Below are 53,974 nucleotides of genomic sequence, written 5' to 3'. Positions count from 1 at the left end.
GCCCGCTGCCTCGGCGAGCGCATCGACGCCGACGCCGGCGATGCCGCGCTCGCGGATCAACCGCGCCGCGGCGTCGAGGATCTTCTCGCGATTCTCCGCCGCCTGCTGCCTGGAAACCCTCATCGCCGGTGCCTCGGCCTCCTGTCCTTCGAAAACCTGCTTGACATTATTAGTTGCGAGCGCAATCTAAGTCAATCATGACGATCGTAATTAAACGATCGTCCCGCCCATGAGGCCGACATGCCCGCCACCTCCCTCCCCGTCGCCCTGATCACCGGCGCCTCCTCCGGGATCGGCGCCATCTATGCCGACCGGCTTGCGCGCCGGGGCCATGACCTGCTGCTGGTGGCGCGCGACGCCGTCCGGCTGGAAGCGCTGGCTACGCGGCTGCGCGCCGAGACCGGCCGCAGGGTCGAGGTCCTGCCGGCCGATCTCGCACGGCCAGAGGATCTCTCCCGCATCGAGGCCCGCCTGCGCGAGGACGCCGCCATCGGCATGCTGGTGAACAACGCCGGCATGGCGGCGGGCGGGACGGTCGTCGCCGCCGATGCGGCGCGGCTCGCCGATCTCGTGCAGCTCAATGTCGTCGCCGCCTCGCGCCTCGCGGTCGCCGCCGCGCAGGCCTTCGCCGCCCGCTCTGGCGGCACGCTGGTCAACATCGCCTCGGTGCTCGCCCTGGCGCCGGAGCGGTTCAACGGCGTCTACAACGCCTCCAAGGCCTTCGTGCTGAGCCTGACCCAGTCGCTGCAGGCCGAACTCGCCGGCAGCGGCATCCGCGTGCAGGCGGTACTGCCCGGCGCGACGCGAACCGAGATCTGGGGCCGTGCCGGGATCGACGACGCGTCGCTGCCGGCGGAGATGGTCATGGGCGTCGATGAGATGGTCGATGCCGCGCTGGCCGGTCTCGACAGCGGCGAGGCCGTGACGATCCCCTCGCTGCCCGACATCGCCGACTGGCAGCGCTTCGAGGCCGCGCGCCTGGCCCTGGGGCCGAACCTGTCGCGCAATCGCGCCGCGCTGCGTTATGGCCGGCAGGAGGAGGCGGCGTGAGCGCCGCGGTCGCCCAGCCGGGCGCGATCAATCCGCGCACCCGGCTACTGCTCGACGGACCCATCCTCGGGACCCTGCTGCGGCTGTCCTGGCCAAACACGCTGGTGATGCTGGCGCAGGCCTCGGTCGGGCTGATCGAGACCTGGTGGGTCTCGCATCTCGGCACCGACGCGCTGGCCGGCATCGCGCTCGTTTTCCCCGGCTACATGCTGATGACGATGCTCTCGGCCGGGGCGATCGGCGGCGGCATCGCCTCGGCGGTGGCGCGCGCGCTTGGCGCAAGGCGGCAGGATGACGCGGATGCGCTGGTGGTGCATGCGCTGGTCGTGAACGGCGTGCTCGGCCTGGTCTTCGCGGCACTGTTCATCGGCTTCGGCCGGTCGATCTACGCCGCGATGGGCGGCGAGGGCGCGTCGCTGGAGGCGGCACTCCGCTATTCCGACGTGGTCTTCGCCGGCGGCTTGCTGCTCTGGCTCGGCAATGCGCTGGCGAGCGTGCTGCGCGGCGGCGGCAACATGCTGCTGCCCTCGGTGGCGGTGATCGCCGGCGTCGTGCTGCTGATGCCGCTGTCGCCGCTGCTGATCTACGGCTGGGGGCCGGTGCCGGGTTTCGGCGTCGCGGGCGCGGGCTATGCCGTCGTGCTGAGCACCGCGATCGTCATGGCCGTGCTGGCCTGGGCGATGGCGGCGGGACGCAGCGTCGCGCGGCTGCGGCTGGTGCCGCTGCGCTGGCGAATCTTCGCCTCGATCCTCGGCGTCGGCGCCGTTGCCGCGGTCAACACGGTGCAGACGACATTGACCGTGGTGCTGACCACCACGCTGGTGGCCCGCGTCGGCGGGGCGGAGGGCGTGGCGGGCTATGGCGTCGGCAGCCGGCTCGAATACCTGCTTGTGCCGCTGGTCTTCGGGCTGGGCGCGCCACTCGTCGCGCTGGTCGGCACCAATATCGGGGCGGGGCAGCGCGACCGGGCACTGCGCGTCGCGATGCTGGGCGGCGCGATCGCCTTCGCGCTGACCGAGGCGGTCGGGCTGGCAGCGGCCATCTGGCCGCACGCCTGGCTTGGCCTGTTTAGCGATGACCCGACCACGCTCAGCGTCGGCGCCGACTACCTGCGGCGTGTTGGACCGGCCTATGGCTTCTTCGGCCTGGGGCTGGCCCTGTATTTCGCGTCCCAGGGTGCCGGCCGCCTGCTGTGGCCGCTGGTGGCGAGCGTGGTCCGCATGATCGTGGCGGTCGCCGGCGGTTGGCTGGCCTATGCCGTGACGGGCGAGCTCGGCTGGGTCTTCGCCGCGGTCGGCGCGGCGATGGCGATCTATGGTGTCGGGCTCGCCGCCATCATCGGTAACGGCGCCTGGTTCCGCGATTGACGCCGAGACCCGACAAGGTGACGCCGTCCCGGCGGAGCGAAATGCCAGCGGCCGCCCATGGCGGCCGCTGGGGCTTGCCGTGCCGCGCCGCGCGCATGGCCGTGGGCCCCGGGACGCATGCGCTTCGTCCTCGACGCAGTGCAGCAAGGCGGGCGACCATCCTTCCATGAAAGCGCAACTCCGCCCCAGCCTGCCCATCCTGCTCGGTGCGGCGGTGATGCTCTCCCTCGCCATGGGGCTGCGGCAGAGCCTCGGCCTGTTCATGGCCCCGGCAACGCGGGAACTCGGCATCGCCGTGGCGGAGTTCACCTTCGCCATCGCCATCCAGAACCTCGGCTGGGGGCTGTTGCAGCCCTTCGCGGGCGCCGCGGCCTCCCGCTGGGGATTCCGGCCGGTGCTGCTGGCCGGCGTGCTGTCCTACCTCGTAGGGCTGGCGGTGATGGCGCTGGCGCAGGGCGCCTTCGCGCTGCTGGTGGGCGCGGGGCTGCTGATCGGCGTCGCGCTCGCCTGCACCGGCAGCGGCATGGCGCTGGCGGTCGCGGCGCGGCCGGTGCCGGCGGCGCTGCGCTCCTCCGCACTCGGCCTGGTCTCGGCGGCCGGGTCGGTCGGCGCGCTGCTCGCCGCGCCGATCGGGCAGGTGCTGGCGGAAGGCTGGGGCTGGCGCGCCGGGGTGTGGGGGTTCCTGCTGCTCGGGCTCGCCATGGTGCCGGCGGCGTGGATCGCCGGGCGCGTGGACCGGGTCCCGATCCCGCCGCTCGCGCCGGGGGAGGCGCCGCGCATGGGTGCGGCCCTGGCGCGCGCCATGTCGCATACGCCGTTCCTGGTGATGGCCGGCGCCTATTTCGTCTGCGGGCTGCAGCTCGTGTTCCTGACCACGCACCTGCCCTCCTACCTCGCGCTGTGCGGGCAGGATCCGATGCTGTCGGCCAAGGCGCTCGGGATGATCGGGGGGTTCAACGTGCTGGGGTCGCTGTTCTTCGGCTGGGCCGGCGGGCGGTGGAACAAGGGGGCCTTGCTGGGCGGCATCTACCTGGTGCGGTCCCTCGTGCTGGGCCTCTACTTCGCCTGGGCGCCGTCGGAGGCCTCGACCTTGGTCTTCGCCGCCATCATGGGGTTCCTCTGGCTCGGCGTGGCACCGCTGGTCGCAGGCATGGTGGTCGAGATGTTCGGCCTGCGCTTCCAGGCGATGATCCAGGGCCTCGCCTTCATGTCGCACCAGTTCGGGTCGTTCCTCGGCGCCTTCGGCGGCGGGGTGCTGTTCGACCTGAACGGGGACTACGTGCTGGCGTGGAAGCTCGGCGTCGGGATGGGGCTGGTGGCGGGGGCGGTGCAGGTCGCCTATGCGCTGCGCGGCGCGGCCCCGCCCGCGCCGGAACGCGGGCCGGCCGCGGCGTGATGCTTTCCCCCGCGCCCGTGATCCCGTATGGGACGGGCACATTGCCACCCGACGGGAGGAATACGTCGCAATGAATCGTCGTGCCCTGATGGGAGCCGCGGCGGCCGCCGCGCCCGCCGCCCTCGCCGCCCCCGCCCTGGCCCAGACCCAGATGCCGGAGGTGCGCTGGCGCCTCACCTCCTCCTTCGGGCGCAACCTCGACGTGCTGTTCGGCACCGCCGAATCCGTCTGCCGCCGTGTCGGCCAGCTGACCGACGGCAAGTTCCGCATCCAGGCCTTCCCCGGTGGTGAGATCGCGCCGCCGCTCGCCGCGCTCGATGCCGTGCAGTCGGGCTCGGTCGAGTGCGCCCACACCGCACCGTATTATTACGTGGGCAAGGAACCGGGCTTCGCCTTCTTCACCGCGATGCCCTTCGGGCTCAACTCCCGCATGTACAATGCGTGGTTCCGCTACGGCGGCGGGCGCGACCTGAACGCCGAGCTCATGGGCGAGTACAACGCCGTCTCCTTCCCCGCCGGTGACACCGGCGCGCAGATGGGTGGCTGGTTCCGCAACGAGGTGCCGAACCTCGCCGCGCTGAACGGGCTGAAGTTCCGCATAGCCGGCTTCGCGGGCCAGGTGTTCCAGCGCCTGGGCGCGGCGCCGACGCAGGTGGCGCCGGCCGACATCTATCCCTCGCTCGAGCGCGGTGCGCTGGATGCGGTCGAATTCGTCGGCCCCCATGACGACGAGAAGCTCGGCTTCGTGCGCGTCGCCCGCTACTACTACGCGCCGGGCTTCTGGGAACCGGGCGCGCGGCTGCACTTCATGGCGAACCGGGCCGCCTACAACGCGCTGCCGGACCTCTACAAGCACGCGATCGAGGTCGCCTGCGCCGAGGCGGATACCGAGATGCTCGCGCGCTACGACCACCTGAACCCGCAGGCGTTGCGCCGCCTGGTCGCCGCCGGCGCCCAGCTGCGCTTCTTCAACCGCGAGATCCTGCAGGCGGCCTGGAACGCCACCAGCGACGTCTATGCCGAGACCGCGGGGCGCAACGCGCGCTTCAAGAAGATCCTGGACAGCTACATCCCTTATCGCAACGAGCTGTTCCAGTGGTTCCGCGTGGCGGAGAATGCCTTCGACAACTTCGCCTTCCCGGCGGCGGCAGCGCGCTGACGGGTCGCCTTATGACGGCGCGGAGCGGGGTCCTGGCGGGCCTCGCCTTCGTGCTGGCGGTTGCGGCTGCCCTGCGCCTCCCGGGAATCGGGACCTGGAGCCTCTGGGTCGATGAGGTCGCGACGGCCAGCCTCGTGACGCTCGATTGGCGGGAGCTGACGGGCCCCCTGGCCCGCCTCGAGACGACGCCGCCAACCTACTATCTCTTCATCAAAGCATGGACGTTGGTTGCCGGCGCATCGGATGGCGCGCTGCGCCTGCCGTCAGCGCTGGCGGGCATCGCGTCGGTGGCGGCGGTGTGGTTGCTCTGCCGGGACGCCTTCGGCCGGCGCGCCGCCTTCTGGTCGGCGATGATCCTGGCCGTCGCGGGCTGGCACCTGTTCCATTCACGCGATGCACGGGTTTATGCGCTTCTGGCATTGGTGCTGCTGCTGGCGCTGCTCGCAGGGCGCCGCTTCGCGGCGCGCGCGACGCGGCCGGGGGCCGGCTGGGTGCTTCCGGCCCTGGGCTTGGCCGGGCTTGGCGCTGCCGCAGCATGGCTGCACTTCACCGGGGTCATCGCCGCGGCGATGGCGTTCATCCACGCGGCCGCGCTGATGGTCGCGCGCGGCACCTTCGACCGGCGCGCCCTCGCGCGGCTGGCAGCGGCAGCCGCGGTCTGCGCCGCCGCGACACTGCCGGTCCTGGCGCTGGTCGCGTCCATCGCCGCGGCGCGCGACAATGACGGCGTCGACTGGATGCGCGCGCTCGGCCTCGGCTTCGCCGCCGTGAGCATGGCGCGCGTGCTGCTGCTGACGCCCTGGACGGTGGACCCCTGGCCGCTGCTGGGCCCGGCCTGCGCCGGCCTTGCCGCGCTGGTCTGGCTTTTCCTCGCTTGGCTGGCAGCCAGCCCGGGTCCGCGCGGGGCGGAACGCGCCGCCCTGGCGGCGACCCTGCTGAGCGGCGTCGTGCTGTTCCTCCTGGGTCAGACGCTCGCGCCCGTGGTGCTGCCGCGCACCCTCCTGGTGCTCGTGCCGGTGGTCGTCGCGCTGCTCGGCCTGGGCCTTGCGCGATTGCGGCCCGGCGTGCTGCGGCCGCTGGTCTTCGCCATCTTCGTCGTGAGCCAGGGGCCGAGTCTGCACGACATCTACGGCGCGCCCCCGGACGGGTCGGACTGGCGCGGCCTGACCGCGCGCCTGGCGGCGGAGGCCGGACCGGGCAGCGCGGTGATCGCGCTCGACGTGTTCGACGCCCTGGCGCTCGATCGATATCGCGCGCTGGGTGGGCCATTGGCCGATCTCGTGCTGCTGCCGCCGGCCGCTGGCGCGCTGCAACGCTTCGTCGCCGGGCGGCTCGCCGGCGTGCCGGCCGTCAGCCCAACGGGGCTGGCTGCGGCGCTGTGCGGCAATGCCGCGCCGAAGGACGGCCTTATTGTCGTCGAACGACTCAGTCCGGTGTTGGACGAACAGCGCCGCTTGCTGGAGGCTGCCCTTCGGCCGCACGGGGCGCAGCCGGGGGAGGCGGCCGGGGACCGGAGCCTCCGGCTCCGCTCCATCACGCCACCATCCTGCCTGGCGGGGCCGCCCGCCGCCCGCCCGTGAATCCCTGGAGCACCTGATGGATTTCTCCTCCCTGTTCTCCGCCCTGTTCATGGGCATCGTCGAGGGACTGACCGAGTTCCTGCCGATCTCCTCGACCGGCCACCTGATCCTGCTCGGCGAGTTGATCGGCTTCCAGGGGCCGCCGGGCAAGGCCTTCGAGATCTCGATCCAGCTCGGCGCCATCCTGGCCGTCGTGGTGATCTATCGCGGGCTGATCCTCGACCTGCTGCGCGGGATGTGGCGGCCGGGGGCGGAACGGTTCTACGTGACCAACCTGGTGCTCGCGTTCCTGCCGGCGGCGATCATCGGCGCCACGCTGCACAAGACGATCACCGAGGTGCTGTTCAATCCCTGGGTCGTCTGCGTCGCGCTGATCCTCGGCGGCATCGCCATCATCGTCATCGAACGCATGCGGCCCGAGCCGTCGATCCATTCGGTGCCCGAGATCGGGCCGCTCGCGGCGGTACTGATCGGCTTCGGCCAGGCGCTGGCCATGATCCCGGGCACGTCGCGGTCCGGCGCGACGATCATCACCGCCCTGGTGATCGGCGTGGAACGGCGCACGGCGGCGGAATTCTCCTTCGTGCTGGCCATCCCGACAATGGTCGCCGCGACCTTCTACTCGCTGTTCAAGGCGCGGCACGAGATCGACTTCTCCGCCTTCGGGCAGATCGGCGTCGGCTTCGTCGCCGCCTTCCTGGTCGCTTTCGTCACCGTGCGCGCGGTGCTGGCGGTGATCGGGCGCATCGGCTTCACACCATTCGGTTGGTACCGAATCGGGCTGGGCCTCGTGATGATGGCTGTGCTGGCGTTGCGGTAGCGACGACGGCCAGGGATTTGTTCGCTGCCGGCCGCGGCACGCAGCCCATCGCATTCCGGTGACGCAGCGCCGCCCGGTCAGGCGGCGCGCAGCACTTCCGCGCCGCCATGCAACTCGATGACGCCCACCACCTGCCGAAGATTGCCGGCGACCAGATGAACCATCCCCGCTGGCATCGCATCGAGCGCGATCTCGACGCGCATCGTCTCCCCATCCCGCCGCGCCTGCACGCGGTCGGGCACCAGGTCGCGCTTGGCGAGCGGTTGCAGCAGGCGCGTCAGCAGGCCGGGCGAAGCCTCGGCAAGCAGATGGAATCGCGCGGGCACGAGAAGGTCGGGATCGGACATCGTGGAATGGCTTTCGGCAGGAACAAGGGCGGGTGGAGAAGCGTCGCGGCCGAAGGCGCACCCACCCGGGGCGCGGACCCAATCAGGCCGTGCCGGTAATTCGCCCCGCGATGCGCCGATGCGCTGCCATGGCGGCACGCTAGCAGCCGGCCCGGCATGGCGCCAAGGTCGCAGCCACCGCCCGATGCCCCAGCGACGCCAGAAAGCAAGATCCTGTCGGCGGACAGCCCCACGATGCGGCTTCAGCGCCGCGAAGGACCCACTCCAGGCAGTTTCCGTGCGCGATTCCGCCTGACGCGCGAACCTCCGCGCGGCTAGCGTGACGACTTCGCCACCGGGAACCGCCACCATGCTGCGCCGCCACCTCCTCCTCGCCGCCCCCGCGATGCTCGCCATGCCGGCGCTCGCGCAATCCTATCCGGGGCCGGTGCGCGTCATCGTCCCCTTCGCCACCGGTGGCACCACCGACATCATCGCCCGGCTGATCGCGGATGAAATGGGCCGGCGGCTCGGCACCGTGGTGGTGGTCGAGAACCGGCCCGGCGCCGGCGCCACGCTCGGCACCGGCCTCGTCGCGCGGGCCGCGCCGGACGGGACTACGCTTCTCGTCTCCACCATCTCGGGCATGGCGGTGGGCAACACGCTCTATCGCGACCGCATCCAATGGGATGCCGACCGCGACTTTGCGCATATCGCGACCATCCTCGGCACGCCGTACCTGCTGCTGGTCAATCCGCAGACGCCTATGCAGACGCTGGCGGATTTCATCGCCGCGGCGAAGCGGCCGAGCGGCGTCGCCTATGCCACCAGCGGCATCGGATCCGTGCCGCATCTGGTCGGGCTGCGCCTGGCTCAGGCGGCGGGGTTCGAGCTGCAGCACATCCCCTATCGCGGCGGGTCGCAGGCGGCAACGGACGCGATCGCGGGTACGGTGCCCTCGGTGATGGACAGCCTGACGGCAGCCTCGGCTTACATCCGGGCGGGGCAGCTGCGCGCCCTCGCCTTCACGACGCGGGAGCGGATCGCCGATTTCCCCGCGATCCCGACCTTCGTCGAGAGCGGCTTCCCCGATATCGTCGCCGATGGCTGGGCGGGCATCGCCGCGCCTGCCGGCACGCCGCGTGCGTTGCAGGAACGCCTCGCGGCCGCGATCCGCGAGGCCATGGCCGCGCCGCAGGTCGCGCGCCGCTATGCCGAGACGGCGACGCTGCCGGGCACGCTGTTCCTCGACGACGCGCAGGCGTTCGTGCGGGCGGAGATCGCGGCGTGGGCGCCGGTGGTGCGGGCATCGGGGGCCACGCCAGGCTGAGTGACCATTTGACAGATCCGGCACCCACCCATCCGACCTGCCGGTTGGTGTCCCGCGACCGCGGGTCGGTGCCGATTTCGCACAGCGGACATTGCTTCACCGCGGCGCGGCGGTTTCTGCCGCGCCGCACGCATTCCCCCTGGCGTTGCGCGGCCCGACAGGATTTGATCGCCATCAAGGATTGCGCCATCGCGACCAAGCATTGATACGGCAACCGCGCATCCGACCAGGGAGGAGATCAGGCATGGCACGCGTCGCACTCGTCACCGGAGGTCAACGCGGCATCGGAGCCGCGATCAGTGAGGCGCTGCAGGCGGCCGGCCGCAAGGTCGTCGCCTCCTACGCCGGCAACGACGCGGCGGCCGAGGCCTTCACCAAGCGCACCGGCATCCCCTGCTACAAGTTCGATGTCGCGGATTACGACGCCTGCGCCGCGGCGCTGAAGAAGGTCGAGACCGAGGTCGGCCCGGTTGAGGTCCTGGTGAACAACGCCGGCATCACCCGCGACGGCACGATGAAGCGGATGAACCGCGAGATGTGGGACGCGGTGATCGATACCAACCTCGGCTCCTGCTACAATATGTGCAAGCTGGTCTGGGACGGCATGACGGCGAAGAAGTTCGGCCGCATCGTCAATATCGGCTCGATCAACGGCCAGGCGGGCCAGTACGGCCAGGTCAACTACGCCGCGGCGAAGTCCGGCATCCATGGCTTCACCAAGGCGCTCGCCCAGGAAGGCGCGCGCAGCCAGATCACCGTGAACGCCATCGCGCCCGGCTATGTGGACACCGAGATGGTGCGCGCCGTGCCGCCCGACGTGCTCGAGAAGATCGTCGCACGCATTCCGATGGGCCGGCTTGGCCGCGCCTACGACATCGCACGCGGCGTGGTGTTCCTAACCGGCGACGATGCGGATTTCATCACCGGCTCCACGCTGTCCATCAATGGCGGGCAGCACATGTACTGAGGCACGCGCGGGGCGGCGCTGCGCCGCCCCGCGGCCGCTTCCATGGCCTTCGCGGTCATCGCCTTCGACGGGCCGGATCCGTCCCGCCGTGCCGCGGCGCGCGACCGGCACATCGCCTCGATCGAGGCGATGGCGCGCGATGGCAGCCTGTTGCTCGGCCTGCCGCTGCATTCCGCCGAGGGCCGGTCGCGCGGATCGCTGATGGTCATCGCCGCGCAGGACCAGGCGGGCGTCGATGCCTATCTGGCGCGCGAACCCTTCGCGACCGAGGGTGTATGGCAGGACATCGCCTGCCGGCCGCTACTGATCCCCGCGCTGCCGTGGCGCCCCTGGCCCGCGATGGACGCGCCACTGCCGCCGGGGCGCGGCCACACCATCATCATCGCGGCCGGCGAAGCGGAACCGGCGCGGCTCAGCGCCTCGGCGGAGGTCGGCACGCTGATCTTCGCTGCCGGGACGCTCGATGCGCCGGGCGCGATCCTGGTGGCAACGCATGGCGATGACGCCGCGGCGCGGGGCTGGGCCGCCGCCGATCCGTTGCTGCGGCATTGCGCGATGACGCTGCATGCCACTCTGTTCCGGCCCCTGCCCTATCGGCCATTGCCCCGTGCGGGCTGACGCGCGGCGGCGGCCGTGCCAGTCTGGTGCAACAGCGAAGGGCAGGACGCACCATGGGCTACGCCATCATCGCCTGGGACGGGCCTGACCCGTCCCGCCGGGCCGCATCGCGCGACCGGCATCTCTCGATCCTGACGCGCTGGGCGCAGGAGGGGCGGCTGGCCCTGGGCGTGCCACTGTTCACGCCCGAATGGCAGCCAGCCGGATCGCTGATGGTGCTGAACGTGCCGGACAAGGCGGGGCTCGATGCCTATCTGGCCGAGGAACCCTTCGCGGTGGATGGCGTCTGGGCGACGTGGGAGGCGCATCCTTTCCGCATCGCGCCGCTCCCCTACCGCCCGCTGCCGCAGCCAGGGGAGCCGATCTCGGCCACGCGGACGCATACGGTGTCGGTGGCGCTGGACGGCACCGATGCCGGTGCGGCGGCACGGCGCGCGGCGGCACGGCCGGCGCATATCGAGCGCGTCACCGCGATGGCGGCGGATGGCACGCTGGCAATGGGCGGGGCGATCCTGGACGAGGCCGGGGCGATGCGCGGGTCGATCGTCGTGTCGCGCCATGCGACGGATGCGGCGGCGCGGGCGTGGATGGCCGAGGATCCGTATGTGACGGGCGGGGTGTGGCAGGATATCGCGTTGCATGGGACGCGGTTCGCGCCGCTGCCTTATAGGGGGTTGCCGGGGGCGGGGTAGTGCCGCCAGCGGCGGATTGGACCTCACGCAACCGGCGCAGGACGACGCAGTTCAGGTCATCTCATGGCCCACTCGCGCCTGCGGCCCAGTGCCGCAAGCCAGTTGTGAGCCGGCCAGCGTCATTTTGCCTCAAAATTTGGTTGATCCCATAGAATTGATCACGATATTGGTTGTCTATTGGGTGCGCGATACGCCGCACAGTGGCATGCATCGAAGCAAGGGGGCGGAACTGTGGATGGAACCGTGGTGCTGCCGCCTGAAGGAACCCGAGGTCGCCAGCGCCTGCTGATCCTCGTCGTCGCCTACGAGGCGGAAGGCTCGATCGCCGCCGTCCTGTCGCGCATCCCGGATGAGATCCCCGGCGTCGATCCTTCCATCCTCGTGCTCGATGACGGCAGTCTGGACGGCACCTTCGAGGCGGCGCTCGCCACCATTTCCCGCCATCCCGTCCATATCCTGCGCAACCCGCGCAACCAAGGTTACGGCGGCAACCAGAAGATCGGCTACCACTACGCGCTCGCGAACGGCTTCGACCACGTCGCATTGATCCATGGCGACGGGCAGTATGGGCCGGAGCATCTGCCGCGCCTGATGCAGCCGTTGCTGTCCGGTGAGGCCGATGCAGTGCTGGGCAGCCGCATGATCGACCGGCGCGGCGCGCTGAAGGGCGGCATGCCGCTCTACAAATTCGTTGGCAACCGCATCCTGACGGGCATCCAGAACGCGCTGACCGGCGCGCGGCTGCATGAATACCACACCGGGTACCGGATCTATTCCGCCGCGGCGCTGAAGCGCATCCCGTTCCAGCGCAACACCGGCGATTTCCACTTCGACACGGAGATCCTCCTGCAGCTGATGTCGGTCGGCGCGCGCATAGCGGAACTGCCGATCCCAACCTTCTACGGCGACGAGATCTGCCGCGTGAACGGCCTGTCCTATGCTGCGCATGTGGTTGCCACCACGCTGCGCTGGCGGATGCGCAGCACCGGGCTGTTGCAGGACCCGAAGTACCCCTTCGCGACCGGGACTGCGGTCTATGAGCCGAAGCTCGACTTCCCAAGCACGCATCGTTGGGTCGTGGACTACGTGCCGGCCGGCGCAACGGTGCTCGACATCGGCTGCTCGGGCGGTCACGTCGCTGCCGCCCTGGCGGCCAAGGGCTGTCGCGTCATCGGCGTGGACCACGCGCCACCGGCCGACCCTCGCCCCTTCGCCCGCTTCCTGCATCACGACGGCGACCAGGGCCTGCCGGACCCGGGAGAACGGATCGACTACGTGCTCGCCCTCGATGTCATTGAGCATCTGCGCACGACCGAACGGCTAATCGAGGAGATCCATCTGCTCTCCAGTCGCAACCGGGAGATGCGGCTGGTGATCTCGACCGGCAACGTCGCCTTCGCCGTGGTGCGGCTGATGCTGTTGTTGGGACAGTTCAACTACGGCGCACGCGGCATCTTGAATGCCACGCGTACGCGGCTGTTCACCTTCGGCACGCTGGCACGCACGCTGCGCGACGGCGCCTTCATGGTGGAGCGGTCGGTCGGAATCCCGGCCCCCTTTCCACTGGCGCTCGGCCGGGGAAGGCTGGCGAATGCGCTGCTCGCCCTGAACGCGCTGCTGATCCGGCTGTCGCGCGGGATGTTCGCGTATCAGATGCTGATGGTCTGCCGGCCGGTGCCGGCACTCGACTGGCTGCTGCAGGACGCAATTGCGGAAAGCGCCGGCCGGACGCGCGACGGAGCCACCCGGGAACACAGCGCCGCAGGCTGAACAGTAGCGCCCAGGCACTGTTCGTCCCCCGGCGTGACGCCGCCCGGACCCGACCGATCAGGCAATGGCTGGAGCGCGCACCGACAACCCGGCCCGCCGCATGGCGAGCAGCAAGATAACGATCGCGGCCACCGGTCCCGGCGGCCCCCACCGCATGAACAAGGTCACCCCCGGCAAAAGGACCACGGCGGTGACCAGGACCGCCTCCCACCTCCAGGGCTTCTTCGCCGGCGTGCCAAGAAGGAAGGCGCCGGCCACGGCCAGCGGCACCCAGTCATGCTGGAAGCCATAGGGCGGTGCCAGCAGTGACACCGCGATGATGGCGGCCGCCCTGGCGCCGCTGTCCGGTTCGGCACGCAGCACGCGGACCACGGCAAGCGTCGCGGCGATCAACACGGCCGCGTGCAACAGGCCGGCCGGTACCTTGCCCATCATCATCGCAGCAGTGGCATAGACGGTCTGCACGGCCGGCAGGACACCGTCCGGCGTCATGAAGTTGTCGGCAACGGCAAAGACCGACCACAAGAAGTCGACCCAGATGGCCGGCCCCAGTAGCACCATCGAAAGACCGGCGAAGGTAAGCGCCGTCACAGCCGCGGACAGGATGATGTCCCATCGCCGCGTCACGACCAGCAGCAGCGGGATCACCACGCCAAGATGCGGCTTGTAGGTCAGCAACCCGAGGAAGGCGCCTGACACCCAGGGCTTCCGGTCCATCATGACGAGGAAACCGGTCATGAGCGCCGCTGAGAGAAAGTTGTTCTGCCCCTTGAGCACGACGGCCAGGGAAGCTGGCGCCGCGAAGACAAAGGCGACGCCGTGGCGCAGGACGGGCGAGGTCCACATGACCGCCGCAAGACAGCATCCGGTCGCCACGATCCAGGTCATGAAGGCGACCCCGTAGGGCAGCAATGCGAAGGGGGCGACGATCGGCGTGAAGGACGGTGGGTAGGGCCAGTTCAGCAGGAACGGCCCTGGCTGGCCAACCAGGGCTTGGAGTCCCTCGGTAAACAGCCGCAGTTGGTAGGCATCGGCGGCGCGCCCGTCCAGCGCCATGGCCGCTGCGACACGGAAGATGACGAAGTCTTGCACCGGCGACGGCAGGCCGGTGGGCTCCATGAACCAAGGATGCCCCTGCGTCCACCAGGTCGCGCCCAACAGCACGACATAAGAAAAGGCCAGCGCCGTCGCCGCGAGGCGCAGGCCATGGGGCACGGCCCCGCCGGGCCTAAGCCGCCAGCGCTCCCCCCAACTCGAACACCGCCTCGGTCTTCTCCCGCATCTCGTCCAGGCTGACCTCGGTCGCGAGTTCGGTCAGCACCAGCCGCTCCGGCCCCTTGCGGGCCACCTCGAAGACGCCGAGGTCGGTGATCACCATGTCCACCACCCGCGCGCCGGTCAGCGGCAGGGTGCAGGACTTCAGCAGCTTCGGTTTGCCGCCGGCGGTGTGCTCCATCAGCACGATCACCTTCTTCACGCCGGCGACCAGGTCCATCGCCCCGCCCATCCCCTTCACCATCTTGCCGGGGATCATCCAGTTCGCGAGGTCGCCATTCGCCGCGACCTGCAGCGCACCCAGGATCGACAGGTCGATATGCCCGCCGCGGATCATCCCGAAGGATTGCGCGGAATCGAAATACGACGACGTCGGCAGGGCCGTGATGGTCTGCTTGCCGGCATTGATCAGGTCGGCATCCTCCTCCCCCTCAAAGGGAAAGGGGCCGAGGCCGAGCATGCCGTTCTCGGATTGCAGTTGCACGTTGAAGCCGGCCGGCACGTGGTTCGCCACCAGCGTCGGAATGCCGATGCCGAGGTTCACATAGAAGCCGTCCTGCAGTTCACGGGCGGCGCGGGCGGCCATCTCGTCGCGGGTCCAGGGCATGGTCGTGCTCCTCCTCAGGCCGCGCGCTTGCGCAGGGTGCGCTGTTCGATGCGCTTCTCGTAGCCGGCGGGGCACACGATCATGCGCTTGGTGAAGATGCCGGGCGTGTGGATGTGGTCGGGGTCGATCTCGCCGGGCTGCACCAGGTGCTCGACCTGCACGACGGTGACCTTCGCCGCGGTCGCCATCATCGGATTGAAGTTCCGCGCCGTCTTCCGATAGACGAGGTTGCCCTCGGTATCGCCCTTCCAGGCATGCACGATGGCGAGGTCAGCGAAGATGCCGCGCTCCATGACATAGGTCTCGCCGTCGAATTCGCGCGTCTCCTTGCCCTTCGCGACCTCGGTGCCGACGCCGGTCTTGGTGAAGAAGGCGGGGATGCCCGCGCCGCCGGCGCGGATGCGCTCGGCCAGGGTGCCCTGCGGGTTGAATTCAATCTCGAGCTCCCCGGCCAGGTACTGCCGGGCGAATTCGGCGTTCTCCCCGACATAGGAGGAGATCATCTTGCGAATCTGCCGCGTCTGCAGCAGCAGGCCGAGCCCTGCATCGTCGATGCCGGCATTGTTGGACACGACGGTGAGGTTCTTCACCCCCGATTCGCGGATCGCCTCGATCAGCAGGGCGGGGATACCGCACAGGCCAAAGCCGCCGGAATGGATCACCATGCCGTCGCGCAGCACGCCGGCCAATGCGGCCTTGGCGTCAGGATAGACCTTGCCCATGGACACTCCCCACTACCCAACCCTTCGAGGCTTTCTCCCTACCGTTCCCTGGCGCGCGCCGAAAGGGGGCAGACACCCCCTTGCGGGGCACGGATAGCAGGGTTATACGGCGCGCCTCTTCTCGGGGGGCCATAGCTCAGTTGGGAGAGCGCTTGAATGGCATTCAAGAGGTCGTCGGTTCGATTCCGATTGGCTCCACCAGTTTGATCAAGGGCTCGGGCGCCATCGCCCGGGCCCTTTTTCTTTGGCGATGCCGGATGCTGCCAAGGGCGGGCAAAGGCCGTTCATCCCGCGCGCCAGTCTTTTGCGAGCTTACCCGCGGGTCGCTACACGTCGCCGATCCCGGCGCTGCGCCGCCCGCGATCGCGCAGGCGGTGCGCGACCCCGCCCTTCGCGCATGCCGCAGCGATGGCTGCAATCCGGGGCAAAGCCGCGTTGCAGTGCTTACGGACGCTCAAAGTCCATGATCCAGTTCGTTTCCCAGTTGCTGCCGCCGTCGTTTGAGAAAGCCTGCTCCCACCGGGGCGAAATCGTCTGTGTTCTCAGCCAGAGAAATCTCACGGTAATTGGCATGCCCCGGAATTTGTCCTCGGCGTAGAACGATCCTATGCCGTTCTCAAATCCACCCTTCACGGGAACGTCCACTTGGTGCGGATCGTGCGATGCCAGCCACCAGATCGCCCATGTGCGGCTGGCCACATCAAATGACCGGATCGCAATCGCGCGATAGGACCCGCTCGGCAACTCAATGAGGTTGTCTTCGATGTTGCCGTTGCCGCCCAACACGAGGCGGGTCTCAGATGTGCCGTCGAATTCTTCCCATTCGTCGCACCCGGCAAGCCGTTCCCGTAAGCGGCGGTGTCGAACGCGCCAATGGCCGACTTCGAAATCGAAATCATTCGAAATTCCATTTGCGTGGTCCAAAGCCCGCTTCCTCCGCCTCCTCTTGCGACACGGAGTTCGTGCTATGTTCCGAAGCAGAGTCAAGCATTGCCGCGTGAAGTTGCCTCAGCGCCCCTGCTGCTGAAGTACGCATGCGGGACTCGAAACGGCATGTGGTGCCAGGAAGCCTTGCCGTGCCGAAAAACCGGCACCTCTCGTGCTTCAACCCACCCCGACCACCCGATACGCGAACTCCGCGCCATCCGGCTCCGTCACCGTCACGTACTCGCCCGGCCGCACCGGATCCGACCCGCAAACGAACCGGGTCTCGGGCGCATCCGGCCCCTCCGCCGCCGCGCCATAGAAGCGAATGCCCCAACCGGTATCCGGGTCGAATTGCACGTCCCCCTCGACCGGCGCCGCTCCGGGCGCGATCCGTCGTGCCCGCCAGGGCTCGGGGTCGGCTGCCCAGGCTGCGCCATCCGGGCGCCCCGCCGCATCCAGCGACAGCGCGATCTCATAGCGATGCGCGGGACTGCCTTCCGGGAAGCCCGGGCCGGCGGCCATCGCCAGCAGGACCGTCACCGTCGCCATGGTCAGATCGCCACGCGCACGCCGAGCTCGACCACGCGGTCGGACGGAATGCGGAAGAATTCCGTCGCCGGCACGGCGTTGCGCGACATGATGGTGAACAGCCACTGCCGCCACGCCGACATCTTCGGCACGGCGGCCGCCACCACCGTCTCCCGCCCCAGGAAGTAGGAAGTCTGCATCGGCTCGAAGGGAATGCCGACCTCCTTCAGCGCCTCGAGCTCCTTCGGGATGTTGGGACTTTCCTGGAAGCCGTAGCGCAGGAAGACGCGGTGGATGCTGGGCGACAATTCCTCGACCTCACGCCGGCGCTCCGCCGGGACCGCGGGAATGCCCTCATTGGTCACGGTGACGAACAGGACGCGCTCGTGCAGCACCTTGTTGTGCTTCAGGTTGTGCAGCAGCGCGCCGGGCAGGAAATCGGCCTGGCTGGTCATGAACACCGCGGTGCCGGGCACACGGATGGTGCGCGACTGCGGCAGCCGCGCGATGAAGGATTTGAGCGGCAGCCCATCCTGGCGGAAGCGGGCGAACAGCAGTTCGCGCCCGCGATGCCAGGTCGTCATCATGGCGAACAACCCCGCCCCCAGCACCAGCGGCACGTAACCACCTTGCGGGATCTTCAGCACGTTCGACAGGAAGAACAGCAGATCGAGCAGCAGGAGCGGGCCGAACACGCCGATCACCAGCGGCCAGGACCAGCCGAACTGCCGCCGGAACACGATGATGGCGAGGCAGGATGTGCAGACGAAGGTGCCCGTCACCGCTATGCCATAGGCCGCGGCGAGGTTGTCCGAGGTATGGAAGGCCATCACCAGGATGATCACGCCGATCAGCAGCAGCGTGTTCACCTGAGGCATGTAGATCTGCCCTTCCTCGGTGTCGCTGGTGTGGCGCACCTCAAGGCGTGGAATGAAGCCGAGCTGCACGCATTGCCGCGCAATGGTGTAGGCGCCCGAGATCATCGCCTGGCTGGCGATGATCGTCGCCGCGGTCGCCAGCAGCACCAGGGGCAGGCGGAACCACTCGGGCGCCAGCAGGTAGAAGGGATTCTCCAGCGCCGCCCTGTTGCGCAGCATCAACGCACCCTGGCCGAGGTAGTTCAGCATCAGCGCCGGCAGCACGAGCCAAAGCCAGGCCCAGCGGATCGGCCGGCGGCCGAAATGGCCCATATCGGCGTAGAGCGCCTCGGCCCCCGTCACCGCCAGCACGACGGAACCGAAGGCGACGAAGGCCACCAGCCGGTAGGTCAGGCAGAATTGCACGGCGTAGTGCGGCGAGAGTGCGGCCAGCACCGCGGGGTTGTCGATGATCTCGATGACGCCGAGCAGGCCCAGCACGAAGAACCAGGCCGCGCAGATCGGCCCGAACACCGCACCCATGCTGCCGGTGCCGCGGAACTGCGCCAGGAACAGCCCCACCAGGATGACCACCGCGATCGGGACCACCGCGTGCTCGAAGGTCTCGTCGACCACTTTCAGGCCCTCGACGGCCGACAGCACCGAGATCGCCGGGGTGATGATGCCATCGCCGAAGAACAGGCAGGCACCGACGATGCCGATCAGGGCGATCGACCAGCGCGCGCGCGGCGATTCGACATTGCGCTGGGCCAGCGCCATCAGCGCGAGGATGCCGCCTTCCCCGCGGTTGTCCGCCCGCAGCACGAAGACGACGTACTTCACCGTCACGGTCAGGATCAGCGACCAGATGATCAGGCTCAGGATGCCGAGGATCTCCCAGCCTTCCAGCCCATCATCGGAGAAGTGCAGCAGGGCGGCCCGCAGCGCATAGAGCGGTGAGGTGCCGATATCGCCGTAGACGACGCCGAGGACGCCGAGCACGAGTGCCGGCGTCAGGGCCTGGGTCTTGTCGGACGAAGATGTGTGCGCGGTCACGAAGCCTCGCTGCGGTGCGGCAATGCGGCGAGTGATAGGCCGGCCAGCCCCCTTGCCGCAATCGTGCCGCAATGCCCGGCCCGCATGGCCGAAACGACGGGGGCGGCGCCGGTGACCATCGCCGCGCCGCCCTCGATCCCGTCAGTGACCCCGCAGGATCTGGCTGAGGAACAGCTTCAGCCGTTCGGTCTTCGGGTCGTTGAACACTTCTTCCGGCGTGCCGGATTCCACCACCTCGCCGCGGTCCATGAACACCACGCGGTCGGCGACCTGGCGGGCGAAGCCCATCTCGTGCGTCACCACGATCATGGTCATGCCGGTCCCGGCGAGCATGACCATGGTGTCGAGCACCTCCTTGATCATCTCGGGGTCGAGTGCGGAGGTCGGCTCGTCGAACAGCATGATCTTCGGCTTCATGCACAGCGCGCGGGCGATGGCCACGCGCTGCTGCTGCCCGCCGGAGAGCTGGCCCGGATACTTCTTCGCCTGTTCCGGGATCTTCACCCGGGACAGGTATTCCATCGCCAGTTCCTCGGCGTCCTTCTTCGGCATCTTGCGCACCCAGATCGGCGCAAGGGTGCAGTTCTCCAGCACGCTCAGATGCGGAAACAGGTTGAAGGACTGGAACACCATGCCAACGTCGCGGCGGATGGCGTCGAGCGCGCGGACATCGTCCGTCAGCTCCGTCCCGTCCACCAGGATCCTGCCCTCCTGGTGGGTCTCCAGCCGGTTGATGCAGCGGATCATGGTGGATTTGCCGGACCCCGAAGGCCCGCAGACCACCACGCGCTCGCCGGTGGCGACCTGCAAATCCACCTCGCGCAGCACATGCAGCGCGCCGAACCACTTGTTCACCTTGTCGAGCACGATCGCCGGCGGGGCGTCGGTGCGGACGGCTGAGGCGACGAAGCCTTCCGTCTCGATGGCAGCGCTCATTTCGTCTCGTGTCCCAGAACGTTGTTGTGCGTCGGGCGGCACCGGCCTGCGCCGATGCCGCGCATGCGTGTCTCAGCGCCGGCGATGGCGGTTCAGCTCCGTCTCCAGCCCCTGGCTGTACTTCGACATGGCGAAGCAGAAGACCAGGTAGATCAGGCCGACGAAGACATAGACCTCGATGCCGAAGCCTTGCCATGCCGGCTCGACGATCGCGGTCTTGCCCGCCGTCAGCAGGTCGAAGATGCCGATGATCAGCACCAGGGAGGTGTCCTTGAAGAAGCCGATGAAGGTGTTCACCAGCGGCGGGATCACCAGCCGCAGCGCCTGCGGCAGGATGATCAGCCCGGTCTTCTGCCAGTAGGACAGGCCCATCGCGTCGGCGGCCTCGTACTGCCCCTTGGGCAGCGCCTGCAGCCCCGCGCGCACCACCTCCGCCAGATAGGCGCCGGCGAACAGGATGATGGCGATCTGCGCGCGCAGCAGCTTGTCGATGTTCATCCCTTCCGGAAGGAACAGGGGGAACATCACCGACGCCATGAACAGCAGGGAGATCAGCGGCACGCCGCGGATCAACTCGACATAGACGACGCAGAGCACCTTGATCGCCGGCAGGTTCGACCGCCGCCCCAGTGCGACCAGGATCGACAGCGGGAAGGCGAAGGCCAGGCCGAAGGTGGCGAGGATCAGCGTGATCGGCAGCCCGCCCCAGCGTTCCTGCGGCACATAGGGCAGGCCGAGCACGCCGCCCCACATCAGGATGCCGATGAGCGTCAGCGTCACCGCCCAGATCGGGACCAGCGTCCAGTTCCAGAAGCGCCGCATCGCGGAAGTGATGAACAGCCCGATGAACAGCAGGCAGACGATCGCCGGGCGCCAATGCTGCTCGTAAGGATAGGTGCCGAACAGCATGAAGCGGTGCTTCTCGGTCACCACCGCCCAGCAGGCGCCGGCACCATGCAGGTCGCGGCAGGCCTGGGTCTGCGCCACGCCGCGGGCGTCCACCGGCACCGACCAGATGGCGTTGATGAAGGCCCAGTCGACGAAGCCCATCACGGAACGGATGATGACGTAGCCCAGCACCAGCGTGACGGCGGTGGACAGCCAGCCGGAGAACAGATTCTCCCGCATCCAGGCGATCGGTCCGACCGCGGTGATCGGGGCGGAGCGATGGTCGCTGCCGCCGGCGATCGGGGTATTGGCGGTGATGTCGCTCATGGCCGGGCCCTCACCGCTCAACCAACGCCGCGTAGCTGGCCCTTCGGCCAGCGAAGCCAAGCATCCGCTTGCCGGCCGTTTGGCCAGCGAAGCCAACAGAAAGGTGCATCGCGTTCATGGCCGTCACCTCTCCACCAACGCGATGCGCGCGTTGTACCAATTCATGAACAGGCTGATCGACAGGCTGATCGTCAGATAGACGAGCATGATGATGGCGATGCCCTCGATCGCCTGGCCGGTCTGGTTCAGCGTCGTGTTGGCGATCGACACGATGTCCTGGTAGCCAATCGCCACCGCCAGCGAGGAGTTCTTCGTCAGGTTCAGGTAGTTCGACGTCATCGGCGGGATGATGACGCGCAGCGCCTGCGGCAGCACGATCAGCCGCAGCACCGAACCGTGCCGCAGGCCAAGCGCCTGCGCGGCCTCCCACTGCCCCGTATTGACCGACAGGATGCCCGCGCGCACCACTTCGGCAATGAAGCCGGCGGTGTAGGTGACCAGGCCGATCAGCAGCGCCGCGAATTCCGGGCTGACATTGGCGCCGCCACGGAAGTTGAAGCCGCGCAGCGCCGGCCAGTCGATCGTCCACGGCGCGCCGAGCGCGAGCCACACCGCCACCGGCAGCCCGACCATCAGCGCGAGGCCCGCCGGCCAGATACGGCGCGGCTGGCCATCGGCCATCTGCTTCGCCCGCGCGCTGCGCCCGTACAGCCAGGTCAGCACGATGCCCGCGACGAAGGCGACCGCGGCGGCGGTATGCGCCCCTTCCCATTCCAGCGCCGGAATGCGGAAGCCACGGTTCGACAGGAACACACCCTCGACCGGGTGGAACGCCTGCCGCGGGCCGGGCAGGCCCTGCATGATGGTGTACCAGAACAGCAGTTGCAGCAGCAGCGGCAGGTCGCGGATCACCTCGACGTAGAAGCCGGCGATGCGCGATACGAGGAAGTTCTTCGACAGCCGCGCGATGCCGATGGTGGTGCCGAGGATGGTCGCGAGCACGATGCCGACCACCGCCACCTTCAGCGTGTTCAGCACGCCCACGGTCAGCGCGCGGAGATAGGTGTCGGTCGGATCGTAGGAAATGAGGTGCTCGGCAATCGGCAGCCCCGCCTCGCGGTTCAGGAAGCCGAAGCCGGTCGCGATGCGCCGGACCTCGAGGTTGTGGACGGTGTTCGACCACAGCCACCAGAAGATGGACCCGATGACGCCGACGACCAGGATCTGCCAGACGATGCCGCGGATGCGTTCGTCCGCCCAGGACAGGCGCAGCGGGCGTTTGGGCGGCTTGCGCCGGAATCGGGGATCGACGGTTGCGTCGGACATTCTTCTACGGCCTCACCTGTAGCTTGTTGCCCGCCCTGCGGGGCGGGGAAGCAGCACGGGGCGGGGGCATCGCCCCCACCCCGCGGGTCATCGGATCAACGGAAGGGCGGCGCGTATTGCTGCCCGCCCGGCGTCGTCCACAGCGCGTTCGGGCCCCGCTGGATGCCGATCGGCGCGAGGTGGCGCGCGAACACCTCGCCGTAATTGCCGGTCACGCGCAGCACGTTGACCAGCCAGGCATTGTCGACGCCGAGCATCCGGCCGAGGTCGCCGTTCTTGCCCAGCATGCGCTGCACTTCCGGCCGCGTGTCACTCGCCGCCATCTCCTGGACGTTCGCCGCGGTGATGCCGAACTCCTCGGCGGCCACGAGGCCGAAATGGATCCAGCGCACGAGGTCGGAGAAGCGCTGGTCACCATGGCGCACCAGCGGGCCGAGCGGCTCCTTGCTGATCACGTCAGGCAGGATGACGTAGTCGGCCGGACGCGCCTGCGCCGAACGCGTCGCGGCGAGGCCCGACACATCCGTCGTGAAGGCATCGCAGCGGCCGGAGACGAAGGCGGTCACCACCTCCTCCAGCCGCTCGATCACCACCGGGGTGAAGCGCACGCGGTTGGCGCGCGCCCAGTCGGTCAGGTTCTGCTCGGTCGTCGTGCCGGGCTGCACGCAGATGGTGGCGCCATCCAGCTCCCGCGCCGTGCGCACGCCGAGGCTGGCCTTCACCATGAAGCCCTGGCCGTCGAAGAAGCTGATCGCCGGGAAGTCGAAGCCGAGCGAGGTGTCGCGCGACAGCGTCCAGGTCGTGTTGCGCGACAGCATGTCCACTTCGCCCGACTGCAGCGCAGTGAAGCGGTTCTGCGCCGTGGTCGGCACGTAGCGGACCTTGTTCGCGTCGTTGAACAGCGCCAGGGCGACGGCGCGGCAGTAATCCACGTCGAAGCCGCGCCACACGCCCTGGCTGTCCGGCTGGGCGAAGCCGGCGAGGCCGCTGTTCACGCCGCAGATCAGCGTGCCGCGCGCGCGGATCGCATCAAGGGTGGCCGAAGCCGGGGCCGCCGGCTGCTGCTGCGCCATGGCGGGCATCGCCATCGCCGAGGCGACGAACGCCGCCCCAACCATGCGGATAGCCCAGTGCCGCGAAACCTGAACCACGACCATATCTCCCCGTCCGTCTCCGGCTGCCCGCATAGGGCAGCCCGGCATTCTTGCCTATCCCGCAGGCATGCTGCGCCACGTGACGGCACGGATCAACGCGCAAACCGTCCGTGGCGAAACTTCGCCCCTCGGACCAGGGGGCCTAGCAAACCGCGGGCCGGACAGGCAAACCGATTGACGACCGACGCACCGAAGGGGGCCGCTATGCTGCAACTGGACAAGGCGGCGCTGCGCCGTGCCCTGCCCTGGGACGACCTCGTGGCCGCGCTGGAGGCGATGTTCCGCGAGGGCTGCGAGGCGCCGCTGCGCCACCGCCACACCATGCCCGGCGCCGGCGGGTCCGAGACGACGCTGCTCCTGATGCCCGCCTGGCGCGCCGGCGAGCATACCGGGGTGAAGATCGTCCACGTCGCCCCCGCCAATGCGGCCCTCGGCGAACCGTCGGTGCACGCGGCCTACCTGCTGTCCGATGCGCTCACCGGCGCGCCGCTCGCCCTGATGGATGGCGGGGAACTGACCGACCTGCGCACGGCGGCGGCGAGCCTGCTCGCGGCACGCCACCTGGCGCGGCCGGACAGCGCGCGGCTGCTGGTCCTCGGCAGCGGCAAGGTCGCCCGGGCCCTGGCCGAGGGTTATGCCGCGCGTTTCCCGATCGCCGACATCGCCATCTGGTCGCCCCGGGCGGCCAATGCCGAACGCCTCGCGCGCAGCCTGGCGGAGCACGGCCTGCCTGCGCGCGCGGCGGCCTCGCCGGACCCGGGCGGTGCGGACATCGTCACCGCCGCCACCCTGTCCGCCGCGCCGCTGGTCCGCGGGGCGGATCTGCGCCCGGGGACGCATGTGGACCTGGTCGGGGCCTATCGCCGCGACATGCGTGAATGCGATGGCGCGACGCTGGCCCGCGCGACCCTGGTGGTGGACACCCGGGCCGGCGCCCTGGCCGAGGCCGGCGACATCGTCCAGGCGATCGCCGAGGGTGCCATCGCGGAGACGGCGATCGCCGCCGATCTCGCCGAGCTGTGCCGCGGCACGCATCCCGGGCGCCGCAGCGCGCAGGAGATCACCGTCTTCAAATCCGTCGGCTGGGCCGGCGAGGATCTGGCCGCGGCAGTGCTCGCCTATCGTCGCGCGACCGGCTGAAGCCGGCGCCGGTCAGCCCGCCGGCCGCAACGCCACCGCGAGCCGCCGGCGCAGCGCATCGAGCGCCGGATCGCCCTCGGTCAGCACCGGGGCGCAGACCGCTTCGGCATAGCGCCCATTGCCGCGCAGCGCCTCGCCATCCACCGCGAAGGGCGTGATCCCGCCATTGTCGAACAGGTGGCGGGTGCCTTCGTCGATATAGGTCTCGCTGACCGCGCCTTCGCTGATCACCAGGCCGTGCCGTTCAAGTTCGATGTGGTGGTAGGTCACCTCGCGGCACCAGCTTTCCTGCACGATGCTGCTGCCGTTCAGCAGCAGCCGCGCCGGCACCAGGCGGCCGCCGAGGAACAGCGCGTGCTCGGGGCTGACGCGCAGGTCGCGGAAGGGCACGCCGTCGCCGAGCGCCCCGGCGCGGATCACCACCGGCGCGATCCGGGCCGGGCGTGGATGCTGCGCGAGCTTCACATGGAGTTGCCCGACCCAGACCAGCGGCTGCAGCACCGGCCCGCCATGGACCGTCGCGACCATGTCGCCGGGGCGCAATGCCTCGACCGGTACCGCGCCGTCCGCGACGGCGATCAGCGTGCCCGTCGCGAAGCAGGTGGCGTCCTGGCGACTTGGTCGGGATTTGGCCGTTTCGTGGCCGGTCTGTCCGGTCATGTCGCACTCTGGGGGTTCGGGCCGCCGGCGAGGCCGGTCTGACGTGACGCAAGGCGGAAGAGGGGGGTCTTGCCGCCATCTGGATAAAGCCACTATTCGCGCATTTTTCCAAGTAATATCAATCGGTTGATAATATTAATCGATGCGTCTCATCGCGCATTGTCGCTATTACCGACCAATACCTGCGATTGCATTAATGCGCGGCGAGACTCACGAACTCGTCAGGTCGCGTCCGCCAGCGGTCCCCTCGATTGCACCCATGGCGCGGCCGGCCAGGGCCGCGCGTCCCACCAGGTGGCGACGCCCGCGCCGGACCTCGGCCGCCACCCGCTACCGCAGGAAGTCCAGCAGCAGCCGCACCGTCTCCGCCGGCCGTTCCTGCTGCACCCAATGCCCCGCGCCCGGGACGAGATGTGTCCCGCGCCAATCGGCGGTCGCCTCGCTCTCCATCTTGCGTAGGGCGCCGGGGGCCTGTTGCACCCCCCAATCCCGCGCGCCGCCGATGAAAGTCGCCGGGACGGCGATGCGGCAGCCCGCGAAGGCCTCCATCTCGAGATTGGTGGCCGCGAAGCGCGTGCGGTAGCCGTTCAGCCCGCCCTGGAAGCCACTGCGGCCGTATTCGGCGGCATAGACGGCAAGGTCCGCCTCGGTCAGCCAGGCGCAGGCGGCGACCTCAGCGGACGAGGGCATTTCATGCGCCACCGTCTGCGGCATCGTCTCGGCCGCATCCATCACGTAGTAGGTCGGCAGCTTCGCCAGTTCCTCCGCCGTCCAGCCCTTCAGCGGGAAGACGTCGTTGCCGGCCCAGTCACCCGATTTGTGGTGGTAGTAGGCGCGGAAGAAAGCGTGCAGCCCGCCGGGAGCGGCCATGATGTCGCCATTGGCCGGGCGCGTTGCGTAATACCAGTGGTAGTGCTTGCGTGGCCGCTTCAGTGCGCCGAGGTCGGCAGCGATGTCGCGGGCCGGCGCCCGGTCCGCGGTGCCGAGGCCCGGCGGCCCGGCGAAGGGCGCGCTCATCAACGCGACGCGGCGGAACACGTCCGGCCGCAGCAGGGCGCAATGCGCCGCGACCGGCGACCCGAAATCATGCCCGATCACCGCGTGGACGTGCGGCACGCCCAGCACGCCGAGCAGCGCCAGCTGGTCCCGCACCAGGTTGATCATGGCGAAGGGCCTGAGGTCGCTGTCATAGGCATCCGACCAGCCGATCGTGCGGCCATAGCCGCGCTGGTCCGGCGCGATGACGTGGAAGCCGGCCTCGGCCAGCGGCAGCATCACCCGCCGCCAGGAAAAGGCGAGCTCCGGGAAGCCATGCAACAGCAGCAGCACCGGCCGCCCGACATCCCCGGCCTCCAGCACATGCATCGTCAGGCCGTTGATGTCAGGGACCATGCGGGCACGGATGCCAGCGGGCAGGACGGCGGGGCTGAGCGGATCCATGGGCGTTCCTCCGAGTGGTTGGCACGCATCCGGCCTGGGTTGGGCGCGGGGATCAAGGGTCGGCGGATGATCAGAGAGGGGCGCGGCCTCTCCTCGCACCTCACCCCACCAAAGGCCGCGGGGCCTTTGGAAACCAACAGCCGCACACGCATCAGGCCGGTTCCAGGCAGCGGGCGATGCGGCCGCGGCGACTGATGCGCAGCAGGACGCTGCGGACGATGCGCAACAGGCGCGGCAAGTCTGGGTTGGTCAGGTCGCGCAACAGGTGGATTTGCACGGCCTTCATCGTTTCGGACAAATCGGGATTGGGCAGCAGCCAGGATGGCCCGGGCAGGGCGCGATGCAGGCCGAGGCGACGCGCCAGCACATAGCCCTGCAGGCCGATGATGCGGATGGCGCGGCGATGCGCGGCGCAGACCCAGTCGCGGATGTCGCGCAGCGGGCGCGGCGCGCGGCGGCGCGCGACCCGCTTCAGCAGGGCAGTCCAGACCCCGGCATGGGCCAGGCGGCGGAAATGCCGATGGATGGTGTCGGTGCGGCCATAGGGGGAACGGAAGGACGACCACGGTAGACCACGCGCCATGACGGCCTGGAAGATCCCATCCATGCGCCGGCGAAGGTCGGGGACGGGGCGGCCGGCACCGGTGGTTTCGACATGGGGGCGCAGGGCCTCCCACTCGGCGTCGGAAAGGGGGGTCCAGGGGCGGGATTCGAGGGAAGGGTCTCGCGGGGCGATGCGGGGCGGGGGATGCATGGGCAGGGGTCCTCCGGCGCGGTGGGTGAAAGGGCGGGAGGATATAGGAAAAAGAGCGCTTATAGAAAGGAAAAAAAGCACAGATACGTCTTTGCCGAACGCGAAAGGCTCCGGTCCCGGACCCCGTCTGCCGTTCCGGGTCGGCGCGTTTCGGAAGGATGCAGGAACGACAAGCCGCAGAAATGAGTCTCACCAAGTGTGCCGATCTTCTTTGCCCGGCAACCGCGCCGAATTCGATGTTCAGCGCCCTGCGAAATCCATTACGATTCATTATATACCATTTTACTTTAGAAGAGGCTTATCCATGAGCGCGATTGACGACAATGTTCATGCGCAACTCCAGTTGCTCGCCAGCATGCGGTTGGAAGGCATGGAACCCGATGCCTGGCAGAAGTGGCAGGACAAAATAGATGATTTGAATAATCAGTACGATGCAGCTCGTCGCAAAGAAAAGGATGATAAAAGTTCCGCTGCGGAGAAAAAATACGCAAAAGATCTGGGCGACAGCATAGCGAAGGGATTGCCGGCCATCGTGAAGGGCCTGCAAGCGGCGATTTCCGCCTTCGACAAGGGTGACGCCGTCACCGGCTCCGCGGCCATCATGGATATCTGTGCGGCGGCTGCCCCGATCATCAGCGCCATGCTGGCCGCCACCGGCCCCGAGGGGATGCTGGTCGGGGCCCTGTTTTCCGTCATCGGGCAGATCCTGTCTTTCTTCGCGCCAAAGCAGCCGTCGCTGAAGGACCAGATCCAGAAGATGCTGCAGGAGCTCGACGCAGAGCAGCAACTGCAGGGCCTGGGCGCGATCAGCCTGGCCAATGAGGTGCGTGACAGGGAATTGACGACGATCTGCCGCAACCTGTCCGGGCATACGCAGCTGTCGCTGCTGGTGCGGGAGGCCGAGAAGGCCGAGTTCGACGACTTCGAAAAGCTGCGCGGGAAGACGATCATCGTCGCCCGGGATTCGAGTGCGGCCGCTGACGCGAAGTCGCGCTACCCCAACTGCACGATCCAGTTCCTGGACGAGGTCGCCAAGGGCCGGCGCGATGCCCGGGAGTACATCGTCAAGACATTGATCGCCAACCATCGGGCCGACGCCCTGTGTGGCCTCGATATGAGCAATCGGTCCCTTCGCGACGAATGTGGCGGCATGGCGCTGGCCGACACTCATCTGGACCCGCAGCGGCAACCTTCGATCCTGGAACTGCCGTTGCTGACCGAAGATGATGCCGATGTCTTCGAAGCCCGGATGAAGGCACTCAATTTCGCGACCTGGCGTGCCCAGGCAAAATCGGATCATGCAGCATTCAAAAACTGGGAGGTCGCGGCGTGGCTCAAGATGAAAGAGAAGCAGAACAATCCAAAATGGCCTGAAGTCCTGGGTGTTTGGTGCCGGACCTACAACGATCTGGTCGTCTCCAATATCAAGTTCAACTGCCTGATCGACCCGGAGATGGTCCGGAAGATGGTCCGATATACCCATGAGGCGGATGGCGGCTGCCCGCTGCCCACGCACAGGAAAATGACAATACATGGATTGCTGACTGATCTTCAGGGGCTGGCATTGGATTTGCGCACGGAAAGTGCAGCTTGCAATGGGGTGGCGCTGGGGGTTCTCGAGGCTGTTGTTCCAGCGGCGCAAGGCTGGGGATTGTTCGCCCATCTCGGGACCAACCACGGTGTGTATTTTACCAGCGGCGCAGCGAACCTGTCGCGTTGGACCGACAAGAGCGACGCCAACTACTTTCATGTGATGAATATAGTTCCCGCTGCCACCAGCGATGACGACGGTAGCCCGCGGAAAGCCCAGTTCGACCTAAAGCCGCGCTATCATTGTCTGATTCTGAAGAGCAACAGCGGTGAATACCCTTCGAATCATTCATGGCTCGATCACCTTTGGGTGCGGCCTGATACCTTCGCCATCAATGACGCGCGTCTCATCCGGGATAACCCGATGTTCTTCGACATCTGCGCGGTCGAACGCAGCGGGCAGCTGGAGTGTTGGGCGATACCGGGCGGAAGGGACATGGTCGAGCGCTGGGCGCTCGACAAAGCGAACGACTTCAAGATCTTGCCCGGAGGAATCGTGCCCACCAGAACGTCGGTGCTTGAGAATGTTCGGGCATTTTACCCGATGCTGGATTCACTCCTGCAGAACGATCCTGACAGCGCCGCAATCGATCCCGGATCGGCCTGGTTCAATCCCGACCATGAAGCATATTCGGCACTTGTTTATGCAGGGCTTCGGGCTTCGGCCGACATCTATGTTCATGGATCGAATGAAGGGCATTACGTGCCGTCGCCCTGGTCGGAATACAATGGCATTGCGGTGGACAAGAACTACCTGTGAGTATTCTCGCATTGGCGTCTGGCCTGCGCCACGCATGCCTCGGTCGTCGCCTGCATTCTGCAGAAGATTAAGACACCACGGTGGATGCAGTATTCGATCCCCAACAAGATGCTGGGGCGGTACCCCTATTTCGACAGCCGCGGCATCAGGCAAGAAGACAGGGATGGTTGGGCTGAATTGGGTCACGCGACCGATATGAAGGGCCTGATATCGCTGAGCCCCTGTGCGGACGGTACGATGCTCGCCAGCGTGGTCTATCGCGCGTTCAGTGCCCACCAGAACCCGTATACACATACGTGGAACGTGTTCGACGAACCCAATATGTACACGACACATTACGCGATCGACGTGGCGCGCCAGTCCATTCAGATCGTTGAACCCTGGACGAAGACCGAGGGCAGCGCATTGCAGGTCCAGAAGATGCCGGTTCCCTGCTGGTCGCTCATGTCATCCCTGAAAGTGAAGCTGGAATTCCTGCAAGCGAGGGGGTGAATCCGCCTCCCGGGCGCCAAGTGAAGGTTTCCAGAGGCCCCGGGCCTTTGGTGGGGTGGTCTGGAGGGGCGACGCCCCTCCAACCTTCGCCTCTCAAGCCCCCAGTAACTCCATCGTCCGTGCGACCACCTTCGCCTCGTCGAACTTGTCCAGCGCCATCGCCTGCCCGGCCGCACCCATCCGCGCCCGCAGCGCCGGGTCGCGGGCCAGTCGCGACAATGCCTCGGCCAGCGGCGCGTCGGTCATCGGCGGCACCAAGAAGCCGGTCTCGCCCTCCTTCACCTGCTCCCGCGGCCCGCGGATATCCGTCGCGACCACCGGTAGCCCGGTCAGCATCGCCTCGATGATCGACATGGGCAGCCCTTCGAAATGGGAGGGCAGGCAGAACACATCCGATGCGGCGAGGATCGCCGGGATGTCCTCCCGGTAGCCGAGGCGTTTGACGCGCCGCCCGAGCGCGGCCTCGGCACGGTCGAAATGCGGGTCGAGGTCCTCCCCATGGTCGGAGGCGAGGCGTTCGCCCACCACCCACAGCACAGCGTTGTCCGGCGTCGCTTCCATCGCGCGCAGCAGTTCCGGGTGACCCTTATGGCGCACCAGGCGCGACACGGCGGTGATGACGCAGTCGGTCTCGCTCGCGCCGAATTCGGCGCGGATCGCTGCGCGGGCCGCGGCATCCGGGTGGAACAGCGCCGGGCTGCGGCCGTTCAGCACGGCGGTGGCGGCAGGATGGATGCGCAGGCGCCTGGCATCCGCCGCCTCCTCCTCGCTGACCGTCAGGAACACGTCGGTCACGCGTCCGCCCAGGCGTTCCAGTTGCAGCGACAGCGACCGTCGCCACCAGGGTCCGGGCTGGTTGAACAGGAAACCGTGGCAGGTATAGGCGATGCACGGCACGCCTGCGGCCTTTGCCGCCAATCGTCCGAGCAGCCCGCTGATCGGCATGTGGGCATGCACCAGGTCGAATTTCTCGCGACGGAAGAAGTCGAGCAGCGCCCGGAAGGCGCGCGCCTGCGGGACGGGATTGAGGCTGCGGGCGAGTGGCATGGCCTCGACGCGGAAGCCCTCGGCGCGGGGGATGCCGAGCAGCGGGCCCTCGGCGCAGACGCCAATCACTTCATGTCCACGATCGCGCAAGCCACGCATCAACGGCAGCAGGAAGTGGCGGAGCGAGAAGTCCACATTCGTCAGTTCGCAGATCTTCACGCAAGTCCCTCGCCGCTGCCGGAGAGGGCTTCGCCCCCTCCGGACCTCCCCCACCAAAGGCCGGGGGGCCTTTGGAATGCCGATTCCTGGTGCCGGGCACCACGCGCGCTCTGCTTCGCCCCAACCCGCCCGGTGCGCAAGGCGCCAAAAACCGGCATTCCAAAGGGCACTGCCCTTTGGTGGGGTGGTTTGGAGGGGCAAAGCCCCTCCAACCTGTCAGCCCAAGACCTCGACCGCGTCCATCCCCGCCGCCAGCAACCGCCGTAGTTCCGCCTCCGGCAGCGCCACGCACCCTTCCGTGGGCGCCAGGCCGGGCCGTGCGACATGCAGAAAGATCGCGCTGCCGCGCCCGCGCTGCACGGGCGCGTCGTTCCAGCCGAGCACGCCGATCACGTCATAGACCGCATCATCCCGCCACAGCCTTTCGTGCCGCGCGGCGTGCGGCAGGCGGATGCGGGTGTTGTAGGCAGCGTCGGCGGGGTCGTCGCACCAGCCGTCATCGGGCGCGATGGGTTCGACCGGCAGGGTGGTGGCCGGGCGCGGGCCGCGATCGGCGCGCCAGAACACGCGGCGGATCGGCAGCAGCCCGGTGGGGGTGGCACCGTCGCCTTCCCGCTTGGTCGCGCTGATGCCGCCCTGCCCAAGGGCGCAGCGCAGCGTCTGCCCCTGGAAGCGCAGCAGCCCGTCCGCGGTGACGCGGGCCGTCCCGCTCATTCGGGCAGCAGGTGGCCGAAGCGCCGTGCCTTGGTGCGCAGATAGTGGTCGTTCACCCCGTTCGGATCGAAGGCATGCGCCTCGCGGCCTAGCACTTCGATGCCGCAGGCGGCGAGGCCGGCGATCTTGTCGGGGTTGTTGGTCAGCAGGCGCACGCGCTCGACGCCGACGGCGCGCAGCATGGTGGCGGCGACGAGGAAGTTGCGCTCATCGGCGCCGTAGCCGAGCGCGCGATTGGCATCGAGCGTGTCGAGCCCACCATCCTGCAGCGTATAGGCGCGCAGCTTGTTCACCAGCCCGATGCCGCGGCCTTCCTGCGCGAGATACAGCAGCACGCCCCCTTCGGGGTCCTGCGCCATGCGGGCGATGGCGCCGCGCAGCTGCGGCCCGCAATCGCAGCGCAGCGATCCCAGGAGGTCACCGGTGAAGCATTCCGAATGCGCGCGCACCAGTGGCGCGCCACCTTCGGCCGCGGTCTTCTCGGGCGTGCCGATCAGGATCGCCAAGTGCTCGATGCCGCCCTCGGACGCGCGGAAGGCGATGATGCGCGCTTCCGGCGCGTCCTCCAGCGGCACGCGGGCCTCGGCGACGCGCGCCAGGGAGGTCGCGGCGGTGGCGGGATAGGCGAGGATGTCGGCCGCCGTCACGCTCAGCAGGGAAAGGCGTTCCGCAGTGGCCTCGCTGGCCGGGGCGGCGACCAGGGCGGGCAGCAGCCGGCCGAGTTTGGCAAGCGCGATCGCCGCCTGGGCGAGCGGCGGGGCGGGCACGCGTTCGGGCAGTTCGGGCAGGATTCGCTCGGCGGTCGGGTCGGCCAGGCTGCGCAGCGTCTCGGGCGCGGTCAGGGCGGGGGGGAGGCGCAGCGCGACGGCACCCTCATCATCCGGGGCATGCGGGACGGGGCGCTGCAGCACCGCCGCCGCCCGCACCGGGGCGAGCAACAGCACCGGGGCGACGCGCGCGGTCGCGGCCAGTTCCGCCAGGCCGAGCGCGCCGACCGTCTCCGCCGCCGCGACGATCAGGCACGCATCGGGTCCGCGCAGCAGGACCGGGGTGCCGCGCCGCAACTCGGCCATGGCGCGGTGAACCTGCCGCAGGGCGGATACGCGGGGATCGCCCGTCACGTCGGGCAGGGGCTCCGAGGCAAGGCCGCCGTGTGGCGTCATGGTAAGGCGTTCCATCGTTGTTTCGATGGCGCGCCCTGAATATGGCGCGCCGAAGGCGGCACACTGGCCCCTGGATGTGGTACGTTGCGCCAACCCGTCCAGATGAGTGAAGTCGCAATCACAGATGTGCGATTTCGCGCCGGGGGCGGCGTGGGCGCTGGCACAACCGTGTCGGGCAGTTCATACGTCGAACATACTCCGCCGTTACGCCGGGGGGTCGGCAAAACGGCACTAGATGAGGGGATGCTGAGGAATGGCAGGGCCGCGTCCTGTTCTTATCGTCGAGGATGATGCAGCACTGGCCGGCACCCTCGCGGATCAGCTGGCATTGGACTCTGAGTTCGAACCGGCCGTGGCCGGGCGTCTCGCGGAGGCGGAGGCGATGCTGGCCACTCCGGGCAGCCGTTTCGACCTGATGCTGCTCGACCTGACGCTGCCGGACGGCAATGGGCGGGATTTCTGCGTGCGGGTGCGCCGCGGCGGGCTGCGCATGCCGATCATCATGCTGACCGGATCGGATGGGGAGGCTGATATCGTCAGCGGCCTCGATGCCGGGGCGAACGACTACATCGCCAAGCCGTTCCGCCTGGCCGAGCTGCTGGCGCGCATCCGCGTGCAGCTGCGCGTCTATGACAGCAGCGAGGACGCGATCTTCCAGATCGGGCCCTACCTGTTCCGCCCGGCCGCCAAGCAGCTGCACGACCCGGCCAGCGGCAAGCGGCTCCGCCTGACCGAGAAGGAGGCGGCGATCCTGAAGTTCCTGTATCGCGCCGGCGGCAAGCCCGTGCCGCGGCAGATCCTGCTGAACGAGGTCTGGGGGTACAACAGCAACGTCACCACCCATACGCTCGAGACGCATATCTACCGGCTGCGGCAGAAGATCGAGCCGAACCCGGCCGAGACGCGCATCCTGGTGACGGAGACCGGCGGCTACCGGTTGGAACTGGCGAGCACCGGCGAAGCTGCCTGAGGGACCGTTCGCCAGGTCCGGCACCGGCCGCATGATGGCGGAGGGTTTCGCATGACGCGGCTGGTGTCCTACGACGAAGCACCGCCCGAGGTCCGGGCGGTGTTCGACGACATCAAGGCGACGCGCGGCGTCGCCGACGTCAACAATTTCTGGAAGGCGATCGCGGTACATCCGCCGACGCTCGCCCGCACCTGGGACAGCCTGAAGCAGGTGATGGCGCCCGGTGCACTCGACCCGCTGGTGAAGGAGATGCTGTATCTCGCCGCCTCGGCGGCGGCGGGCTGCACCTATTGCATCGCGTCCCACACTGCGGCCGCGCAGGCCAGGGGGATGACGGCGGAGATGCATGGCGAACTGCTCGCGGTGCTCGGCATGGCGGCGGAGACGAATCGCCTGGCCGAAGCGCTGCGAGTGCCCGTGGATCCGGCCTTCGAGTAGGGTCTACATGGCTTTCTGCCGTCGCATCGCACTGGCGTAGATGCCAAGGGCGGTCAGGCAGACGGCCAGGAATCCCGCCGCCGTCAGTAGCGGTGCTGCAGGCAAGCCGGTCAGATCACGCACGAAGCCCGCGAAAGGCGGCAACAGGGCGAGCCCGAGATAGAACACCGTGTAGTGCACGCCCATGCCGAAGGCCCGGCTCTCGGCGGAAAGCGCGCGCCCGGCGAAGGCCATGATCAGGCTCGAGGGCGGCGCAGCCAGCAGGCCGAAGGCCGGCAGGGTCAGCCAGGCCGGCGCACCGGCCGCGGTGGCGGCAAGTGCGGCCACCATGCCGAGCAGGCACAGCACGCAGACGAGCATCGGCCGGCCCAGCCGCTCCGCGATCGCCCCGCCCATCGGTTGCAGGGGCAGGATGGAAAAGCCGATTAGCGACGCGAGCGCACCGGCCTCGGCGCGACTCATTCCCTGCGCCACCAGGAAGGCGGGCGTGAAGCCGACCGCGACGGCGAAGGACGCATTGTATCCGGCCCAAACGACGCCGAGTGCCAGCAGCGGCCGCCATTCAGCGCGCAGCAACCACATCCGGCGATGCGTGGCGGCCTGCGGCCCGGCGCCGCGGACGGTGACAGTTAGCAGGAGGAAGGCGAGGCTGCAGAAACCCGCGGAGAGCCACAGCCCTGCGCGCCAATCCTCACCCAGCAAGGGCAACACCAGCAGCGCAAGGCCGATGCCGAAGGGCCAGGCCATCAGCATCATGCCCATGGCCAGTGCCACCGAAGCACCCGTGAAGCGGTCCAGCACCATCTTCGCGCCGGCGATGGTCAGCAGTGCGCCGCCTGCCCCGGAGATCAGCCGTCCGACAAGCGCGAGGGCAAAATCTGGCGCCAGCGCGAGCAGCACGCCACCGAAGGCCATCAACCCGAGACCGCCGAGCAGCACCACCCGGTCCCCGAAGCGCGCCAGCAGCCATCCCGCCGGCAATGCGACGAAGACGCCGGCCAGGGAATAGGCTCCGATCAGCGTCCCAAGCGCCGCCCAATCTGCAACCAGGCCACCGATCAGCAGTGGCCCGAGTGCGCCGACCACCTGCAACTGCGCGCCCATCGAAGTGCGGGCGAGGGCCAACACCCCGACCTCGCCCCAGCGTCCAAGAATCATGGCTGCTGCCTACGCGCTGCCGGATCGCGCCACAACGGCTCCGGAAGCGGAAAGGGCGCGACGGTTGCCCGCCGCGCCCCTCCAATCCAACCCGCCCGAAGGCGCGTGGTCTCAGTTCAGCCGCTCGCCATGCAGCGTGACGTCGAGGCCTTCGCGCTCCTCTTCCTCGGTCACGCGCAGTCCGACGATCACATCCACGACCTTGAGCAGGATGAAGGTCGCCACCGCCGTGAAGACGATGGTCGCACCCACCGCCGTGCACTGCTTGATGAACTGCTCCATCGAGCCGCCCGACCCGTCCGGCGCCGCCGTGGTGGCGGAGAGCGGACCATAGGCGAGGAAGCCGACCAGCAGCGCGCCGACGATGCCGCAGATGCCGTGCACGCCGAAGGCGTCCAGGCTGTCATCGTAGCCGAGCGCATGCTTGAGCGCCGTCGCACCCCAGAAGCCCGCGAGACCGGCGGCGAGGCCGATGATCAGCGCGGAACCGGGCAGCACGAAGCCCGCCGCCGGGGTGATGGCGACCAGCCCCGCCACCGCGCCGGAGATGGCGCCGAGCACGCTGGGCTTGCCCTTGGTCACCCATTCGCCGAACACCCAGGCGAGGGTGGCCGCGCCGGCGGCGAGTTGCGTCACCAGCATCGCCATGCCCGCGCGCCCGCCGCCCGAGGACGCGGCCGAGCCGGCATTGAAGCCGAACCAGCCCACCCACAGCAGGGAGGCGCCGATCACCGCGAGGCCCAGGTTGAAGGGCGACATGTTCTCGGTGCCGTAGCCGATGCGCTTGCCGAGCACGAGCGCGGCCACCAGGCCTGCCACGCCGGCATTGATGTGCACCACCGTGCCGCCCGCGAAGTCGAGCGCGCCGAGGGCGAACAGCCAGCCATTCGGATGCCAGACCCAATGCGCGATCGGCGCATAGACCAGCAGCGACCACAACGTGATGAACACGACCAGCGCGGAGAACTTCATGCGGTCCGCCACCGCGCCGGTGATCAGCGCGGCGGTGATGATCGCGAAGGTCATCTGGAACATCAGGAAGACGCTCTCGGGGATGGTCATCGCCACCGCCGCGTCGCCCGTGCCGAGCGTGAAGGGCTTGTCCCAGTTCTCCGCGAGGCCGGTCAGCATGACGCGCGAGAAGTCGCCGAAATACTGGCCACCCTCGCCGAAGGCGATGGAGTAGCCGGCCACCATCCACAGCACCGTCACGAGGGCGGTGATGAAGAAGGACTGCATCATGGTGGCGAGCACGTTCTTCTTGCGGACCATGCCCGCATAGAAGAGTGCGACGCCCGGGATGGTCATCATCAGCACCAGGGCGGTGGAGGTGAGCATCCAGGCGGCGTCGCCGGTATCCACCTTCGGGGCCTCCTGCGCCATCGCGGGCATCGCCGCAAGCAGCAGTGAGGCGGCGGCGAGGCCGCCGCGCGCGAACATGCGCTTCACGTTCGTCGTTTCCTTTCCGTGCATGATCGCCGGCCTCACAGGGCCGAGTTGTCGGTCTCGCCCGTGCGGATGCGCAGCGCGCGCTCCACATCGAGGACGAAGATCTTGCCGTCGCCGATCTTGCCGGTGCGCGCGGTCGTGGCGATCGCCTCGACGACGGCATCGGCGAGCTCGGCCGGAACGGTGACCTCGATCTTCACCTTGGGCAGGAAGCTCACATGGTATTCAGCGCCTCGGTAGATCTCGGTCTGGCCCTTTTGCCGGCCAAAACCCTTCACCTCGGTCACCGTCAGCCCCTGAACGCCGAGCGGGGTGAGCGCTTCGCGCACCTCGTCCAGCTTGAAAGGCTTGATCACAGCCATAACCAGTTTCATGGCGCCGTCCTGTTCCCTCTCTGCGGCGGACGGGAGGATGACTTCCAAGACCCGTGCCACAGGCGGAACCCGCCGCAACCTGCGGCTGCCGCGCATGGCGCGGAATCGGGCGCCGCGAAATCGGGCAGATGCACAATATCGGTGCATGATGCCGGCCAGGCGCTTCCGGCCTAGATTTGGCGCATGAGAACTCCGCTCGAAGTCGAGGTCTGCATCCTTGGCGCCGGCCCGGTCGGCGCCACCCTGGCCGCCGCGCTCGCCGCCGGCGGCGTGCGCGCCGCGGTCGTTGATGCCGCGCCGCTGCCGCCGATGGAATTGCCGGCCTTCGATGGCCGCGCCTATGCGATCGCCGCGACCTCCCGCCGCCTGCTCGATGCCGCGGGGGTCTGGGACCAATTGCCGGAGGAACCCTGCCCCATCCTCGGCATCCGCGTCGCCGATGGGCGGCCGGGGGAACGTGCCTCGCCACTCGCGCTGCATTTCGACCATGCCGAGCTGGCCGGCGAACCCTTCGGCTGGCTGGTCGAGGCGCGGGCGCTGCGCGTCGCGCTGAATGCCCGGCTGCCGCTGCTGCCGGAGCTTTCGGTCTTCGCGCCGGCCACCGCGACGGTGGAACGTCGTGCCGAAGGTGTCGCCATTCGCCTGTCCGATGGGCAGGAGATCCGCGCCCGCCTCGTGGTCGGTGCCGAGGGGCGCCATTCGCCGCTGCGCCGCGCCGCCGGCATCCCGGTGACGCGGATCGACTACCACTGCATGGGCATCGTCGGCGCGGTGGCGCACGAAAAGCCGCACCACAACCAGGCGCTCGAGCAATTCCTGCCGCACGGGCCCTTCGCCCAATTGCCCATGCACGGCATCCCCGGCCATCCGCATGTCAGCGCCATCGTCTGGACCGAACGGACGGCGGTGGCGAAGCGCTGCCTCGCCCTCGACGACGCCGCCTATGGACGGCAGATCGCGGCGCGGATCGGCAATCACCTGGGCGCCGTGACGCCGATCGGGCGGCGCTGGGCCTATCCGCTGACGGCCATGCATGCGGCCCGCTACACGGCGGAACGCCTCGCGCTGGTGGGCGATGCCGCGCATGGCATCCACCCGATCGCCGGGCAGGGGCTGAACCTCGGCTTCCGCGACGTCGCCGCCCTGGCCGAGATGGTGGTCGAGACGGTCAGGGCCGGGGAGGATCCGGGCAGTCCGGCGCTGCTGGCGCGCTACCAGGCGGCGCGGCGGCCGGACAGCCTGGTCATGCTGGGCACGACGCATGTGCTGGAGCGGCTGTTCACCTCGCGGCTGCCGCCGGTGCGCCTGGCGCGGCGGCTGGGCATCGCGGCGGTGGACCGGTTGCCGGCGCTCAAGCGATTCTTCGCGGCGCGGGCGATGGGGCTGTCGCGCTGAGCGCCACCCCCGCGGCACGGAAATGTCCCGGACCTGGCGAAATTGGCGGCCTGCAGCGCGTCTATCGCAACGTTATTTCTACGTTAATCCACGCTGATTGGATCGAAGGAAGAACCGATAGGCAAGCAGAGCCTCCTAGCATTGCTTGTCCATGATTGATTCCCAACGACCAATGCTTGACCCAGGGCGTGCAGACGGCCGGGTTCCGGCCGCGCCGCAGCGGCAATTTCAGCTTGTCGTGGACAATACGGACGGTCCGCCGACGAAGCGGCGCATCACGATCTGGGATTCGCCACTGGCACGCTTCTCGATGGTGCTCCTGGCTTCCCTCGCGCTCTGGACCGCGATCGGCTTCGGCCTGTGGCAATTGGTGCGGGCGCTGTCGTAGCCGCGCTTCGCAGGCGGGCCGCCCTGGCATCGTGGGGTTCGTCGATGGCCTGCCGGCATGGCGCGCGGCGCTGACGGGCGGCCCGCGCGCGAAGTGGCAGTGAATGCCTGAACCCGCAACGGCAGGGCCGTTGCGGGTCCCATCTCAATCCAGCCGGATATTCGCCCGCTGGATGATGCGCAGGAACAGCGTGCGCTGCTCCTGCAGGTAGGTGACGAAGGCCGCGCCCGCGCGCGGGATCGGCTCGACGCTGATGCTCTCGAAGCGGCTGCGCACATCGGGCTGGGCCATGCCTTCGACCACCTCGGCCGCCAGCCGGTCGTGGATCGGCTGCGGCAGCCCCGCCGGGCCCATCAGCCCGACCCAGGCGCCGGCGTCGAAGCCGGCCAGGGTGCCGCCCTGGCTGGCGAAGGGCTCGACACCCGGCGCCAGCGTGCTGCCCGCGGCGAGCGAGATGCCGAGCGCGCGCAGCGCCCCCTGGCGGACCAGCGGCCAGGTCGCGGCCATCGTCTCGATGCTGTAGCTGATCTGCCCGCCGATCAGGGCCGTCATGGACGGCGCACTTCCGGCGAATGGGACGTGGAGTGCCTCGATCCCGGCAGCGGCATTGAAGGCTTCGATGATCAGATGCGCCGTCGCCGCGGTGCCCGAGGAGCCGAAGGTGTAGTGGCCGGGCCGTGCCTTCGCCAGGGCGATGAATTCCTGGACGTTGCGCGCCGGGAAGTCCGGCTTCACGACCAGCAGGTATGGCGAGACGCCGAACATCGCGATCGGCGCGATGTCGCGGGTCGAATCGAAGGGCAGGCGCTGCAGCAGCGGCGAGATGGTGAGCGGCCCCGAGGAGCCGGCGAGCAGCGTGTAGCCATCCGGCGCCGATTTCGCGACCACGTCCGAGCCGATGGTGCCGCCGGCACCCGCCCGGTTCTCCGGCACCACGGGCTGGCCGAGCCGTTCCTGCAGGCGCTGCGCGATGACGCGCCCGGCGAGGTCGGTCGCCTGGCCCGGCGGCCAGGGGATCACCATGCGGATCGGCCGGTTCGGCCAGGCACCCTGGGACTGCGCGGCGGCGAGGCCGGGCAGCGTGGCGGCGAACAGCGAGAGTGCGGCGCGACGCGTTTGCGTCATGGCGGATGTTCCTTCCCAGTCGTTACGCATCGGCGGTTGGCCCGCCGGATGCTGCCCTTCAGCATGTCGTCACCAGTGCCACAAGGGCGCCCGGCCGCTGCCGGGGGCTGGCGGGGAAGGCACCGTCCTGGCGCCTTCCTCTGTCGGAGCCCCCTGGCCCGTCGGTCATTGCCGGCAGGGATGCGGGGCAGGCCCCGGGAGGCTGTCCCGAAGCGGGGCGTGCAGCGTCAGCGCGGCGGCACTTCCGAGAAGAAGACCTGCGTCGGGATGCCGCGGCCACGATCATAGCTGCCGACCCAGATGTCGTACTGGCCGGACATGGGCTGGCGGAACACCATACCCGGATTGGTGCCCTGGAAGTCGTCGTTGCAGACCCATTGGCCGTTTGGCAGGTTCACCACCAGGGTCACGTCGTAGTTGGACCGCGCGCCGATCCACAGCGGCAGCCCGCCGCCCGCCTGGTAGTTCAACCGCACATCGGGTGGCTGGGCGATGGAACCGACGCAGCCCGGCCCGCCGATGCGCTCGGCCGGGATGGTGCCGCCGGCCGTGACATTCACCACGAAGGGATCCGGGGCGAAGTTGAAGCGCAGATTCGCCGTGCCGAAGGATGGCCGCAGATTGTAGTTCTGCGCCGCGACGCCGCCGGCACCGAGAACGGCCAGGACGGCCGCGGCGCCCAGGATGCGTCTAGAAAACATACCCGATCCTCCAGAATAGAGCCGATCGGATGATCGGATGGTAAACCATTCGCCGCAAGCAAGGATTGCGCGCGCCGGCGGTCGGCTGCCGGCTTGGCGTGTTACTGCGGCTTCAGCGCCACAAGGCGCGGGCGCGGCCCGTCCTCCAGCGCATGGGTGGCGAGGATCGCCTCCCGCACCCGGGCGCGCACCACCTTCCCCTGGGCGTTGCGCGGCAATTCGGGCAGCGCCAGCCAGGCGCGCGGGTGCTTCGGTCGCGCCAGCGCGGCAACGCGCGCGGCAGCATCGTCCTGCCAGTCCGCGGGCGGGTTCTCGGCGACCGCGACGATGACCTCCCCCCAGTAATCGGAGGGCAGGCCGACCACGCAGATCGCCCGACCACCCGCCGCGCCATCCAGCACGGTCTCGATCTCGCCGGGATGGATGCGGTAGCCGCCGGACTTCATGACATCCGCCGCGCGGCCCGACAGGTGCAGCCGCCCGCGCGCATCGACCGCGCCGAGGTCGCCGGTGCGGTGCCAGGCGCCGGGCGGCCGGGCGGCGAAGCCCGCCGCGCTGATCGTGCCGGCATTCATGTGGCGGCCGCGCAGCCAGATCTCGCCGGGCTCGCCGGCAGGCAGCGGCACCCCGTCCTCGGCGCGGATGGTCACTTCGACCCCTGGCGCCGGCCAGCCGAGGCAGGCACCGAGGCCCCGGTCGTCGGCCGTCATGACCTCCGCCACCTCCGGTGCTTCCAGCACGGTGATGGGGTTGAAGCACTCGCTCATGCCATAGGTGACGCGCACCACCGGGCCGAAGGCTTCCGCCGCGCGGCGCCAGAGTTCGCGCGACAGGGTCGAGGTGCCGGTGAAGATGCAGCGCACCCCGTCGAAGCGCCGGCCGGGGAACAGCGAGAGGATCTTCGCCAGCACCGTCGGCGGCGCGAAGATGGCCGAGGGCCCGGCGGCGAGGATCGGCTCGATCGCCTCGGCCCGCACACCGTCCTGCAGCACCACCTCAGCCCCCTGTTCCAGCCAGGCGGCGGCGATCAGGGAAGCGCCGTGGACGTAGGGCGTCATCAGCAGCACACGGTCGCCGCGCCCGGGCGTGAAGGGCAGCACTGCGCGCTGCAGCAGGTGCGCGGTCCAGCGCCCGGCATGGGTGTGCACGATGGCCTTGGGCCTGCCGGTGGTGCCGGAGGTGAAGATCAGCCTTCCCCAGGCATCGCCCGGCACCGGCGGCAGGGCGGTGGGGGCGGGGTCGGGGGCGATGGCCTCGATCGGCCAGGGCTCGAAGCCAAGCGCGGTCAGGCGTTCGGCCTGCGCCTGTGGTGCGAGGATGCGGCGGAAACCGGTCAGTTCGGCGAACCAGAGGATCTCGGCATCGGTGGAATGGGCGTTCACCGGCACCTCGGCGGCGCCGGAAATCGTCACCCCCGCGCTGACCCAGGGTGCCTCGACCCCGTTCGGCACCAGGGTCGCGACGGGCGCGCCCGGCGCGATGCCCGCCGCGCGCAGCCGGTGGCCCAGCGCATGGGCGCGCGCGGCGAGCGTGGCGAAGCTCATCTCCGCGACGCCATCAGTGACAGCCACGCGGTCGCCGAAGCGCGCCGCGATGGTGAGTAGGTCGTTCGACCAGGCGATTCCATCCCGCATGGCCCGAAGGTTCGTCGGGGTGGGCGGGGGCGTCAAACGGGAGGGGCGGAAAGGGGCGACGCCCCTCTCCGGCCGCGTCACGCCTGCACGACCACGTTCCGCCCCACCGCGACCCGCCCCGCTGGCGTCACCGCCAGCAGGTTCTTCCGTGCCTCGACGATCGCGAGCCCCGCATGGCGCGCTGGCCACACCGCCTGGCCGCAGGCCTCCCAGACCCCACCGGCGCGCAGGAAGGGTGCATAGGGCGGCACATACAGCGCCGAATCGCGCCGTTCGACGCGGAACAGGTGCCGTTCCAGCAGCCGCGTCACCTGGCCGGGGGAATAGGGCTGGCCATGGCCGAAGGGCGTGTGCTCGGCATGCGCCCACAGGCCCCGGCGGTTCGGAGCGACCACCAGCAGCCGCCCGTCATCCTTCAGCACGCGCCAGACCTCGCGCAGCAGGCGGCGGGCGTTCTCGGCCATTTCCAGGCCGTGGACCAACAGCACGCGGTCGAAGCACAGGTCGGGAAAGGGCAGCGCCTCCTCCTCGGCGACCAGGATGGCGGCGTCCGGCCGCGGCGCATCCGGGCCGAGCTGCGCCGGGGACAGGGCAATGGCTCGCGCCGCCTCGGCCTTCCACAGCGGCAGGTAGGGCACGGCATGCCCGACGCCGAGCAGCGCCTGGCCGCGCAGGGACGGCCACAGCGCCCGCAATCGCTGGGCGAGCAGCCGCGCCGCCATCGCCCCGCCGGGCGAGGCGTAGAATGTTTCGAAGCCGTGGACCTCTCCACCCATGCGAGGGATATAGGGGACAGACGCGCGCCTTGGGATTCCCTCCCGCGCATTGGGGACTTGCCTGCCATGCCGATCACCGTCACCGCTCTGCCCTGCCTGTCGGACAACTACACTTGGTTGCTGCGCGCGCCCGATGGGCGGCTGGCGATCTGCGACCCGGGGGAAGCCGGCCCGGTGATCGCGGCGGTGGATGCGGCGGGCGGCAAGCTCGACCTCATCCTGCTGACGCATCATCACGGCGACCACGTCGCCGGCGTGCCGGACCTCGTGGCCCGATACGGCGCGAAGGTGATGGGCGCCAAGGCGGATGCGCATCGGCTGCCCCACCTCGATGTCGTGGTGGAACCGGGCCAGACGGTCGACGTGCTGGGCGTGCCGGCCGAGGTCCTGGCGAGCGACGGCCACACCCGTGGGCACATTGCCTACCACTTCCCCGAATGCGCCATCCTGCTGTGCGGCGACACGCTGTTCTCGCTGGGTTGCGGAAGGCTGCTGGAAGGCACGGCGGCGGAGATGTTCGACAGCCTGCAGGCACTGGCCGCCCTGCCGCCGGAAACGCTGGTCTGCTGCGGCCATGAATACAGCGAGAGCAATGCCCGCTTCGCCCTGACGGTCGAACCGGACAACCCCGCCCTGCGCGCCCGCGCCGATGAGATCGCGATGCAGCGCGCCGAGGGCCGAGCGACCGTGCCGACGACGATCGGGCAGGAGCTGGACGCCAACCCCTTCCTGCGTGCGAAGGATGTGGCGACGCTCGCGCGCATCCGCTCCGCCAAGGACAATTTCCGCTGAAGTGAGGAACGCCCGATGAAGCTGCACCACTCCCCGGCCAGCCCGTACGTCCGCAAGGTGATGGCCTGCGCCATCGCGCGCGGCATCGCCGGGCGGATCGAGACGGTGAACACCAACCCGCATGTCTCTCCGGCCGATCTGCTGGCGGATAACCCGCTGTCCAAGGTGCCAGCGCTGGTCGCCGATGACGGCACGGCGATCTACGACAGCCCGGTGATCTGCGAGTATCTCGACACGCTGGGCGACGTACCCGCGCTGTTCCCGCCGACCGGCAGCGCCGCGCGGCTGTCCGCGCAGATCATGCATGCGGCGGCCGATGGCATCCTGGATGCCGCGGTGGGGCGGCGACTGTCGATGCCGCATCCGCAGGATGACGGCCGCAAGGCTTACGATGCGCGGCAGAAAGCGGCGATCGACCGCGCGCTCGATGTACTCGAGAAGGCGCCGCCCGAGGGGCTGTCCGACATCGGCGCCATCGCGGTGGGCTGCGCGCTCGGCTACCTCGACTTCCGCTTCGGGCATGAGCCGTGGCGCGAGACGCATCCGAAGCTCGCCGCCTGGTTCGCGGAGGCGTCGAAGCTGCCGCCGCTCGCCCGGACGGTGCCGGTGGGCTGACGATGATCGACCTGCGCGACACGTCGGTGCCGGCTGCGCAGGTCATCGCCGCGCTCGGCCTAGCGCCGCATCCGGAAGGCGGCCATTACCGCGAGATCTGGCGCGACGCGCCGGCGGATGGGTCGCGCGGCGCGGGGTCCGCGATCTACTACCTGCTGGCGGCGGGCGAGGTCAGCCACTGGCACCGCGTCGATGCCGCGGAGGCCTGGCATTGGTATGCCGGCGCCCCGCTCACGCTGTCGATGTCGGGAAACGGGCAGGATGTGGCGGCGGTGCCGCTCGGCCCCGACTTGTCGCGGGGCGAGCAGCCTGTTGCGGTGGTCCCGAAGGGGTGGTGGCAGGCCGCGGCATCGCTCGGTGGCTGGACGCTGGTGGGCTGCACCGTGTCGCCGGCCTTCGGCTTTGCCGGCTTCGAGTTGGCGCCGCCCGGCTGGCGGCCGGCGCCACGCGATGGTCGGGAGGCTTGAACCCCCCTCCCGTCTCAGCGCATCGGCAGGGCGTAGAGCAGTCCGCCATTGCTGTGCAGGTTGTTCGGCCCGCGCGGCAGCGCGACCGGCGTGTCCTCGCCCATGGTGCGCTCATAGAGCTCGCCGTAATTGCCGATGGCGCGGATCGCGTTGTAGGCCCAGGCGGGATCCAGCTTCAGCGACTGGCCGAGTTCCGGCGTGACGCCGAGCAGGCGGCGCGTGTTCGGATTGACCGAGGTGCGGCGCTGCTCCTCGGCATTGGCGCGGGTCACACCCTGTTCCTCGGCTTCGATGATGGCGGTCGTGTACCAGCGGACGATGTCGTACCAGTTGTCGTCGCCGCGCCGGACATAGGCGCCGTAGGGTTCCTTCGAGAAGCGCTCCGGCAGGATGGCCCAGTCCCGCGGGTTGGGCATGGAGGACCGCACGCCCGCGAGTTGCGACGCGTCCGTGCCGAAGCTGTCGCAACGCCCGGCGGCGAGCGCGGCGGCGGCCTGGTCCGTGCGTTCGAAGACCACCGGCTGGAAGGGCACGTTGACGGAGCGGAAGTAGTCCGCCGTCACTTGCTCGTTCGTCGTGCCCTGGATCAGGCAGATGGTGGCACCCGCCATGTCGCGCACGCGCTGCACGCCGGCATTGGCGCGCACCATGAAGCCGTGGCCGTCGAAGAAATAGGTCGTGACGTGCCGCAGCCCGAGCGTGGTGTCGCGCAGCATGGTCTGCGTCGAGGTGCGGAACAGGACGTCCACCTCACCCGAGCCGAGCGCGGTGAAGCGCGTCGAGGACGAGAGCGGGATGAAGCGCACCTTCGCCGGGTCGTTGAGGATCGCCGCCGCGAGGCCGCGGCAGAGATCGATGTCGAGGCCCTGCCACACGCCGCGGCTGTCCGGCAGGGCGAAGCCCGCCACGCCGGTATTGATGCCGCAGTTGACGGCGCCGCGCGCGCGGATGGCATCGAGCGTCGGGCTCGGGATGTTGCTCTGCGCATGGGCAGCGCCGGCAAGGCCCGCGCATACAATGGCGAAGGCAGTCGCCAGGCTTCGCTTCAGCATCATCGAAGTCTCCCAGTTGTTCGTTTGCGGAGGAAGTGTCGTGGCGGCCCGTCAGCGCATCGGCAGGGCGTAGAGCAGCCCGCCATCGCTGTGCAGACGGTTCGGCCCGCGCGCCAGGCCGACCGGCGTGTTCGGGCCCATGGTGCGTTCGTAGATCTCGCCATAATTCCCGATGGCGCGGATCACGTTGTAGGCCCAGGCCGGGTCGAGCTTCAGCGACTGGCCAAGTTCCGGTGTCACGCCCAGCAGCCGGCGCGTGTTCGGGTTGACGCTGGTGCGCCGCTGCTCCTCGGCATTGGCGCGGGTGACGCCCTGTTCCTCCGCCTCGATGATCGCGGTGGTGTACCAGCGGACGATGTCGTGCCAGTTGTCGTCGCCGCGGCGGATGTAGGCGGCATACGGCTCCTTCGAGAAGCGTTCCGGCAGCACCGTCCAGTCCGCCGGCGTCGGCATGGTGGACCGCATGGCAGCAAGCGAGGAGGCATCCGTGCCATAGGCGTCGCAGCGCCCGGCCAGAAGTGCGGCCTGCGCCTGGTCCGGCCGTTCGAAGATCACCGGCTGGAAGGGCACGTTGATCGAGCGGAAGTAGTCCGCCGTGACCTGTTCATTCGTCGTGCCCTGCAGCAGGCAGATCGTCGCCCCGCGCATCTCCCGCGCCTGGGTCACGCCGGCATTGGCGCGCACCATGAAGCCGTGGCCGTCGAAGAAATAGGTCGTGACGTGCCGCAGCCCGAGCGTGGTGTCGCGCAGCATGGTCTGGGTCGAGGTGCGGAACAGCACATCGACCTCCCCCGACCCCAGCGCCGTGAAGCGGGTGGAAGAGGACAGCGGCACGAAGCGCACCTTGGACGGATCGTTGAAGATGACCGTCGCGAGGCCACGGCACATCTCGGTGTCGAAGCCCTGCCAGACGCCGCGGCTGTCCGGCAGCGAGAAGCCCGCCACGCCGGGATTGATGCCGCAGGCGAGCGCGCCGCGCGCGCGGATGGCATCGAGCGTCGGGCTCGGAATGTTGTTCTGCGCGTTCGCGCCGCCGGGCATGGCGGCGCAGAACAGCGCCCACGCGGCCGCAAGGCTCCGCTTGAGCATGATGAAAGCCTCTCCCGTTGTTTGGTCTCCCGCCGTGATGCTCGCCGCTCGCGCCGATCGCTGTCAACAATGCCGGTAGGAATCGGAGGGAACGCATGACTGACCATTTCGCCCGCTACCCCAGCCTCGCGGGCCGCACCGCGCTGGTGACCGGGGGCGCCAGCGGCATCGGCGCGCAGATCGTGGCGCGCTTTGCCGACCAGGGATCGCAGGTCGCCTTCCTCGACTTCGATGCCGAGGGCGGGGCGCGCGTCGCCGCCGCGACCGGCGCGATGTACATCCCCTGCGACCTGCGCGACATCGCGGCCCTGCGTGCGGCGGTGACGGAAGCAGGTGCGCAGCTCGGTGACATCACCGTGCTGGTGAACAACGCCGCGCGCGACGATCGCCATGGGCTCGAGGCGGTCGAACCGGATTACTGGGACGAGCGCATGGCGACCAACCTGCGCCACCAGTTCTTCTGCGCCCAGGCGGTGGTGCCGATGATGCGCCACGCCGGCGGCGGGTCGATCATCAACCTCGGATCGGTGTCCTGGATGAACCGGACCGGCGGCATGCCGGCCTATACCGCCGCCAAGGCGGCGGTGCGCGGTCTGACGCGCGGCCTCGCCCGCGACCTCGGCGCGGACCGCATCCGGGTGAACGAGGTCGTCCCGGGTTGGGTCCATACCGAACGCCAGGTCGCGCTGTGGCTGACGCCGGAAGCCGAGGCGCGCAGCCAGGCGAACCAATGCCTCAAGGGCGCGCTGAAGCCGGATGACATCGCACGGATGGTGCTGTGGCTCGCCGCGGATGACAGCGCCATGGTGACGGCGCAGCACTTCGTGGTGGATGGCGGGAGCAACTGATTGCGTGCCTCAAGCGCCGGCGCTCGCGGATCGCGGCGGCGCCGCGATCCGATGGGGTGGCACGGAGCTGTCGGTGCCGCGCCGCGGTGCCCTGCGCGGGGTGCCTGGCTTGGATCAGGCCGCCGCGCTGGCCTCGCTCTCGACGATCCGCCCATCCTCCATCGCCACGATGCGGTCGGCGATGTCGAGGATGCGCGGGTCGTGCGTGACCATCAGGATCGGCGTGCCCCGCTGCTTGGCGATGTCGCGCAGCAGATGCGCGACCTCGGCGCCGGAGACCTTGTCCAGCGCCGCGGTTGGTTCGTCGGCCAGGATCAGGCCGGGATTGCCGACGAGCGCGCGGGCGATGGCGACGCGCTGGCGCTGGCCGCCGGACAGCTTGGACGGTGGCTTGTCCTCATGCCCCGCCAGGCCGACGGCGGCGAGCATCGCGCCGGCGCGCTCCAACCGCCCGGCCTCAGGCAGCGCCGCATCCAGTTCCAGGCTCATCGCTACGTTCTGCCGCGCCGTCAGGAAGCCGAGCAGGTTGTGGTTCTGGAAAATGAAGCCAATCGACCGGCGCAGCAGCACGCGTTCGGATTCCGGCGAGCCCATCAACTCGTGCCCCAGCACGCGGCAGGATCCTTCCTGCATGCCGCGCAGCGCGCCGATCAGCGTCAGCAGCGTGGTCTTGCCAGAACCGGACGGGCCGGTCAGCAGCACGACCTCGCCGGCATGGACGCGAAAGGCCACGTCGCGCAGCACGGGCCGCCGCAACTCGCCCTCGCCATAGGCGAAGTTCAGGCCTTCGATGCGGATCGGGTCCATCAGAACATGTCGGCCGGCGATGCGTCGCGTAGCTTGCGCATTGCCAGCAGCCCGGCCGCGGCGCACATGCCGAAGATCAGGCCGAACACCATCGTCGCGCGTTCGACCGTCATGGTCAGCGGCAGGAAGGTCGCATCCGCCACCACATCATACAGCCAGGTGGACAGCGCGGCGCCGGGCAAGAATCCGATGACGGCGAGGATCAACGCCGCGGCCATGACCACGCGCGCCAGGTAGAAGTTGGAATAGCCGATCGCCTTCAGCGTCGCGTATTCGCGCAGGTGGTTGGCGATGTCGGAAAACAGGATCTGGTAGACGATCACCATCCCCACGATCAGCCCCATCACCGAGCCGAAGGCGAAGATGAAGCCGATCGGCGTAGCGGTTTCCCAGTAGAGCCGCTCATGCGCCACCAGTTCCTCATGGTTCAGCACCAGCACGTCGGGCGGCAGGATCTCGCGCAGCCGGGCCTGGGCGGCGGCGATATCAGCGCCGGGCTTCAGGCGGATGGCGACGATGTCGGTATTCGCCGCCGTGCGCGTCGGCACCATGCGGCGGAAATTCACCTCGCTCATCACCAGGTTGCCATCGGCGCCGAAGGATGGGCCGATGGTGACGAGGCCCACCATCTCGACCATGCGGTTGCCGACCTGGACCTCAAAGGGTCCACGCTCAGCGAAAAGCTGCGCGACATCGCCGAATTCGGGGCGCGAGCGCGTGTCGAAGCCGACCGCATCAATCCGCCGCAAGGCCGGTCCGATGGCGTCGAGGCCCTGGAAATGCATCGCCCCAGCCTCGACATCGAAACCGATCATCTGGATGGCGCGGCGCGACCCGTCCACCGGGTTCCGCCACGTCGCCTGGGTCATGTAGACCGGCACGGCCTGCGCGACCTCGGGCAGGGCGAGGGCCTGATGCGCGCGGATGCGCGGGATCGGCTCGGGGCGGAAGCTTGCCACGGTCAGCGGGTTCATCAGGAATACCTCGGCCTCCATGGCCGAGAGCAGCCGCGTCGCGCTGTCGAACAGCGCCGAGCGGAAGCCGAGCTGCATGAAGACCAGCACGGCGGCGAACATCACGCCGGCCATGGCGGAGAATAGCCGCGCCCGTTCCGCGCGCAACTGCCGCCACGCCAGCCGGGCCGGTAGCCAGAGCGTGGCGATCGGCCCGGGCCGCTTCGCCGTGGGTACCGCCGCAGCGGCGGGCTGCGCCGCGGGCGCCTCGCCGGTCCTTTCCGGCGCCCAGGGCAGCAGCGTCGTCTTGGTCAGCGCGTTCATGGGCGGATCGCCACCTGGACCTGCATGTTGGATCGGCGCCGCAGCGCCTCGGACCCCGCCTCGTCCAGCGCGAGGCGGACTTCGACCGTGCGGCTGTCCACCGCGGCGACGGGGTCGGTATTGGCCTGGGTCTGTCGGCGCACCGTCCAGCCGATCTCGCGCACCGTCGCGGCGAAGCGGCGCGGCTCGCCCGGCACCACCACCTCCGCTGCGGCGCCCAGGCGCAAGCGCGGCAGATCGGTCTCATAGACATCGGCGACGATGTCCATGCGGGTCAGGTCGCCGATCTCGAGCAGCCCGTCATTGCCGACCTGATCGCCGGGTCGCGCGATGATGCGCAGCACGGTGCCGGCGAAGGGTGCACGCACGCGCGACAATTCGGCATCGGCGCGCGCCTTGGCGAGCGCCGCCGCGGCGGCGGCAAGCCGCGCCTCGGCCAGCGCGATGTCTTCGGGGCGGGAGGAGAGCAGGCTCGCCAGGTCGGCCTCGGCCTGGCGGCGCTCGGCGGCCAGGCGGACGGCGCCGGCGCGGTTGCGATCGGCGGCGGCGACAGCGCCCGCGCCGGTCGGCACCAGGCGATCGGACCGTTCTGCCTCACGCAGCGCGAGTTCCTCCTGCGCCGTCAACGCCGCGACGCGGGCGCGCTGCGCCTCGATCTCGGTCGGTCGTCCGGCGGCACGGATGCGGTCAAGGCTCGCGCGGTATTCCGCGACGGCGGCCTCAGCCTGCGCCACGGATGCGTCCTTCTGCCCGGCATCGGCGAATTCGGCGAGCAACTGGCCATTGGCGACGGTGTCGCCTTCCTCGACCAGCAACCGGTCGAGCCGCGTCACCGCCATGCCGCCCGGCTGGGTCAGGCGGCGGATGCGCGAGGCGGGTTCGACCCGCCCGAGCGCGCCGACGCCGACCGGTCCGGCCGCGGTCGTGGCGGCCGGGGTGGCCTGGCGCGTCGCCTCACCCCGCGTCAGCACGGCATAGCCGCCGGCGGCGAGGCCGAGCGCGGCGAGGCCGATCAGCAGCCGCGCGCGGCGTGTCACGGCCGCTGATCCAGCAGCGCGATCAGCGTGCCGCGCAGCTCCAGGATGTCCGCCTCGGTGGGCCGGTACATCCCGAACAGATGCGCCATGAACAATCCATCCGTCGCGGTCTGGATGGTCATGGCGACACCATGGGGAATCCCATCGGCGATCAGGTCGGCCTTCATGCGTTCGATCACCACGCGCAACGGGTCGAGCAGCACCGGATCATGGTGGAAGGCGGCGAGGCAGACCGCGGCCATGCGGTCGTTCTTGTCCTGGCCCGGGGAGCAATCCGCTTCCCCGAAGGCCCAGGCGAGCTGGGCACGGGCGGCCCTGCCACGGCCCTCGGGCTGCAAGGCGACGCCGTCCTCGTAGTCGCGCGTCACCGTCTCGGCGAGGCGCTGCATCACGCCGATCAGCAGCGCCTCCTTGGAGGCGAAATGGTAGAGCAGGCCGCCCTTCGACACCTTGGCTTCACGCGCCGCGGCTTCCAGCGTCAGGCCGGTGACGCCCTTGCGGACGACGAGAGCCTCCACCGCATCGAGGATGCGGGTGCGGGCATCGGCAGGCGCGCTCGTTTCGCTGGTGTCCATCATCAAGTCATCTATACCGTCCGGACGGTTCATTCAACCGTCCGGACGGTATAGTTCGTGTGAGAGGGGCGGGTCATGGCCGGAACGCAACAGCGCGGCTAGCGTTGCGCCAGGAACGGACGGGAAGGGAACGGGCATGACCCAGGGATCGGGCCGGCGGACGCTGCTGCTGGCTGCGCCGGCGATCGTGACGGCGGGCGGGGCATGGGCCCAGGCCTGGCCGTCGCGCCCGGTGCGTATCGTGGTCGGCTTCGCCGCCGGCGGCGCCAACGACATCATGGCGCGGCTGCTGGCGCAGAAACTGTCGGAGCGTATTCCGGGTGGCAATTTCATCGTCGAGAACCGGCCCGGCGGCAGCACGCTGGTCGCCGCCGACCATGTCGCTCGGTCCGCCCCGGACGGGACGACCTTCTTCTACACCTCCCCCTCGACGCTGATCAGCGGGCTGGTGAACCGGTCCCCGGTGGTCGAGCAGGTGCAGTCGCTGGTCCCGGTGGTGCTCGCGCAATCCTCTCCGCTGGCGCTGGTCTGCCGGCCCGACTTCCCGGCGCGCACGGTGGCAGAGTTCATCGCGCTGGCGCGCGAACGGCAGGGCCGGCTCACCGTCTCCCACCCCGGCACCGGGGCGATCAACCACCTCGCCATGGTGCTGCTGATGCGCCAGACGGGGGTCGAGGTGACACTGGTCCCCTACACCGGCAACCAACCTTCCATCACCGCGCTGATGCGCGGCGAGGTGGACGTCGCCCATGACGGGCTGTTCACCCCGCGTGCGCAGATCGAGGCAGGCACGCTGCGGGCCATCGCCGTGACCAGCGCGGAACGTGCCCCCGCCTACCCCAACGTACCGACCTTCGGGGAAACGCTGCCGGGCTATGCCGTCGGCTTCTGGGGCGGGATGCTGGCGCCGCGTGGCACGCCGGATGCGATCCTCGACCGGATGAACGCGGAGTTGGACGTCATCCTGAAGCAGCCGGACGTGATCGAACGGGTGCGCGGCTTCGGCGGCGAACCGGTCGGCGGCGGGCGCGACCGCTTCGCGCAGGCGCTGGCCTCGGACTGGGCGAAATGGACCCAGGTGGTGCGGGAGAACAACATCCGCGCGGAATAGGCGGGGCGTCGCCCCACCGACCCCGCATCCCTACCGGACCTGGAAGCGCACGGGCACCGTGATCACCAGGCTGTCGCCCTCCATGCCCGTCGGCATGGCGGGCAGGCTGGCGGCCTGGATCATCGCCTCGACCGCGCGGTCGAGGTCGGCGTCCCCGGCGCTGCGCTCGATGCGCCAGCGCGCGACGCGGCCATCCCGCATCACCGTGAACTGCAGCAGCGCGACGCCCATGGCGCGCCGCGACCGGGCCGCTTCGGGATAGCGCTTGTGCCGTTCCAGTGCCGCCGCCAGCGCCTGCA

General features: G+C 69.2%; 55 protein-coding genes and 1 tRNA gene (1 of these 56 cut by a window edge). 24 read left to right on the top strand and 32 right to left on the bottom strand.

Going from position 1 to position 53,974, the window contains the following annotated elements; all coding sequences use genetic code 11:
• Nucleotides 1-123: the 5' portion of a TetR/AcrR family transcriptional regulator gene (locus tag AC2YHJ_RS17930; RefSeq protein WP_487397456.1), read on the bottom strand. It extends 435 nt beyond the left edge of the window; the window shows 123 of its 558 coding nt (coding positions 1-123); the start codon lies at nt 121-123; its stop codon lies beyond the left edge, outside the window.
• Between the two features lie 117 nt (nt 124-240).
• Between AC2YHJ_RS17930 and AC2YHJ_RS17925 the strand changes: the two genes are divergently transcribed.
• The 6 genes from AC2YHJ_RS17925 to AC2YHJ_RS17900 all read left to right on the top strand — a co-directional run bounded on the left by AC2YHJ_RS17925 (nt 241) and on the right by AC2YHJ_RS17900 (nt 7,372).
• Nucleotides 241-1,050, top strand: coding sequence for an SDR family NAD(P)-dependent oxidoreductase (locus AC2YHJ_RS17925; RefSeq protein WP_487397455.1), 810 nt, complete (start codon nt 241-243; stop codon nt 1,048-1,050).
• Nucleotides 1,047-2,417, top strand: a complete 1,371-nt coding sequence (locus AC2YHJ_RS17920) for an MATE family efflux transporter (protein WP_487397454.1) — start codon at nt 1,047-1,049, stop codon at nt 2,415-2,417. The genes AC2YHJ_RS17925 and AC2YHJ_RS17920 overlap by 4 nt, the downstream gene beginning before the upstream one ends.
• A gap of 166 nt (nt 2,418-2,583) precedes the next feature.
• Nucleotides 2,584-3,813 carry an MFS transporter gene (locus AC2YHJ_RS17915; RefSeq protein WP_487397453.1) on the top strand — a complete coding sequence of 410 codons (1,230 nt, stop codon included), beginning with the start codon at nt 2,584-2,586 and terminating at the stop codon, nt 3,811-3,813.
• Between the two features lie 70 nt (nt 3,814-3,883).
• Nucleotides 3,884-4,972: a TRAP transporter substrate-binding protein gene (locus AC2YHJ_RS17910; protein ID WP_487397452.1), complete on the top strand. Its 1,089-nt coding sequence runs from the start codon at nt 3,884-3,886 to the stop codon at nt 4,970-4,972.
• Nucleotides 4,973-4,983: 11 nt separating this feature from the next.
• Nucleotides 4,984-6,552, top strand: coding sequence for a glycosyltransferase family 39 protein (locus AC2YHJ_RS17905; RefSeq protein ID WP_487397451.1), 1,569 nt, complete (start codon nt 4,984-4,986; stop codon nt 6,550-6,552).
• 16 nt (nt 6,553-6,568) lie between these two features.
• Nucleotides 6,569-7,372 (top strand): undecaprenyl-diphosphate phosphatase, encoded by an 804-nt coding sequence (locus tag AC2YHJ_RS17900; RefSeq protein WP_487397450.1) that lies wholly within the window; start codon nt 6,569-6,571, stop codon nt 7,370-7,372.
• 77 nt (nt 7,373-7,449) lie between these two features.
• Here the strand turns inward: AC2YHJ_RS17900 and AC2YHJ_RS17895 are convergent, their stop codons facing one another.
• On the bottom strand, nt 7,450-7,719 hold the full coding sequence (locus tag AC2YHJ_RS17895; RefSeq protein WP_487397449.1) for a hypothetical protein: 270 nt from the start codon (nt 7,717-7,719) through the stop codon (nt 7,450-7,452).
• Nucleotides 7,720-8,068: 349 nt separating this feature from the next.
• On the opposite strand from AC2YHJ_RS17895, the gene AC2YHJ_RS17890 reads away from it, so the two are divergent.
• The 5 genes from AC2YHJ_RS17890 (at nt 8,069) to AC2YHJ_RS17870 (ending at nt 13,075) form a co-directional block, all read left to right on the top strand.
• Entirely contained in the window at nt 8,069-9,028 is a 960-nt protein-coding gene (locus AC2YHJ_RS17890) for a Bug family tripartite tricarboxylate transporter substrate binding protein (RefSeq protein WP_487397448.1), read from the top strand.
• A 244-nt stretch (nt 9,029-9,272) separates the two neighbouring features.
• Nucleotides 9,273-9,995, top strand: coding sequence for an acetoacetyl-CoA reductase (gene phbB / locus AC2YHJ_RS17885; protein WP_487397447.1), 723 nt, complete (start codon nt 9,273-9,275; stop codon nt 9,993-9,995).
• A gap of 42 nt (nt 9,996-10,037) precedes the next feature.
• Nucleotides 10,038-10,613, top strand: coding sequence for a YciI family protein (locus AC2YHJ_RS17880; RefSeq protein WP_487397446.1), 576 nt, complete (start codon nt 10,038-10,040; stop codon nt 10,611-10,613).
• 53 nt (nt 10,614-10,666) lie between these two features.
• Nucleotides 10,667-11,305, top strand: a complete 639-nt coding sequence (locus tag AC2YHJ_RS17875; protein WP_487397445.1) for a YciI family protein — start codon at nt 10,667-10,669, stop codon at nt 11,303-11,305.
• Between the two features lie 246 nt (nt 11,306-11,551).
• On the top strand, nt 11,552-13,075 hold the full coding sequence (locus AC2YHJ_RS17870; protein ID WP_487397444.1) for a glycosyltransferase: 1,524 nt from the start codon (nt 11,552-11,554) through the stop codon (nt 13,073-13,075).
• A gap of 57 nt (nt 13,076-13,132) precedes the next feature.
• Here AC2YHJ_RS17870 and AC2YHJ_RS17865 read toward each other — a convergent pair whose 3' ends face one another.
• From AC2YHJ_RS17865 to AC2YHJ_RS17855, 3 genes are read right to left on the bottom strand one after another with little or no spacing between them, the layout of a single operon-like run.
• Nucleotides 13,133-14,290 (bottom strand): glycosyltransferase family 87 protein, encoded by a 1,158-nt coding sequence (locus tag AC2YHJ_RS17865; RefSeq protein ID WP_487397443.1) that lies wholly within the window; start codon nt 14,288-14,290, stop codon nt 13,133-13,135.
• A 13-nt stretch (nt 14,291-14,303) separates the two neighbouring features.
• A complete protein-coding gene (locus tag AC2YHJ_RS17860) occupies nt 14,304-14,957 on the bottom strand; it encodes a CoA transferase subunit B (protein ID WP_487397442.1) in 654 nt (217 codons plus the stop codon).
• Between the two features lie 14 nt (nt 14,958-14,971).
• Nucleotides 14,972-15,679, bottom strand: a complete 708-nt coding sequence (locus AC2YHJ_RS17855; RefSeq protein WP_487397441.1) for a CoA transferase subunit A — start codon at nt 15,677-15,679, stop codon at nt 14,972-14,974.
• A gap of 125 nt (nt 15,680-15,804) precedes the next feature.
• On the opposite strand from AC2YHJ_RS17855, the gene AC2YHJ_RS17850 reads away from it, so the two are divergent.
• Nucleotides 15,805-15,880 (top strand) — tRNA-Ala (locus AC2YHJ_RS17850).
• Between the two features lie 243 nt (nt 15,881-16,123).
• Here the strand turns inward: AC2YHJ_RS17850 and AC2YHJ_RS17845 are convergent.
• The 7 genes from AC2YHJ_RS17845 to AC2YHJ_RS17815 all read right to left on the bottom strand — a co-directional run bounded on the left by AC2YHJ_RS17845 (nt 16,124) and on the right by AC2YHJ_RS17815 (nt 23,681).
• Nucleotides 16,124-16,603, bottom strand: a complete 480-nt coding sequence (locus AC2YHJ_RS17845; protein WP_487397440.1) for a hypothetical protein — start codon at nt 16,601-16,603, stop codon at nt 16,124-16,126.
• A 180-nt stretch (nt 16,604-16,783) separates the two neighbouring features.
• Entirely contained in the window at nt 16,784-17,155 is a 372-nt protein-coding gene (locus AC2YHJ_RS17840; protein WP_487397439.1) for a hypothetical protein, read from the bottom strand.
• A gap of 2 nt (nt 17,156-17,157) precedes the next feature.
• Nucleotides 17,158-19,047 (bottom strand): potassium transporter Kup, encoded by a 1,890-nt coding sequence (locus AC2YHJ_RS17835; RefSeq protein WP_487397438.1) that lies wholly within the window; start codon nt 19,045-19,047, stop codon nt 17,158-17,160.
• Nucleotides 19,048-19,188: 141 nt separating this feature from the next.
• A complete protein-coding gene (locus AC2YHJ_RS17830) occupies nt 19,189-19,983 on the bottom strand; it encodes an amino acid ABC transporter ATP-binding protein (RefSeq protein ID WP_487397437.1) in 795 nt (264 codons plus the stop codon).
• Nucleotides 19,984-20,055: 72 nt separating this feature from the next.
• Nucleotides 20,056-21,198: an amino acid ABC transporter permease gene (locus AC2YHJ_RS17825; protein WP_487397436.1), complete on the bottom strand. Its 1,143-nt coding sequence runs from the start codon at nt 21,196-21,198 to the stop codon at nt 20,056-20,058.
• 123 nt (nt 21,199-21,321) lie between these two features.
• Nucleotides 21,322-22,524: an amino acid ABC transporter permease gene (locus AC2YHJ_RS17820; RefSeq protein WP_487397435.1), complete on the bottom strand. Its 1,203-nt coding sequence runs from the start codon at nt 22,522-22,524 to the stop codon at nt 21,322-21,324.
• A gap of 95 nt (nt 22,525-22,619) precedes the next feature.
• On the bottom strand, nt 22,620-23,681 hold the full coding sequence (locus AC2YHJ_RS17815; protein WP_487397434.1) for an amino acid ABC transporter substrate-binding protein: 1,062 nt from the start codon (nt 23,679-23,681) through the stop codon (nt 22,620-22,622).
• Between the two features lie 201 nt (nt 23,682-23,882).
• On the opposite strand from AC2YHJ_RS17815, the gene lhpI reads away from it, so the two are divergent.
• Nucleotides 23,883-24,818 carry a bifunctional Delta(1)-pyrroline-2-carboxylate/Delta(1)-piperideine-2-carboxylate reductase gene (gene lhpI / locus AC2YHJ_RS17810; RefSeq protein WP_487397433.1) on the top strand — a complete coding sequence of 312 codons (936 nt, stop codon included), beginning with the start codon at nt 23,883-23,885 and terminating at the stop codon, nt 24,816-24,818.
• Between the two features lie 12 nt (nt 24,819-24,830).
• On the opposite strand, the gene AC2YHJ_RS17805 is transcribed toward lhpI, so the two are convergent.
• From AC2YHJ_RS17805 to AC2YHJ_RS17795, 3 genes are all read right to left on the bottom strand, one after another.
• Entirely contained in the window at nt 24,831-25,478 is a 648-nt protein-coding gene (locus tag AC2YHJ_RS17805) for a Hint domain-containing protein (protein WP_487397432.1), read from the bottom strand.
• A 330-nt stretch (nt 25,479-25,808) separates the two neighbouring features.
• A complete protein-coding gene (locus AC2YHJ_RS17800) occupies nt 25,809-26,918 on the bottom strand; it encodes an alpha/beta fold hydrolase (RefSeq protein WP_487397431.1) in 1,110 nt (369 codons plus the stop codon).
• 151 nt (nt 26,919-27,069) lie between these two features.
• A complete protein-coding gene (locus AC2YHJ_RS17795) occupies nt 27,070-27,672 on the bottom strand; it encodes a transposase (protein ID WP_487397430.1) in 603 nt (200 codons plus the stop codon).
• Nucleotides 27,673-27,976: 304 nt separating this feature from the next.
• Here AC2YHJ_RS17795 and AC2YHJ_RS17790 point away from each other — a divergent pair, with 304 nt between their 5' ends.
• Nucleotides 27,977-30,022: a hypothetical protein gene (locus AC2YHJ_RS17790; protein WP_487397429.1), complete on the top strand. Its 2,046-nt coding sequence runs from the start codon at nt 27,977-27,979 to the stop codon at nt 30,020-30,022.
• Nucleotides 30,023-30,106: 84 nt separating this feature from the next.
• Entirely contained in the window at nt 30,107-30,514 is a 408-nt protein-coding gene (locus AC2YHJ_RS17785) for a hypothetical protein (protein WP_487397428.1), read from the top strand.
• A gap of 93 nt (nt 30,515-30,607) precedes the next feature.
• Here AC2YHJ_RS17785 and AC2YHJ_RS17780 read toward each other — a convergent pair whose 3' ends face one another.
• The 3 genes from AC2YHJ_RS17780 to AC2YHJ_RS17770 form a co-directional block, all read right to left on the bottom strand.
• The gene (locus tag AC2YHJ_RS17780; RefSeq protein ID WP_487397427.1) at nt 30,608-31,720 is read right to left on the bottom strand and encodes a glycosyltransferase family 4 protein; all 1,113 of its coding nucleotides are present in this window, start codon (nt 31,718-31,720) and stop codon (nt 30,608-30,610) included.
• 216 nt (nt 31,721-31,936) lie between these two features.
• Entirely contained in the window at nt 31,937-32,434 is a 498-nt protein-coding gene (locus tag AC2YHJ_RS17775) for a L,D-transpeptidase family protein (protein ID WP_487397426.1), read from the bottom strand.
• Nucleotides 32,431-33,597, bottom strand: coding sequence for a GTP cyclohydrolase II (locus AC2YHJ_RS17770; protein ID WP_487397425.1), 1,167 nt, complete (start codon nt 33,595-33,597; stop codon nt 32,431-32,433). The genes AC2YHJ_RS17775 and AC2YHJ_RS17770 overlap by 4 nt, the downstream gene beginning before the upstream one ends.
• A 253-nt stretch (nt 33,598-33,850) precedes the next feature.
• On the opposite strand from AC2YHJ_RS17770, the gene AC2YHJ_RS17765 reads away from it, so the two are divergent.
• Both AC2YHJ_RS17765 and AC2YHJ_RS17760 read left to right on the top strand, forming a co-directional pair.
• The gene (locus AC2YHJ_RS17765; RefSeq protein WP_487397424.1) at nt 33,851-34,567 is read left to right on the top strand and encodes a response regulator transcription factor; all 717 of its coding nucleotides are present in this window, start codon (nt 33,851-33,853) and stop codon (nt 34,565-34,567) included.
• A gap of 51 nt (nt 34,568-34,618) precedes the next feature.
• Nucleotides 34,619-35,005: a carboxymuconolactone decarboxylase family protein gene (locus AC2YHJ_RS17760; protein ID WP_487397423.1), complete on the top strand. Its 387-nt coding sequence runs from the start codon at nt 34,619-34,621 to the stop codon at nt 35,003-35,005.
• 3 nt (nt 35,006-35,008) lie between these two features.
• On the opposite strand, the gene AC2YHJ_RS17755 is transcribed toward AC2YHJ_RS17760, so the two are convergent.
• The 3 genes from AC2YHJ_RS17755 to AC2YHJ_RS17745 form a co-directional block, all read right to left on the bottom strand.
• A complete protein-coding gene (locus AC2YHJ_RS17755) occupies nt 35,009-36,163 on the bottom strand; it encodes an MFS transporter (RefSeq protein ID WP_487397422.1) in 1,155 nt (384 codons plus the stop codon).
• Nucleotides 36,164-36,274: 111 nt separating this feature from the next.
• Complete coding sequence (locus tag AC2YHJ_RS17750; protein WP_487397514.1) at nt 36,275-37,603, bottom strand: ammonium transporter; 1,329 nt, start codon at nt 37,601-37,603, stop codon at nt 36,275-36,277.
• Between the two features lie 44 nt (nt 37,604-37,647).
• Complete coding sequence (locus AC2YHJ_RS17745; protein WP_219765190.1) at nt 37,648-37,986, bottom strand: P-II family nitrogen regulator; 339 nt, start codon at nt 37,984-37,986, stop codon at nt 37,648-37,650.
• A gap of 183 nt (nt 37,987-38,169) precedes the next feature.
• Between AC2YHJ_RS17745 and AC2YHJ_RS17740 the strand changes: the two genes are divergently transcribed.
• The gene (locus AC2YHJ_RS17740) at nt 38,170-39,381 is read left to right on the top strand and encodes a UbiH/UbiF/VisC/COQ6 family ubiquinone biosynthesis hydroxylase (RefSeq protein ID WP_487397421.1); all 1,212 of its coding nucleotides are present in this window, start codon (nt 38,170-38,172) and stop codon (nt 39,379-39,381) included.
• Nucleotides 39,382-39,619: 238 nt separating this feature from the next.
• On the top strand, nt 39,620-39,769 hold the full coding sequence (locus AC2YHJ_RS17735; protein WP_487397420.1) for a hypothetical protein: 150 nt from the start codon (nt 39,620-39,622) through the stop codon (nt 39,767-39,769).
• A 144-nt stretch (nt 39,770-39,913) separates the two neighbouring features.
• Here AC2YHJ_RS17735 and AC2YHJ_RS17730 read toward each other — a convergent pair whose 3' ends face one another.
• From AC2YHJ_RS17730 to AC2YHJ_RS17715, 4 genes are all read right to left on the bottom strand, one after another.
• Nucleotides 39,914-40,894 (bottom strand): Bug family tripartite tricarboxylate transporter substrate binding protein, encoded by a 981-nt coding sequence (locus tag AC2YHJ_RS17730; RefSeq protein WP_487397419.1) that lies wholly within the window; start codon nt 40,892-40,894, stop codon nt 39,914-39,916.
• 227 nt (nt 40,895-41,121) lie between these two features.
• Entirely contained in the window at nt 41,122-41,595 is a 474-nt protein-coding gene (locus tag AC2YHJ_RS17725) for a hypothetical protein (RefSeq protein ID WP_487397418.1), read from the bottom strand.
• Between the two features lie 101 nt (nt 41,596-41,696).
• Nucleotides 41,697-43,229 carry a class I adenylate-forming enzyme family protein gene (locus AC2YHJ_RS17720; protein ID WP_487397417.1) on the bottom strand — a complete coding sequence of 511 codons (1,533 nt, stop codon included), beginning with the start codon at nt 43,227-43,229 and terminating at the stop codon, nt 41,697-41,699.
• Between the two features lie 77 nt (nt 43,230-43,306).
• The gene (locus AC2YHJ_RS17715) at nt 43,307-44,005 is read right to left on the bottom strand and encodes a methyltransferase domain-containing protein (RefSeq protein WP_487397416.1); all 699 of its coding nucleotides are present in this window, start codon (nt 44,003-44,005) and stop codon (nt 43,307-43,309) included.
• Nucleotides 44,006-44,071: 66 nt separating this feature from the next.
• Between AC2YHJ_RS17715 and gloB the strand changes: the two genes are divergently transcribed.
• The 3 genes from gloB to AC2YHJ_RS17700 are packed head-to-tail and all read left to right on the top strand — an operon-like array spanning nt 44,072 to nt 45,879.
• Nucleotides 44,072-44,797, top strand: a complete 726-nt coding sequence (gene gloB / locus AC2YHJ_RS17710; protein ID WP_487397415.1) for a hydroxyacylglutathione hydrolase — start codon at nt 44,072-44,074, stop codon at nt 44,795-44,797.
• Between the two features lie 15 nt (nt 44,798-44,812).
• Nucleotides 44,813-45,412 (top strand): glutathione S-transferase N-terminal domain-containing protein, encoded by a 600-nt coding sequence (locus AC2YHJ_RS17705; RefSeq protein WP_487397414.1) that lies wholly within the window; start codon nt 44,813-44,815, stop codon nt 45,410-45,412.
• 2 nt (nt 45,413-45,414) lie between these two features.
• Nucleotides 45,415-45,879: a cupin domain-containing protein gene (locus AC2YHJ_RS17700; protein ID WP_487397413.1), complete on the top strand. Its 465-nt coding sequence runs from the start codon at nt 45,415-45,417 to the stop codon at nt 45,877-45,879.
• Nucleotides 45,880-45,893: 14 nt separating this feature from the next.
• Here the strand turns inward: AC2YHJ_RS17700 and AC2YHJ_RS17695 are convergent, their stop codons facing one another.
• Entirely contained in the window at nt 45,894-46,934 is a 1,041-nt protein-coding gene (locus AC2YHJ_RS17695; RefSeq protein WP_487397412.1) for an amino acid ABC transporter substrate-binding protein, read from the bottom strand.
• Between the two features lie 48 nt (nt 46,935-46,982).
• Entirely contained in the window at nt 46,983-48,020 is a 1,038-nt protein-coding gene (locus AC2YHJ_RS17690) for an amino acid ABC transporter substrate-binding protein (RefSeq protein ID WP_487397411.1), read from the bottom strand.
• 95 nt (nt 48,021-48,115) lie between these two features.
• Here AC2YHJ_RS17690 and AC2YHJ_RS17685 point away from each other — a divergent pair, with 95 nt between their 5' ends.
• Complete coding sequence (locus AC2YHJ_RS17685) at nt 48,116-48,868, top strand: SDR family NAD(P)-dependent oxidoreductase (protein WP_487397410.1); 753 nt, start codon at nt 48,116-48,118, stop codon at nt 48,866-48,868.
• Between the two features lie 114 nt (nt 48,869-48,982).
• Here the strand turns inward: AC2YHJ_RS17685 and AC2YHJ_RS17680 are convergent, their stop codons facing one another.
• The 4 genes from AC2YHJ_RS17680 to AC2YHJ_RS17665 are packed head-to-tail and all read right to left on the bottom strand — an operon-like array spanning nt 48,983 to nt 52,567.
• Complete coding sequence (locus AC2YHJ_RS17680; protein WP_487397409.1) at nt 48,983-49,675, bottom strand: ATP-binding cassette domain-containing protein; 693 nt, start codon at nt 49,673-49,675, stop codon at nt 48,983-48,985.
• Entirely contained in the window at nt 49,675-50,952 is a 1,278-nt protein-coding gene (devC, locus tag AC2YHJ_RS17675) for an ABC transporter permease DevC (RefSeq protein ID WP_487397408.1), read from the bottom strand. The genes AC2YHJ_RS17680 and devC overlap by 1 nt, the downstream gene beginning before the upstream one ends.
• Entirely contained in the window at nt 50,949-51,989 is a 1,041-nt protein-coding gene (locus tag AC2YHJ_RS17670) for a hypothetical protein (RefSeq protein WP_487397407.1), read from the bottom strand. The genes devC and AC2YHJ_RS17670 overlap by 4 nt, the downstream gene beginning before the upstream one ends.
• The gene (locus tag AC2YHJ_RS17665) at nt 51,986-52,567 is read right to left on the bottom strand and encodes a TetR/AcrR family transcriptional regulator (protein ID WP_487397406.1); all 582 of its coding nucleotides are present in this window, start codon (nt 52,565-52,567) and stop codon (nt 51,986-51,988) included. The genes AC2YHJ_RS17670 and AC2YHJ_RS17665 overlap by 4 nt, the downstream gene beginning before the upstream one ends.
• Before the next feature lie 133 nt (nt 52,568-52,700).
• On the opposite strand from AC2YHJ_RS17665, the gene AC2YHJ_RS17660 reads away from it, so the two are divergent.
• Nucleotides 52,701-53,675: a Bug family tripartite tricarboxylate transporter substrate binding protein gene (locus AC2YHJ_RS17660; protein WP_487397405.1), complete on the top strand. Its 975-nt coding sequence runs from the start codon at nt 52,701-52,703 to the stop codon at nt 53,673-53,675.
• A gap of 30 nt (nt 53,676-53,705) precedes the next feature.
• Here AC2YHJ_RS17660 and AC2YHJ_RS17655 read toward each other — a convergent pair.
• On the bottom strand, nt 53,706-53,974 hold a 269-nt coding region (locus tag AC2YHJ_RS17655), incomplete at its 5' end, for an energy transducer TonB (protein ID WP_487397404.1).

This window comes from Roseomonas sp. SRI_022 (genome assembly GCF_057586215.1).
The sequence above is the reverse complement of the archived record's forward strand: the minus strand, read 5'-3'. Positions and strand labels throughout refer to the sequence as shown.

What these genes read in the sequence shown, in the direction of transcription:
- AC2YHJ_RS17680 (WP_487397409.1), bottom strand. Translation starts at nt 49,675, where the DNA reads ATGGACCCGATCCGCATCGAAGGCCTGAACTTCGCCTATGGCGAGGGC.
- AC2YHJ_RS17910 (WP_487397452.1), top strand. Translation starts at nt 3,884, where the DNA reads ATGAATCGTCGTGCCCTGATGGGAGCCGCGGCGGCCGCCGCGCCCGCC.
- AC2YHJ_RS17775 (WP_487397426.1), bottom strand. Translation starts at nt 32,434, where the DNA reads ATGAGCGGGACGGCCCGCGTCACCGCGGACGGGCTGCTGCGCTTCCAG.
- AC2YHJ_RS17700 (WP_487397413.1), top strand. Translation starts at nt 45,415, where the DNA reads ATGATCGACCTGCGCGACACGTCGGTGCCGGCTGCGCAGGTCATCGCC.
- AC2YHJ_RS17685 (WP_487397410.1), top strand. Translation starts at nt 48,116, where the DNA reads ATGACTGACCATTTCGCCCGCTACCCCAGCCTCGCGGGCCGCACCGCG.
- AC2YHJ_RS17840 (WP_487397439.1), bottom strand. Translation starts at nt 17,155, where the DNA reads ATGGCGACGGTGACGGTCCTGCTGGCGATGGCCGCCGGCCCGGGCTTC.
- AC2YHJ_RS17705 (WP_487397414.1), top strand. Translation starts at nt 44,813, where the DNA reads ATGAAGCTGCACCACTCCCCGGCCAGCCCGTACGTCCGCAAGGTGATG.
- AC2YHJ_RS17895 (WP_487397449.1), bottom strand. Translation starts at nt 7,719, where the DNA reads ATGTCCGATCCCGACCTTCTCGTGCCCGCGCGATTCCATCTGCTTGCC.
- AC2YHJ_RS17855 (WP_487397441.1), bottom strand. Translation starts at nt 15,679, where the DNA reads ATGGGCAAGGTCTATCCTGACGCCAAGGCCGCATTGGCCGGCGTGCTG.
- phbB (WP_487397447.1), top strand. Translation starts at nt 9,273, where the DNA reads ATGGCACGCGTCGCACTCGTCACCGGAGGTCAACGCGGCATCGGAGCC.
- AC2YHJ_RS17750 (WP_487397514.1), bottom strand. Translation starts at nt 37,603, where the DNA reads ATGTTCGCGCGCGGCGGCCTCGCCGCCGCCTCACTGCTGCTTGCGGCG.
- AC2YHJ_RS17820 (WP_487397435.1), bottom strand. Translation starts at nt 22,524, where the DNA reads ATGTCCGACGCAACCGTCGATCCCCGATTCCGGCGCAAGCCGCCCAAA.
- AC2YHJ_RS17695 (WP_487397412.1), bottom strand. Translation starts at nt 46,934, where the DNA reads ATGATGCTGAAGCGAAGCCTGGCGACTGCCTTCGCCATTGTATGCGCG.
- AC2YHJ_RS17805 (WP_487397432.1), bottom strand. Translation starts at nt 25,478, where the DNA reads ATGACCGGACAGACCGGCCACGAAACGGCCAAATCCCGACCAAGTCGC.
- AC2YHJ_RS17875 (WP_487397445.1), top strand. Translation starts at nt 10,667, where the DNA reads ATGGGCTACGCCATCATCGCCTGGGACGGGCCTGACCCGTCCCGCCGG.
- AC2YHJ_RS17795 (WP_487397430.1), bottom strand. Translation starts at nt 27,672, where the DNA reads ATGCATCCCCCGCCCCGCATCGCCCCGCGAGACCCTTCCCTCGAATCC.
- AC2YHJ_RS17690 (WP_487397411.1), bottom strand. Translation starts at nt 48,020, where the DNA reads ATGCTCAAGCGGAGCCTTGCGGCCGCGTGGGCGCTGTTCTGCGCCGCC.
- AC2YHJ_RS17665 (WP_487397406.1), bottom strand. Translation starts at nt 52,567, where the DNA reads ATGATGGACACCAGCGAAACGAGCGCGCCTGCCGATGCCCGCACCCGC.
- AC2YHJ_RS17770 (WP_487397425.1), bottom strand. Translation starts at nt 33,597, where the DNA reads ATGACGCCACACGGCGGCCTTGCCTCGGAGCCCCTGCCCGACGTGACG.
- AC2YHJ_RS17915 (WP_487397453.1), top strand. Translation starts at nt 2,584, where the DNA reads ATGAAAGCGCAACTCCGCCCCAGCCTGCCCATCCTGCTCGGTGCGGCG.
- AC2YHJ_RS17660 (WP_487397405.1), top strand. Translation starts at nt 52,701, where the DNA reads ATGACCCAGGGATCGGGCCGGCGGACGCTGCTGCTGGCTGCGCCGGCG.
- AC2YHJ_RS17755 (WP_487397422.1), bottom strand. Translation starts at nt 36,163, where the DNA reads ATGATTCTTGGACGCTGGGGCGAGGTCGGGGTGTTGGCCCTCGCCCGC.
- AC2YHJ_RS17715 (WP_487397416.1), bottom strand. Translation starts at nt 44,005, where the DNA reads ATGGGTGGAGAGGTCCACGGCTTCGAAACATTCTACGCCTCGCCCGGC.
- lhpI (WP_487397433.1), top strand. Translation starts at nt 23,883, where the DNA reads ATGCTGCAACTGGACAAGGCGGCGCTGCGCCGTGCCCTGCCCTGGGAC.
- AC2YHJ_RS17880 (WP_487397446.1), top strand. Translation starts at nt 10,038, where the DNA reads ATGGCCTTCGCGGTCATCGCCTTCGACGGGCCGGATCCGTCCCGCCGT.
- AC2YHJ_RS17730 (WP_487397419.1), bottom strand. Translation starts at nt 40,894, where the DNA reads ATGACGCAAACGCGTCGCGCCGCACTCTCGCTGTTCGCCGCCACGCTG.
- AC2YHJ_RS17760 (WP_487397423.1), top strand. Translation starts at nt 34,619, where the DNA reads ATGACGCGGCTGGTGTCCTACGACGAAGCACCGCCCGAGGTCCGGGCG.
- AC2YHJ_RS17925 (WP_487397455.1), top strand. Translation starts at nt 241, where the DNA reads ATGCCCGCCACCTCCCTCCCCGTCGCCCTGATCACCGGCGCCTCCTCC.
- AC2YHJ_RS17765 (WP_487397424.1), top strand. Translation starts at nt 33,851, where the DNA reads ATGGCAGGGCCGCGTCCTGTTCTTATCGTCGAGGATGATGCAGCACTG.
- AC2YHJ_RS17900 (WP_487397450.1), top strand. Translation starts at nt 6,569, where the DNA reads ATGGATTTCTCCTCCCTGTTCTCCGCCCTGTTCATGGGCATCGTCGAG.
- AC2YHJ_RS17905 (WP_487397451.1), top strand. Translation starts at nt 4,984, where the DNA reads ATGACGGCGCGGAGCGGGGTCCTGGCGGGCCTCGCCTTCGTGCTGGCG.
- AC2YHJ_RS17740 (WP_487397421.1), top strand. Translation starts at nt 38,170, where the DNA reads ATGAGAACTCCGCTCGAAGTCGAGGTCTGCATCCTTGGCGCCGGCCCG.
- AC2YHJ_RS17790 (WP_487397429.1), top strand. Translation starts at nt 27,977, where the DNA reads ATGAGCGCGATTGACGACAATGTTCATGCGCAACTCCAGTTGCTCGCC.
- AC2YHJ_RS17785 (WP_487397428.1), top strand. Translation starts at nt 30,107, where the DNA reads ATGCAGTATTCGATCCCCAACAAGATGCTGGGGCGGTACCCCTATTTC.
- AC2YHJ_RS17815 (WP_487397434.1), bottom strand. Translation starts at nt 23,681, where the DNA reads ATGGTCGTGGTTCAGGTTTCGCGGCACTGGGCTATCCGCATGGTTGGG.
- AC2YHJ_RS17860 (WP_487397442.1), bottom strand. Translation starts at nt 14,957, where the DNA reads ATGCCCTGGACCCGCGACGAGATGGCCGCCCGCGCCGCCCGTGAACTG.
- AC2YHJ_RS17890 (WP_487397448.1), top strand. Translation starts at nt 8,069, where the DNA reads ATGCTGCGCCGCCACCTCCTCCTCGCCGCCCCCGCGATGCTCGCCATG.
- AC2YHJ_RS17725 (WP_487397418.1), bottom strand. Translation starts at nt 41,595, where the DNA reads ATGTTTTCTAGACGCATCCTGGGCGCCGCGGCCGTCCTGGCCGTTCTC.
- AC2YHJ_RS17800 (WP_487397431.1), bottom strand. Translation starts at nt 26,918, where the DNA reads ATGGATCCGCTCAGCCCCGCCGTCCTGCCCGCTGGCATCCGTGCCCGC.
- AC2YHJ_RS17745 (WP_219765190.1), bottom strand. Translation starts at nt 37,986, where the DNA reads ATGAAACTGGTTATGGCTGTGATCAAGCCTTTCAAGCTGGACGAGGTG.
- AC2YHJ_RS17825 (WP_487397436.1), bottom strand. Translation starts at nt 21,198, where the DNA reads ATGAGCGACATCACCGCCAATACCCCGATCGCCGGCGGCAGCGACCAT.
- AC2YHJ_RS17830 (WP_487397437.1), bottom strand. Translation starts at nt 19,983, where the DNA reads ATGAGCGCTGCCATCGAGACGGAAGGCTTCGTCGCCTCAGCCGTCCGC.
- AC2YHJ_RS17720 (WP_487397417.1), bottom strand. Translation starts at nt 43,229, where the DNA reads ATGCGGGATGGAATCGCCTGGTCGAACGACCTACTCACCATCGCGGCG.
- devC (WP_487397408.1), bottom strand. Translation starts at nt 50,952, where the DNA reads ATGAACGCGCTGACCAAGACGACGCTGCTGCCCTGGGCGCCGGAAAGG.
- gloB (WP_487397415.1), top strand. Translation starts at nt 44,072, where the DNA reads ATGCCGATCACCGTCACCGCTCTGCCCTGCCTGTCGGACAACTACACT.